Origin of the sequence: Enterobacter cloacae complex sp. P27C (genome assembly GCF_014895705.1) — a bacterium.
Classification (GTDB): Bacteria; Pseudomonadota; Gammaproteobacteria; order Enterobacterales; family Enterobacteriaceae; genus Enterobacter; species Enterobacter bugandensis.
On sequence record NZ_JADBQB010000007.1, the window covers coordinates 228,800 to 286,272 of the forward strand.

At 57.6% G+C, this 57,473-nt stretch carries 44 protein-coding genes, 2 tRNA genes and 1 pseudogene (1 of these 47 cut by a window edge); 25 read left to right on the forward strand and 22 right to left on the reverse strand.

Annotated features, from left to right (window positions below; all coding sequences use genetic code 11):
- A protein-coding gene (locus IM291_RS16455; protein WP_045631638.1) for a mannosyl-3-phosphoglycerate phosphatase-related protein crosses the window boundary here: on the forward strand, positions 1–110 show its 3' portion. The gene continues 691 nt to the left of window position 1, outside the view; 110 of the gene's 801 nt are visible here — the last part of the coding sequence; its start codon lies beyond the left edge, outside the window; it ends in the stop codon at positions 108–110.
- Here IM291_RS16455 and dgcQ read toward each other — a convergent pair.
- The 3 genes from dgcQ to IM291_RS16470 all read right to left on the reverse strand — a co-directional run bounded on the left by dgcQ (position 95) and on the right by IM291_RS16470 (position 3,044).
- Positions 95–1,795: a cellulose biosynthesis regulator diguanylate cyclase DgcQ gene (gene dgcQ, locus IM291_RS16460; RefSeq protein WP_192987307.1), complete on the reverse strand. Its 1,701-nt coding sequence runs from the start codon at positions 1,793–1,795 to the stop codon at positions 95–97. The two genes, IM291_RS16455 and dgcQ, sit on opposite strands and share 16 nt — an antisense overlap.
- Before the next feature lie 73 nt (positions 1,796–1,868).
- Complete coding sequence (locus IM291_RS16465; protein ID WP_028013710.1) at positions 1,869–2,051, reverse strand: YodC family protein; 183 nt, start codon at positions 2,049–2,051, stop codon at positions 1,869–1,871.
- Between the two features lie 78 nt (positions 2,052–2,129).
- Positions 2,130–3,044 (reverse strand): DUF808 domain-containing protein, encoded by a 915-nt coding sequence (locus IM291_RS16470; protein ID WP_192987335.1) that lies wholly within the window; start codon positions 3,042–3,044, stop codon positions 2,130–2,132.
- Positions 3,045–3,219: 175 nt separating this feature from the next.
- On the opposite strand from IM291_RS16470, the pseudogene yedA reads away from it, so the two are divergent.
- Positions 3,220–4,133, forward strand: a pseudogene (gene yedA, locus IM291_RS16475) (drug/metabolite exporter YedA).
- Here yedA and IM291_RS16480 read toward each other — a convergent pair.
- From IM291_RS16480 to IM291_RS16490, 3 genes are all read right to left on the reverse strand, one after another.
- A complete protein-coding gene (locus IM291_RS16480; protein ID WP_041909351.1) occupies positions 4,105–4,596 on the reverse strand; it encodes a very short patch repair endonuclease in 492 nt (163 codons plus the stop codon). The pseudogene yedA and the gene IM291_RS16480 sit on opposite strands and share 29 nt — an antisense overlap.
- A complete protein-coding gene (locus tag IM291_RS16485) occupies positions 4,577–5,992 on the reverse strand; it encodes a DNA cytosine methyltransferase (RefSeq protein ID WP_047367846.1) in 1,416 nt (471 codons plus the stop codon). The genes IM291_RS16480 and IM291_RS16485 overlap by 20 nt, the downstream gene beginning before the upstream one ends.
- Positions 5,993–6,053: 61 nt before the next feature.
- Complete coding sequence (locus IM291_RS16490) at positions 6,054–6,755, reverse strand: phosphohydrolase (protein WP_192987336.1); 702 nt, start codon at positions 6,753–6,755, stop codon at positions 6,054–6,056.
- Positions 6,756–7,040: 285 nt separating this feature from the next.
- On the opposite strand from IM291_RS16490, the gene ompC reads away from it, so the two are divergent.
- Positions 7,041–8,207, forward strand: a complete 1,167-nt coding sequence (gene ompC, locus IM291_RS16495) for a porin OmpC (protein WP_047367847.1) — start codon at positions 7,041–7,043, stop codon at positions 8,205–8,207.
- Positions 8,208–8,264: 57 nt separating this feature from the next.
- On the opposite strand, the gene IM291_RS16500 is transcribed toward ompC, so the two are convergent.
- Entirely contained in the window at positions 8,265–9,128 is an 864-nt protein-coding gene (locus IM291_RS16500; RefSeq protein WP_192987309.1) for an N-acetylmuramic acid 6-phosphate etherase, read from the reverse strand.
- A 165-nt stretch (positions 9,129–9,293) separates the two neighbouring features.
- On the opposite strand from IM291_RS16500, the gene IM291_RS16505 reads away from it, so the two are divergent.
- Entirely contained in the window at positions 9,294–10,910 is a 1,617-nt protein-coding gene (locus IM291_RS16505; protein WP_069733051.1) for a sensor histidine kinase, read from the forward strand.
- A complete protein-coding gene (gene dcuR / locus IM291_RS16510) occupies positions 10,907–11,626 on the forward strand; it encodes a two-component system response regulator DcuR (RefSeq protein ID WP_028013719.1) in 720 nt (239 codons plus the stop codon). The genes IM291_RS16505 and dcuR overlap by 4 nt, the downstream gene beginning before the upstream one ends.
- Here the strand turns inward: dcuR and IM291_RS16515 are convergent.
- Positions 11,607–12,569 carry an FAD:protein FMN transferase gene (locus IM291_RS16515; RefSeq protein ID WP_063437814.1) on the reverse strand — a complete coding sequence of 321 codons (963 nt, stop codon included), beginning with the start codon at positions 12,567–12,569 and terminating at the stop codon, positions 11,607–11,609. The genes dcuR and IM291_RS16515 overlap by 20 nt on opposite strands.
- A gap of 58 nt (positions 12,570–12,627) precedes the next feature.
- Entirely contained in the window at positions 12,628–15,408 is a 2,781-nt protein-coding gene (locus IM291_RS16520) for a flavocytochrome c (protein WP_192971740.1), read from the reverse strand.
- Between the two features lie 610 nt (positions 15,409–16,018).
- Between IM291_RS16520 and IM291_RS16525 the strand changes: the two genes are divergently transcribed.
- Both IM291_RS16525 and fumA read left to right on the forward strand, forming a co-directional pair.
- A complete protein-coding gene (locus IM291_RS16525; RefSeq protein WP_023325580.1) occupies positions 16,019–17,527 on the forward strand; it encodes an anion permease in 1,509 nt (502 codons plus the stop codon).
- Positions 17,528–17,580: 53 nt separating this feature from the next.
- Positions 17,581–19,230, forward strand: coding sequence for a class I fumarate hydratase FumA (gene fumA, locus IM291_RS16530; RefSeq protein WP_192987311.1), 1,650 nt, complete (start codon positions 17,581–17,583; stop codon positions 19,228–19,230).
- On the opposite strand, the gene IM291_RS16535 is transcribed toward fumA, so the two are convergent.
- Positions 19,219–20,112 (reverse strand): LysR family transcriptional regulator, encoded by an 894-nt coding sequence (locus tag IM291_RS16535; protein WP_028013723.1) that lies wholly within the window; start codon positions 20,110–20,112, stop codon positions 19,219–19,221. The genes fumA and IM291_RS16535 overlap by 12 nt on opposite strands.
- Before the next feature lie 106 nt (positions 20,113–20,218).
- Between IM291_RS16535 and IM291_RS16540 the strand changes: the two genes are divergently transcribed.
- The 3 genes from IM291_RS16540 to IM291_RS16550 all read left to right on the forward strand — a co-directional run bounded on the left by IM291_RS16540 (position 20,219) and on the right by IM291_RS16550 (position 23,896).
- On the forward strand, positions 20,219–21,517 hold the full coding sequence (locus IM291_RS16540; protein ID WP_192987313.1) for a serine hydrolase: 1,299 nt from the start codon (positions 20,219–20,221) through the stop codon (positions 21,515–21,517).
- A 280-nt stretch (positions 21,518–21,797) separates the two neighbouring features.
- Entirely contained in the window at positions 21,798–23,111 is a 1,314-nt protein-coding gene (locus IM291_RS16545; protein ID WP_028013725.1) for an MFS transporter, read from the forward strand.
- The gene (locus IM291_RS16550) at positions 23,108–23,896 is read left to right on the forward strand and encodes a substrate-binding domain-containing protein (RefSeq protein WP_192987315.1); all 789 of its coding nucleotides are present in this window, start codon (positions 23,108–23,110) and stop codon (positions 23,894–23,896) included. The genes IM291_RS16545 and IM291_RS16550 overlap by 4 nt, the downstream gene beginning before the upstream one ends.
- Here IM291_RS16550 and IM291_RS16555 read toward each other — a convergent pair.
- From IM291_RS16555 to IM291_RS16565, 3 genes are all read right to left on the reverse strand, one after another.
- Positions 23,871–24,770 carry a LysR family transcriptional regulator gene (locus IM291_RS16555; protein WP_192979423.1) on the reverse strand — a complete coding sequence of 300 codons (900 nt, stop codon included), beginning with the start codon at positions 24,768–24,770 and terminating at the stop codon, positions 23,871–23,873. The two genes, IM291_RS16550 and IM291_RS16555, sit on opposite strands and share 26 nt — an antisense overlap.
- A gap of 90 nt (positions 24,771–24,860) precedes the next feature.
- Positions 24,861–26,390 carry a cryptochrome/photolyase family protein gene (locus IM291_RS16560; protein ID WP_192987317.1) on the reverse strand — a complete coding sequence of 510 codons (1,530 nt, stop codon included), beginning with the start codon at positions 26,388–26,390 and terminating at the stop codon, positions 24,861–24,863.
- Positions 26,387–26,533: a DUF2256 domain-containing protein gene (locus tag IM291_RS16565; protein WP_072001212.1), complete on the reverse strand. Its 147-nt coding sequence runs from the start codon at positions 26,531–26,533 to the stop codon at positions 26,387–26,389. Before IM291_RS16565 ends, IM291_RS16560 begins: the two co-directional genes overlap by 4 nt.
- Before the next feature lie 189 nt (positions 26,534–26,722).
- Between IM291_RS16565 and mtfA the strand changes: the two genes are divergently transcribed.
- A complete protein-coding gene (mtfA, locus tag IM291_RS16570; RefSeq protein ID WP_045260370.1) occupies positions 26,723–27,520 on the forward strand; it encodes a DgsA anti-repressor MtfA in 798 nt (265 codons plus the stop codon).
- Here mtfA and IM291_RS16575 read toward each other — a convergent pair.
- Complete coding sequence (locus IM291_RS16575) at positions 27,517–28,728, reverse strand: MFS transporter (protein ID WP_049000087.1); 1,212 nt, start codon at positions 28,726–28,728, stop codon at positions 27,517–27,519. The two genes, mtfA and IM291_RS16575, sit on opposite strands and share 4 nt — an antisense overlap.
- Positions 28,729–28,866: 138 nt before the next feature.
- Here IM291_RS16575 and IM291_RS16580 point away from each other — a divergent pair, with 138 nt between their 5' ends.
- The 6 genes from IM291_RS16580 to IM291_RS16605 all read left to right on the forward strand — a co-directional run bounded on the left by IM291_RS16580 (position 28,867) and on the right by IM291_RS16605 (position 37,073).
- Positions 28,867–30,609 carry an IucA/IucC family siderophore biosynthesis protein gene (locus IM291_RS16580; RefSeq protein ID WP_192987319.1) on the forward strand — a complete coding sequence of 581 codons (1,743 nt, stop codon included), beginning with the start codon at positions 28,867–28,869 and terminating at the stop codon, positions 30,607–30,609.
- Entirely contained in the window at positions 30,609–31,556 is a 948-nt protein-coding gene (locus IM291_RS16585) for a GNAT family N-acetyltransferase (RefSeq protein WP_028013731.1), read from the forward strand. The genes IM291_RS16580 and IM291_RS16585 overlap by 1 nt, the downstream gene beginning before the upstream one ends.
- Positions 31,553–33,295: an aerobactin synthase IucC gene (iucC, locus tag IM291_RS16590; protein WP_320699858.1), complete on the forward strand. Its 1,743-nt coding sequence runs from the start codon at positions 31,553–31,555 to the stop codon at positions 33,293–33,295. The genes IM291_RS16585 and iucC overlap by 4 nt, the downstream gene beginning before the upstream one ends.
- Positions 33,292–34,617, forward strand: coding sequence for a lysine N(6)-hydroxylase/L-ornithine N(5)-oxygenase family protein (locus tag IM291_RS16595; RefSeq protein ID WP_028013733.1), 1,326 nt, complete (start codon positions 33,292–33,294; stop codon positions 34,615–34,617). The genes iucC and IM291_RS16595 overlap by 4 nt, the downstream gene beginning before the upstream one ends.
- A 26-nt stretch (positions 34,618–34,643) precedes the next feature.
- Entirely contained in the window at positions 34,644–36,833 is a 2,190-nt protein-coding gene (locus IM291_RS16600) for a TonB-dependent siderophore receptor (RefSeq protein WP_192987321.1), read from the forward strand.
- A gap of 164 nt (positions 36,834–36,997) precedes the next feature.
- Positions 36,998–37,073: transfer RNA gene (locus IM291_RS16605), tRNA-Asn, on the forward strand.
- A gap of 92 nt (positions 37,074–37,165) precedes the next feature.
- Here IM291_RS16605 and IM291_RS16610 read toward each other — a convergent pair.
- Positions 37,166–38,125 (reverse strand): zinc-binding alcohol dehydrogenase family protein, encoded by a 960-nt coding sequence (locus tag IM291_RS16610; protein WP_192972130.1) that lies wholly within the window; start codon positions 38,123–38,125, stop codon positions 37,166–37,168.
- A gap of 48 nt (positions 38,126–38,173) precedes the next feature.
- Positions 38,174–38,563, reverse strand: coding sequence for a RidA family protein (locus tag IM291_RS16615; RefSeq protein WP_059358451.1), 390 nt, complete (start codon positions 38,561–38,563; stop codon positions 38,174–38,176).
- A gap of 141 nt (positions 38,564–38,704) precedes the next feature.
- On the opposite strand from IM291_RS16615, the gene IM291_RS16620 reads away from it, so the two are divergent.
- Positions 38,705–39,625: a LysR family transcriptional regulator gene (locus IM291_RS16620; protein ID WP_192987322.1), complete on the forward strand. Its 921-nt coding sequence runs from the start codon at positions 38,705–38,707 to the stop codon at positions 39,623–39,625.
- Positions 39,626–39,673: 48 nt separating this feature from the next.
- On the opposite strand, the gene cbl is transcribed toward IM291_RS16620, so the two are convergent.
- Entirely contained in the window at positions 39,674–40,624 is a 951-nt protein-coding gene (gene cbl / locus IM291_RS16625) for an HTH-type transcriptional regulator Cbl (RefSeq protein WP_048998856.1), read from the reverse strand.
- A gap of 96 nt (positions 40,625–40,720) precedes the next feature.
- Positions 40,721–41,638, reverse strand: a complete 918-nt coding sequence (gene nac / locus IM291_RS16630; RefSeq protein WP_028013742.1) for a nitrogen assimilation transcriptional regulator NAC — start codon at positions 41,636–41,638, stop codon at positions 40,721–40,723.
- A gap of 320 nt (positions 41,639–41,958) precedes the next feature.
- On the opposite strand from nac, the gene IM291_RS16635 reads away from it, so the two are divergent.
- Positions 41,959–42,034: transfer RNA gene (locus IM291_RS16635), tRNA-Asn, on the forward strand.
- A gap of 145 nt (positions 42,035–42,179) precedes the next feature.
- On the opposite strand, the gene ldtA is transcribed toward IM291_RS16635, so the two are convergent.
- The 3 genes from ldtA to IM291_RS16650 all read right to left on the reverse strand — a co-directional run bounded on the left by ldtA (position 42,180) and on the right by IM291_RS16650 (position 46,310).
- The gene (gene ldtA / locus IM291_RS16640; protein WP_045260382.1) at positions 42,180–43,076 is read right to left on the reverse strand and encodes a L,D-transpeptidase; all 897 of its coding nucleotides are present in this window, start codon (positions 43,074–43,076) and stop codon (positions 42,180–42,182) included.
- Between the two features lie 61 nt (positions 43,077–43,137).
- Positions 43,138–45,831 (reverse strand): cation-transporting P-type ATPase, encoded by a 2,694-nt coding sequence (locus tag IM291_RS16645; protein ID WP_192987324.1) that lies wholly within the window; start codon positions 45,829–45,831, stop codon positions 43,138–43,140.
- Positions 45,832–45,878: 47 nt separating this feature from the next.
- Positions 45,879–46,310: a universal stress protein gene (locus IM291_RS16650; protein WP_028013745.1), complete on the reverse strand. Its 432-nt coding sequence runs from the start codon at positions 46,308–46,310 to the stop codon at positions 45,879–45,881.
- 397 nt (positions 46,311–46,707) lie between these two features.
- Here IM291_RS16650 and IM291_RS16655 point away from each other — a divergent pair, with 397 nt between their 5' ends.
- The 3 genes from IM291_RS16655 to IM291_RS16665 are packed head-to-tail and all read left to right on the forward strand — an operon-like array spanning position 46,708 to position 51,817.
- Entirely contained in the window at positions 46,708–47,793 is a 1,086-nt protein-coding gene (locus tag IM291_RS16655; protein ID WP_028013746.1) for an efflux RND transporter periplasmic adaptor subunit, read from the forward strand.
- A complete protein-coding gene (locus IM291_RS16660; protein ID WP_192987325.1) occupies positions 47,793–50,855 on the forward strand; it encodes an efflux RND transporter permease subunit in 3,063 nt (1,020 codons plus the stop codon). The genes IM291_RS16655 and IM291_RS16660 overlap by 1 nt, the downstream gene beginning before the upstream one ends.
- On the forward strand, positions 50,852–51,817 hold the full coding sequence (locus IM291_RS16665) for an acyltransferase (protein WP_045629806.1): 966 nt from the start codon (positions 50,852–50,854) through the stop codon (positions 51,815–51,817). The genes IM291_RS16660 and IM291_RS16665 overlap by 4 nt, the downstream gene beginning before the upstream one ends.
- On the opposite strand, the gene pagP is transcribed toward IM291_RS16665, so the two are convergent.
- On the reverse strand, positions 51,814–52,389 hold the full coding sequence (gene pagP, locus IM291_RS16670) for a lipid IV(A) palmitoyltransferase PagP (protein WP_192987327.1): 576 nt from the start codon (positions 52,387–52,389) through the stop codon (positions 51,814–51,816). The two genes, IM291_RS16665 and pagP, sit on opposite strands and share 4 nt — an antisense overlap.
- Positions 52,390–52,644: 255 nt before the next feature.
- Between pagP and shiA the strand changes: the two genes are divergently transcribed.
- The 3 genes from shiA (at position 52,645) to IM291_RS16685 (ending at position 57,274) form a co-directional block, all read left to right on the forward strand.
- Positions 52,645–53,961 (forward strand): shikimate transporter, encoded by a 1,317-nt coding sequence (gene shiA, locus IM291_RS16675; RefSeq protein ID WP_047367875.1) that lies wholly within the window; start codon positions 52,645–52,647, stop codon positions 53,959–53,961.
- A gap of 73 nt (positions 53,962–54,034) precedes the next feature.
- Positions 54,035–55,489: an AMP nucleosidase gene (locus IM291_RS16680; RefSeq protein ID WP_041909184.1), complete on the forward strand. Its 1,455-nt coding sequence runs from the start codon at positions 54,035–54,037 to the stop codon at positions 55,487–55,489.
- An 18-nt stretch (positions 55,490–55,507) separates the two neighbouring features.
- The gene (locus IM291_RS16685) at positions 55,508–57,274 is read left to right on the forward strand and encodes an aminopeptidase P family protein (RefSeq protein WP_192987329.1); all 1,767 of its coding nucleotides are present in this window, start codon (positions 55,508–55,510) and stop codon (positions 57,272–57,274) included.
- Positions 57,275–57,473 lie beyond the last annotated feature (199 nt).

A 57,473-nucleotide genomic window follows, 5' to 3' on the forward strand; every position in this document is an offset into this window, starting at 1 on the left:
TAAACCGCCAGGGTATTACGTTACGGGACGATAACCCCCGCCGGGTTTATCACACCCGGCAGGCGGGACCGCTCGGCTGGCAGGAGGGGCTGGATCACTTTTTGTCATGATCGTGCCAGACAACCCGGTTACGTCCGTCCTGTTTAGCTTTATATAACCGGGCATCCGCCACGGACTGCAGCTGTTCGAAATCGTAATTTTCGTTTTCCCGGGCGCTGCTGACGCCGAGTGACGCGCTGATGCGCAGGGTCGTACTCTTCTTCACCAGAATCTCCTTGCTGTTGATTCGGCAGCGAATACGCTCCGCGACGCCTCTCGCCTCCTCAAGACCGAGCCCCGGCAGGACGATACAAAACTCTTCCCCGCCCACGCGTCCTGCCACGTCGTTTTTACGCAATGCGCTGGAAATCAGCCCTGCCGAGTGGGAAAGCACCTTATCACCGGCCTGGTGACCGAACCGATCGTTGACGCTTTTAAAATGGTCGAGGTCTAACTGAATGACCGAGAACGGCAGCGACTGTTGATGACACTTCTTCGCCAGCAGTTTCGCGCGTTCGAACAGCGCACCGCGATTATTCAGGCGGGTTAGCGGGTCGTGCCAGGCCTGCCACTTGAGCGAGTGCTGCAGCGTATACATATTGCTAACCATCCGGCGGATCACCAGCCACGAAATCAGCAGCATCGCGGTAAAGAGTGCCCACAGTAATGCCAGTACGATACTGATGCTGCCGAAGTCGCCCTGTACCCCTTCCTGCAGAGTATGGACACGCAAAACCAGGCCATCAAAATGATCGAGCCGCTGCCAGCTAATGAAACGGCTGCCGAGGCGGATGCCACCACCAGTATCGTGCTCGATCGCCTGCGCTATCTGTGCTAGTTCGCGTTCATCGAAATGGTTCACCTGTTTATCTGTCTTTTCAGAGGAGGCAATCATATTGAGCCGGGAGTCGTACAGCTGATACTCCCCCTCCGTACGGTCGTCCGTCGCCTCTGCCAGCAGGCGTTGCATCGTATTCAGCGAAAAATCCATCGCCACCACGCCATACCAGTAGCGATTGAAATAGATGGGGACGCTGGCAGTGATCGTTCGCTCGTCACCGGTCCAGGATGACGGCGTGGAGATAAACCAGCGCACCGCGCGGGAGCGATTGTTACGTTCCGACTGCTGGGTAAACCAGGACTGCGTGACCAGGTGATAATAGCGGGGGATAATATCGCTCGCCTCTGTTAGCGTATCCGTCGAAAGATAAAACCCGGCGCGTGAAACGTAGATCACCCGCGATTCACTATGCCTGCTCGACGTCGCCAGCCTGAGCAGATAACCCACCTCAAGCGCGGCTGAAATTTCATTGCTGATGCGTTCAGCGTCCCGGTTCAGTATCGACGTTTTTTCAACAAACGCATCCGAGACACCGTTAATCGGAAGTGTGCGATTTCTGTCAACGAGGAGCTGCCAGGTGGGACGCATGCGTAATGCGTTAAAGTGCGATACTGCATCGTGCAAAACATTGAAGGCCAGCGGCGTCTGTAGCGCATCGCGCATGCTCTGGCGAAATAACAGCATTTTATCCACGCTGTACTGCAGCTGCCTGTCCAGCGAGCTGGCCACGGTTTCCAGGTGGTTGCGCTGGCTGGAGATATACGCCTCTTCGAGGACCACCACTTCACGCCAGGTCAGGAGGGTTGAAAACACCAGAACAGTGATAAAACAGAGGTTAACAATCAAACCCGGATTGCTACGCTTATGCAGCCATTGCAGAAAAGTTCGTCTTACAACAAAGGTATCGCGCTGCACACACACTCCCTGATTACTGCCTTACACCCGGTACTTCAGGTAAAAACGCCCGGCAAAGCCGGGCGTTATGTGATTAAGCCTGATCGTGCTTGCGCTGGCCGTCACCCGGCTGAAGCTCATCTTCACGAAAGGCTTCCTGCTTAATGCTGTAGCCATCATGCCACCGACATTCCACCATTCCGCTGGAATACCCGGTGACAATCATGCGCGGGCCGCCCTTCTTAGGCTTAACTTCATCACTGACCAAAAAGACCATACCTGCCTCCTGTATCAGGGTGAAACTGTTTCAATTTAGACGAGGAATGGTCTTTTTGCACCCTGCGACGGGTAACAATTAGTGCGCCGTACCGCGCATTTTTTCGATCAGTTTCACCGCCGCCACCACGATAGCGCCAACGATAAAGCCCAGCACCAGATTAAGCAGCGTGGGCAGAATCGCTGCCACCACGCTCCCCTGCGCTGAGGCGAAATGTTCGATGGCATGGTGCAGCGGCGCAATGCCGTGGACCACAATGCCGCCGCCCACGAGGAACATTGCCAGGGTACCCACCACGGACAAGCTCTTCATCAGCCACGGCGCCAGCGTCAGTAAGCCTTTGCCGATGCCTTTAGCCACCGCGCTGGATTTCTCCTCTAGCCAGTAGCCGATATCATCCAGCTTCACGATCAGCCCGACCAGGCCGTAAACGCCCACCGTGACCAGAATGGCGATCCCGGAGAGGATCAACACCTGATTCAGCAGCGGCGCATCGGAGACAATGCCCAGCGTAATGGCAACAATTTCAGCCGACAGAATAAAGTCGGTGCGAATGGCGCCTTTGATTTTATCGCGCTCGAAAACTTTCGGATCCTGCGCGGCAAGCGCTTCAAGGCGCTGCTGGCGCGTCTCAGGGGTATCCTTCTGCTTGCGCGAGCTCAAAGAGTGCAGGACCTTCTCCACGCCTTCGAAGCACAAGAATGCCCCGCCAATCATCAGCAGCGGCGTGATGGCCCAGGGGATGAATGCGCTAATCAGCAGCGCCAGCGGCACCAGGATCACTTTGTTCAGAAACGAGCCTTTTGCCACGCCCCACACCACCGGCAGCTCACGGTTAGCCCGTACCCCGCTCACCTGTTGGGCGTTAAGCGAGAGATCGTCCCCCAGCACCCCTGCGGTTTTCTTCGCCGCCAGTTTCCCCATCACGGAAATATCATCCAGTAAGGTGGCAATATCATCCAGCAATGTTAATAAGCTACTTCCTGCCAAAATGGTGATCCTTCTTTTTTTGGTAATTAAGTGAATAGTATGGAGCAAAAGCGCAATCGCGGAAACAGGCAGCTTTCGTCAACAAAAAATTCACATCAACTACACAATTAAAGGGCTCGCCAGCGCGATAGTTTTCGCGTTTACTATCAGCGACCTTTTTATTTCGTCGTGAGGGATTATGCGTTTCCGGCAACTGCTTCCGCTTATCGGGGCACTTTTTCGCTGTATATCATCTGGGGTTCAACCTATTTTGTCATTCGCATCGGCGTGGAAAGCTGGCCGCCGCTAATGATGGCGGGCATTCGCTTCCTCTCGGCGGGTGTGCTGCTGCTGGCCTTCCTGCTGCTGCGCGGGCATAAGCTTCCCCCGCTCCGATCAATGCTGAACGCCGCCCTGATAGGCCTGCTGCTGCTGGCGGTGGGGAATGGCTTTGTGACCATTGCCGAGCACCAGAACGTACCGTCAGGGATCGCCGCCGTGGTCGTTGCCACCGTACCGCTGTTTACCCTCTGCTTCAGCCGCCTTTTCGGCATCCGCACCCGCAAGCTGGAGTGGCTGGGGATTGGCATCGGCCTTGCCGGCATCATTCTGCTTAACAGCGGCGGTAACCTGAGCGGGAATCCGTGGGGCGCAGTGATTATCCTTATCGGCTCGATGAGCTGGGCGTTTGGTTCCGTATACGGTTCGCGTATCGAGCTGCCGACCGGCATGATGGCGGGGGCAATAGAGATGCTTGCGGCTGGGATTGTGCTGCTGCTGGCCTCAGCCCTGACGGGAGAGGAGCTGACTACCCTGCCGCCGTTGTCGGGCTTCCTGGCGGTAGGCTATCTGGCGCTGTTTGGCTCAATCATCGCCATCAACGCCTATATGTTCCTGATCCGTAACGTCTCGCCGGCGGTCGCCACCAGCTATGCCTACGTCAACCCGGTCGTGGCCGTGCTGCTCGGCACCGGGCTTGGCGGTGAAACGCTCTCTCCGGTTGAGTGGTTAGCTTTAGGGGTGATTGTTTTTGCCGTCGTGCTGGTGACCTTAGGCAAATATTTGCTGCCGGCAAAGCCCGTGGTTACGCCTTGCGAGGTGGAGAAACCGTAAGCGCGTGGATCCCCTGCGTGTCGATCTGCGCGGCCTGGCCGCCGCCGCAGATCCACTCTTCCAGCCGTTCGCTCAGATCGGCATCGTTCAGCTTTAACCGCCCTCTCAGCGCACATTCCCAGACGATCAGCACTCGCCAGCCCTGCGCGACAAGCGTGGCGAGATCCCGGGCGTCACGCTCAACGTTCTTGCCAATCTTTTCCAGCCAGAAATCGGTGCGCGTCGCCGGGACTTTAAACAGGTAGCAGTCGTGATGATGCCAGAAACAGCCGTGGGTGAAGATAATGCACCGATACGCGTCAATGACGAAATCCGGGCGACCCGCAAGTGCGGGATCCTGCACGCGAAAGTCGAAGCCCGCCTGTGTCAGCAGCCCGGCCAGACGCTTTTCTATCGCGGTGTCACGCGTGCCGATGGCACGCATGTTTTTGCTCCGCGTGGCCTTATCGTGAACGTCCGTCATTGACGGCCTCACCCTGGCGGAGCGCCACCGCCTGTCTGATGCGCGGGGCCAGCAGTTTTGCCACCGCCGCGAACGCGGGCACCACCACCGAGTTACCAAACTGACGGTAAGCCTGGGTGTCCGAAACAGGAATGCGGAAGCGGTAGCCCTGTGGCGTTTCAAAGCCCATCAGCCGGGCGCACTCCCGCGGCGTGAGGCGCCGCGGACGGTGACGCTGGTTTTGCGGATCGTCGAAATCTTTCTCGCCCAGCGCTTTATCCCAGCCTCTGTCGATCAGGATTTCCGCGCCGTCTTTATAGTAGCGAGCGGACAGCGTGCGGGTCACGCTGTGCGGATCGTTTGGGTTCACCATGCCAAACCCGAAGCCGTTGCCTTTGGCCTGATGCTTTTTGGCATAGCGGTAGAGGTATTTCCACAGGATCGGGGTAAGGATAAATTTCGCGTCGACCACCGGCTCCAGCAGGTCGGCAATCGTTGGACGACGCTCGGGGTATAAGGAGGGAATATCCCGCAGGGTGAAATCCCCCTTCAGATTGAGATCGCGGCGGAAACCGACGAGCACAATGCGTTCGCGATGCTGGGGCAGGAAATGTTTCCCGTCGATAATTTTCGGGTCATCCGCGCCCATGTCCTCGGAATCAGCCACGTCATAGCCCAGCTCGTCCAGCGTTTGCATGATAATGCGGAAGGTCTTTCCACCGTCATGGCTCTTTAAGTTCTTGACGTTTTCCAGCACGAATATGGCCGGGCGACGGGCGTCAATGATTCGGGCCACATCGAAAAACAGCGTTCCCTGCGTATCGCAGGCAAAACCGTGGGCACGCCCGAGGGCATTCTTTTTGGAGACACCGGCCAGCGAGAAAGGCTGACACGGGAAGCCCGCCAGCAGCACGTCATGCGCCGGAATCGTCTGGCGAATGTGCTCGGCGGCTTGTTCATCCGTGACGCCGCTTTTATGGCTCAGGGTAACGTCGCGGATATCGGCGTTGAAATGATGTTCATGCGGATCGCAGTACCAGTTCGCTTTATAGGTGCGTACCGCATGTTTGTTCCACTCGCTGGTAAACACGCACTGACCGCCGATAGCTTCAAAGCCGTGCCGGATGCCACCGATGCCGGCAAACAGATCGATAAAGCGGAAGGCATAGTTCGGGTGCGCGGCAGACGGCCGCGGAAGCAGATCTTGCAGAAAACGAAACTCGCTTTCGCTCAGGCGGCGCCCTGCCCGATCGCTGGTCAGCAGTCGCTTAAGGATGGCCGGGCTCCAGTGGCTCTCGCCGTGCGCCACCAGCTGGTTTGCCAGCGTTTTAGCGTCATAAATATCCAGCAGCTGGCGCAGTAATGCCTGCACCGTTGCCGTTGACTTCTCAGCCTGCTCAGGCGCGGGCTCTGTCACTGATCGATTTTCCTGCATTCTTTTAACCGGGCAATAAAGACTGGAAACAGATTACCACAGTTCACTTTCGCAAACTGCGACGGAAGCGGTGTTGAATCTGGCTATCCAGCCCGATGCAGTCGCCCTGTAATTCAGCACTGAGTTTCGCCATAAACTGAATCAGAAAATCGGCGTTGTGCTGCGCGAGCTCGCGCCCGACGTCGGTTTGCATTGTATCAGGCAAGCGCAGCAGCTTGGTCTGAAAATGATCGAGCGCAAACGCCCGGTCATCAAGCGGGCGCGCGTCGGCAAACGGATCGTCCGCGTTAAAAAGCGGTACTCCCAGCGCGCCTGACACGGCAAACACGCGCGCCAGGCCAATCGCCCCCAGCGCCTCCAGACGATCTGCATCCTGGACAATTTTGGCCTCAATCGTGTGCGGCGTCAGGCCGGCGCTGAAACTGTGCGCCTCGATGGCGTGCTCCACGGCGGCATAGCGATCGGACGGGAAGTCAGGGAAATCGCGGTGCAGAATGTCCCGCGTTCTGCGCGCAGCCAGACGCGACGACTGGCTGCGTTCAGGATGATTTTTCGGCAGGCTAACGATGTCGTGAAAATAGCAGGCGGTCAGGATCGTCAGCGGGTCGACGTGGTGATGAACCATGATTTTCTGCGCCGTCAGCCAGACGCGACGGAAGTGTGAAATATCGTGCGCGGTGTCATCGGTCGCGTGATGTTCATCAAGCCAGGATTCAAAGCGCTGCTGCCACTGTATGAGTTCCATCATCCTTTCCTGTTACGAAAATGGGCACTGAATTATAACATAGCTAAATAAAATAAATTAAAAAATAGAACCCCGAAATACTTAATAATAATTACCCGCAATGCTTTCAATCGATTAATTCATTTGAAAAATAAAGAGATTTTTGGAAATATTTTGTAATATTTTCACTGGTTTAATTACATTTATTTCTGAACCAAATTCAGGAGCCATAGAATAGTATCAAACACGTAATTACGGAGGGTGATTACATATATTCATATAAATTATCTTTAAAGGGAATATATAATGAAAAGAAAAGTTCTGGCAATTCTTGTACCCGCATTATTAATGGCTGGCGCGGCAAACGCGGCTGAAATGTATAACAAAGACGGCAATAAAGTTGACCTGTACGGCAAGGTTGACGCGCGTCATACCTTCTCCGACAACGCGGGCGACGACGGCGACGAAACCTACGTGCAGATTGGTTTCAAAGGCGAAACACAGATTACCCGCGATCTGGTCGGTTACGGTCAGTGGGAATATAAAACCTACGCAAATGATACCGAAGATGCCGGGGATACCTCTTTCAACCGTCTGGCCTATGCGGGCCTGAAATATGGCGAATACGGTTCATTTGATTATGGCCGTAATTACGGCGTCGTGTATGACGTTGAAGCCTGGACCGATATGCTGCCGGTATTTGGTGGCGATTCCTACACCTGGACTGACAACTATATGGTTGGCCGTACCAACGGTGTTGCGACCTACCGTAATAATGATTTCTTCGGTCTGGTTGATGGCCTGAACTTCGCGCTGCAGTATCAGGGTGCTAACGAAGGCGCAAACGCTAACGAAGATCAGGAAGGCACCAAAAACGGTCACGACGACGTACGCTTCCAGAACGGCGACGGCTTCGGTATGTCTACCACCTATGACTTCGACTTCGGCCTGACGCTGGGTGCGGCGTATTCTTCCTCTGACCGTACCAACGATCAGGTTGCTTATGGCGCGGGCAACTATAACCGCTTCAGCAAATACGCAGGCGGTGACCGTGCAGACGCATGGACCGTTGGCGCAAAATATGATGCTCAAGGCGTCTACCTGGCGATGATGTACGCGGAAACCCGCAACATGACGCCGTACGGCAGCGACGGCATCGCCAACAAAACGCAGAACTTTGAAGCCGTAGCGCAATACCAGTTTGACTTCGGTCTGCGTCCATCCCTGGCGTGGGTCTATTCCAAAGGCATCGATCTGGGCGGTAACGATTATCACCCACGCAATGGCTATGACTATGTAGACCAGGATCTGGTTAACTACATCGACCTGGGCATGACCTACAACTTCAACAAGAACTTCTCCACCTACGTTGATTATAAAATCAACCTGCTGGACGAAGATGACGCCTTCTACAATGACAACGGTATTGCAACCGATGACATTGTTGGCATCGGCATGATCTACCAGTTCTGATCCCTGAAAATACTAAAGCCCGCATTTGCGGGCTTTTTTGTTTCAAGGGGCACTATTTTACGGCGCTTCCTGCAGCGCCACGCGGATAAACCCGTTATTCTGCGCCAGCAGCTCATGGGCTTTCCACGCATCAAGGCCTGTCAGCACCATCAATACCGCGGTTTTACATTGATGGTTACAGCTCTCCAGCGCGGCCTTTGCCTGCGCCCTGGTGCATCCCCCCGCCTCCATCACGATGGCGATCTGCCGTTCGGCCCATTTGGTACTGCTTGCCTCAAGATCCACGCGCAGGTTGCTGTAAACGCGCCCGGTGCGAACGGCCAGCGCGGTGGTAATCATCGAGAGGATCATTTTTTGCGCGATCCCCGCCCTGGTATTGCGATACCCGGCAACCACATCAGCCCCAAGCTCTGGGGCAATTACCATGCTTGCCAGCTGTGCTGCTTCACTTTGTGCATCACCGGTGATGACCGCAACCGGCGCTCCCAACGACCACGCATGCCGCATTGCCCCCCAGACCCACGGCGTTTTTCCGCTGACGGTCACGGCAAGCATCATATCGTGCTCACCAAATTTAATGGCCTGCAGATCAGCCACCCCGCGCTCGTAGCTCCCATCCCCCTCTTCTGCCGTCACGGCAATTACCGGCGTTTTCCCCGGCGCATACTCATCTGCAGCCTGTTGTGCGATGCAGCCTGACGGGCCCGCGCCGACAATCACCAGACGGCCGCCGTGGTTAAGCGCCGAGGCGGCGTTATCCACCGCGCGGGCGATTGTCGTTAAGCAGGGGGTTATAGCAGCAGAAATGCGTGCATCTTCCTCGTGGATAACCTTCAGCACGTCCAGCGTGGACAATCTATCTATATTCATCGTGCTGGCGTGCCGTCTTTCCTTGACTGAACCGGTAAGCGTAATGCTCATAAACAGCCTCCTTATTATGAGTACCCACACACTATAAAGTGTTTTATATAGATGACCTGCGAGTGGGGTCACGAAAAGAAGAGTAAATCGACGCTTTTACATGGCTTTAAGAAAAGCCCATCATCAGCGATAATCACTCCCTTTCTTAATCATCGCGGAGTGTTGATGAGCGATTTGCAGCCTTTCCCTCTGACGCGCAAGCGCCCCATGAAACTGTACACGCTGGTCACGTTGATGGTGTCCGCGATTATCGCCTCTGTGCTGCTGGTGGTTTTTGCGCTCTATTCCGTGCAGATCACCCGGGCGACCCGCGATGATGTAAAAGATACCGCTCTGGGCATCGCCCGCACGCTGGCCGACAGCCCGGAGATCCAGCGCGGCCTGATGCAGTCGCCGCAGGCCGACATCATTCAGCCCATCGCCAAAGCCGTTACCCAACGCAACGATCTGCTGCTTACCGTGGTGACCGACATGCGGGGGATTCGCTACTCGCACCCTAACGAGGCGCTCATCGGCCTGCATTTTATCGGCAACGATCTGGAACCCGCGCTGGAAGGCAAAGAGAATGTCTCGGTTAACCGCGGCGCCCTCGCCGAGGCGCTTCGCGTTTTCACGCCGGTCTATGACAGCCAACACGATCAGATCGGTGTCGTCGTGGTGGGGATTTCCCTCAAAAAGGTGGAAGACCAGATAGCCCGCGGGCGGCTGAACGCGCTCTGGACGATTCTGTTCAGCATATTTATGAGTTCGATGGCGATTTGGGGTCTGGTACGGGTGCTGAAGCGCATTCTTTTCGGGCTCGAACCCTATGAAATCTCCGCCCTGTTCGAACAGCGCCAGGCGATGCTGCAGTCGCTTCGCGAAGGTGTGCTGGCCGTCGATATTCACGGCCGCGTGACGATGATTAACCACGCTGCCAGAGAGATATTACTTCTTCCCTCCGGCAAGCAGACCGAAAACACCAGCGAGCCGCTGCTGGCAAGCCTGCGTGAGGTATCGAAAACCGGGGTTGCGCGTCAGGATCAGGAGATCAGCTGCAACGGACGACTGCTGCTCTGCAACATGGTGCCGGTCAAAAGCCAGAATCGGGTGATCGGGGCTATCAGCACCTTCCGCGATAAAACGGAAATCAGCCAGCTGATGCAGCGTATCGATGGCATGGTCAACTACGTCGACGCCCTGCGCAGCCACACGCACGAGTTTATGAATAAACTGCATGTGATCCTGGGCCTGCTGCACATGAAGCGTTACGACAAGCTGGAGGAGTACATCATCCAGACGGCGCATAATTACCAGACGGACATTGGCACGATCCAGAGCAAGGTAAAGTCCCCGGTCGTTGCCGGATTCCTGCTGGGTAAAATCAACCGGGCGAAAGAGGCCGGCGTCACCCTGACGCTGGCGGATGAAAGCCTGATACCGGATACCGCCAGTGAAGAGCAGGTTGCGGTGCTGATCACCGCCCTTGGTAACTTAATCGAAAACGCGCTCGACGCGATGGCAGGACAGCAGGAAGGCGAGATTGGCCTGCTGCTGCATTATCAGAATGGCTGGCTCAGCTGCGAAGTCAGCGACGACGGCCCCGGCATTGATCCCACTCAGCTGGAGGCTATTTTTACTAAAGGGTTCTCAACAAAAGGTGAAAACCGCGGCGTTGGGCTGTTCCTTGCTCGCCAGCAGATCCAGAACCTGGGCGGCGATATTACCGTCGAGTCTGAGCCTGGCGTATTTACCCAATTTTTTGTTCACATCCCCTGGGATAGCGAGAGGAATATCGCGTGATAAATGTATTAATTGTCGATGATGACGCCATGGTAGCCGATCTCAACCGTCTGTACGTCAACCGTGTTGAAGGCTTCAGCTGCTGCGGCGTCGCCTCCACGCTCAATCAGGCCAGGGCCTTTATCAATAACCCCAGCCAGCCTGTCGATCTGGTGCTGCTGGACGTCTACATGCAGCAGGATAACGGGCTGGATCTGCTGCCCGATATTCGCGCGTCAGGCCGCCCGATTGATGTGATAATGATCTCCTCGGCCGCCGATGCCGCCACGATCCAGACCTCCATCCACTACGGCGTGGTGGATTATCTGATAAAGCCTTTCCAGTTCCCGCGCTTTGAAGAGGCGCTGAACGGTTGGAAGGCAAAGCACAGCCTGATGGGCTCGCACCAGTATTACGAGCAGGCGGACGTCGACAGGCTGATCCACGGCGGCGCGCCGGAGCTGGCGGACACTAAAAAATTGCCGAAGGGGTTAACGCCGCAAACGCTGCGCACGATTTGCCAGTGGATTGATGGCCACCCGGAGACGGAATTTTCCACCGACGATCTGGCTAACGCAGTCAATATCTCCCGCGTCTCCTGCCGTAAGTACCTGATTTGGCTTGCGCAGATCAACATTCTGTTCACCAGCATTCACTACGGAGCCACCGGGCGTCCGGTGTATCGCTACCGCTTACAGCCGGAACAGATCGGGCTGCTCAAACAGTACTGCCAATAACGCGGTAGCTCTCGTCCAGAAGGGTAAAACGGAAGTGGTGCATCGAGGAGATCACCACTTCTTTTGTTTTGGTCACAAAGATAGCTTCAATATCGGGGCGCGCGCGCAGGGCGGCACAGCCCTTTTCTACCCCCATGCCGTACATCAGCGTGGTCCAGATGTCGCCGTCAATGGAGTCTTTTGAAATGATAGTGACGCTCTCCAGCTCGTTGTCGAGCGGATACCCGGTGCGCGGATCGAGAATATGGTGATAGCGCTTGCCGTTCTGCTCGAAGTAGCGCTCGTACGTTCCCGAGGTCACCACGGAGAGGTTCTCCACCGTCATCGCACCGATAAGCGCGTCACCGGCGAACGGTTTTTTTAGTCCCACGCTCCAGCCCCCTTCCGGCGAGCCTAGCGTCTGGATGTTTCCGCCGAGGTTGATCAGCCCCAGCTCAGCGCCCTCTTTGCGCAGGTAGTCCCGCACCCGGTCGGCGATATAGCCTTTGGCGATGGCACCCAGATCAATCTCCATCCCCGATCTGGTCAGAAACACGCTGGTCTGCGCCTCATCAAGGATGACCTCCTCGGGCCGGGTTATCGCCAGCAGGGACGCAATGTCATCGGCAGGCGGAACGCTGTCTCCCTGAAAGCCAATCTTCCAGCGCTTCACCAGCGGGCCGATCGCCAGGTTAAACGCGCTGTCTTTTAGCATGCTTGCCGCTTTGGCACAGCGGATCAGTTCAAACACCGGACGACTGACGGCAACCGGATGCTGGCCCGCCGCATGGTTGATGTCCATCACCTGCGAATGCGCCCGGTTAACGGTGAGGAGATCTTCGTACTGTTTGATCAGGCGGAAAACGCGGGACGCGAGGGCTTCATCATGGGAGAAGAGCTTCAGGAGAATGGGCGAGCCCATCAGAACGGCGGAGTAGCTGTAAACGCGATGGCTATCAGGCATTGCATGTGTCCTCAGATGTAGCCCCGGCAGGCACCGCGCCGCCGGGGAGACAGGAGCCTTACGTTCTTTTTGAGCGCATCGCCGCCTGATGTCCTGCAAGGGTACCAAAAATAATGATATCCGCCACCGCGTTACCGCCGATACGGTTGCCGCCGTGGATCCCCCCGACCACTTCACCCGCCGCAAACGCCCCCGGCAGCACGTTGTGGTTGCTGTCCAGCACGCAGGTTTCGGTGTTGATGGTCACACCGCCCATGGTGTGGTGCACGCCTGGCGCAATCTGAATAGCGTAGAAAGGCCCTTCGTTGATAGGCGCACGCAGCGCGGTGGTACGACCAAAATCGTCATCGTGCTGTTTTTCAACGAAACCGTTGTAACGTTCCAGGGTCGCGAGGAAAGCGTGGTGATCCATACCGAGCGCTTCCGCCAGCGCTTTTGGCGAGCTGGCGCTGGTCACGAAGCCTTTCGCAATATACTCATCCGCGGCTTTGTTCTTGGCACGTACGTGCTCGTCAAAGACGATGTACGCGTATTTCTCCGGCAGCGCGATGATTGACGCCGAGACTTTATCGCGGGTCGACATTTCGTTGTAGAAGCGCTCCCCTTTCTGGTTGACCAGAATCGCCCCGCCCCCGCGGATGGATTCGGAAATCAGGTACGAGGTGTTCTGCTCAACGGTTGGGTGAATTTGGATTTCGCCCATATCCACGGTGCCCGCCCCGATGCGCTCCAGCAGCGCGATGCCGCCGCCGGTTGCCCCTTTGTGGTTGGTGGTGACGAACCCTTCCAGATCCGGACGGTATTTGACGACCATCTGGCTGTTGGCGCTGAAGCCGCCCGTCGCCACGATCACGCTTTTCGCTGCCACGGTGACGGTTTCGTTCTCTTCAGTGGTCAGGCGAACCCCGGTCACTTCACCGTTCTCGAAGATAATGTCGCTGACGGAGGTATCCAGCATCACCTCGATGTTGCGTTTGTTGACGTTACGCACCAGGCCGCTGATCAGGTAGCCCCCCACCGCAGAGCCGTCTTTTGGACGGTGAGTACGGTCGATGCTCATCCCACCGGTGGTGGTGATGTCGTTCAGCATGATGCCGCGCGTTGCCAGCCACTCGATCGCCTGCGGCGCGTTCTCGACAAAGCGGCGCAGCAGTTCAGGGTTGTTCTTGTTGCCGCCGCCTTTCAGGCTTTCCTGGTAGAACAGCTCTTTGCTGTCCTGAATGCCCTTCACGCGCTGGAAGCGGGTTTCGGCGGCATTCATACCGGCAGAGGCTTTAATGGTGTTCCCGCCGATGGTCGGCATCTTCTCAACAATCAGCACGCTCGCGCCTTCGTCGTGAGCCTGAATCGCCGCCGCCAGACCGGCGCCACCGCTACCGACCACCACCACGTCCACGCTGCGGGTTTCGTTCGGGTCAACGCCCTCTTCCGCTGCCAGCGCTTTGCTGGATTTCAGCATCGCTTTAGAGACCGCTTTCTTCACCGCTTCACTCTGGCTGGTTGCACCGGTGATGGCATCCACGTGCGGGGTATTGGCGTCCAGAATGCGGGTACGGATCTCTTCAAAGCTGGTGACGAACTCAACGTCATCGCTCGGGCCAGAGGCCAGCTCGATGTCCGCAATGCGGTCGGTTTCCAGACTGACGTTAATCACCAGCTCGTTCGCGTCGTCCTGCACCTTCTCGGTGAACATGCCCGGTTTGAATTTCGATTCGCCCATGCTCATGTCGCGGATCATCGCTTCCACCAGCGAGAAGCGCCACAGCGGTTCAGGAATGCTCAGTTCCTCGCGTTTGGTGCTGTCCATAAACAGCTCAAGGCTTTCACCCGTCGCGATGCGGTCGGTCCAGTCCGGGTAGGCAATAGTGGCGCGGCCAACGGCAATCAGGTCGTAACCGTGATCCAGCGCTTCATTCACGTCTGACGCATTCACCACGCCGCCCACGCCCATCACCGGAACCTGCGCCAGCGTTTCAGAACGCATCGCGCAATATTTTTCGATCAGCGGCGTCGGGTCCTGGGTGTCGACAATGGACGGACGCAGGGTCGCGCCGACGGAGAAGTGCAGGTAGTCCACGCCGCGCGCCGCCAGTTTTTCCAGCAGGTACATGGTGTCTTCAAAGCGGATGCCCGGCACTTCCAGCTCTTCAGGGGAGAAGCGGTAGCCAATAATAAACGCGTCGTCCGCGTACTGGCGCACCATTTTGTGGGTGATGTCCAGCACCGCCAGCGGGAACTTCGCGCGGTTGTCGCGGCTGCCGCCCCACTCGTCGTCGCGCTGGTTAGAGTTTGGAGAGTAGAACTGCTGAATCAGGTAGGTGTTCGCCCCGTGGATTTCCACACCGTCAAAACCGGCCTGGATGGCGCGGCGCACGGCTTCACCAAACTTGCCGATCATGCCTTCCACTTCTTCGGCGGTCAGGGCAACCGGCGTTGCGGCACCGTCACGCGGCGCGGCCACGGCGCTTGGGCCAACCGGGGTACGGCCACCGATCAGTTTCGGATCAACCATGCGGCCACCGTGGTAGATCTGCAGCAGGGCCTTAGAGCCTTTGGATTTAATGGCCTCGGCGATTTTCGCCAGCCCGGCGATTTTCTCGTCGTTATCAATACCAATTGCGCCCGGGAAGGCGAGGCCGAGATCGTCGACGAAGCAGCACTCCACGATGATGGTGCCAATGCTGCCGGAACGGGCCCGATAGTACTCCACCAGCTCGCTGGTGACGGTGCCGTCATAATAGCCGGTACAGGTGGTCATAGGGGCCATTAACAAACGGTTTTTCAGTTCAGTGCCATTCGGTAATGTGAAGGGGCTAAGAATGCGTTCGTTAGTGCTCATAATAGAAACTCCAAACTTTTAAAAATTGAAAATTCGTTATCGGATTGATTTTTTATTTCGTCGTTCTTTGCCGATGTCATGATATTAATATAATGATTTTTTTAGTTTATAAAGTTATTACGTTAGTTAAAAAACTATTTAATCCCTATAATAACACTAATAATACATTGGTGTTAGCGATTGTCATTCAGGCATTCACAATATTTTAAAATACGTTAAATAAAAAATGGTAAAACCATTACACCAAAAACCAAAAACACCTTTTAAAATCAACTAAATAGCAATTATTAAAAATTCAAATTGTTACAGAAATGATAAAATAAACCCGCAAAAAAGATAATAACCACATACGCCAGAGTGGTTATTAATAAAAGCATAAAAATAACGCTGCAATTCTGTTTTTTTGATCTCGATCAATAGTCATGGCATTTAAAAGCGCAATATAAAAACATCATCATTTTTTAATTTAACGCACACAAAAAAGCGTTAAATCGCTATTACTGAAAATACAAAAACGCACCTTTAATAACTAAAAAAAGCAAAGAAACTTAAGAAAGCAATTTTGACTTTTCAGTGCGACCGAATTTTTGACAACTTAAGACGTGAAACTATGAATACAAAAACTGCTGTAACGCCCCCTGTGGCGAACCAGGCATCAAATGGAAACGCAAAACGTCTGCTGATGATGGCACTGCCCGTCATCGTCGCCGTACTGCTGCTGTTTGTTCCCGTTCCTGAAGGGCTGCCGCCTTACGCGTGGCACTACTTCGCCATCTTCGTCGGCGTGATCGTCGGTCTTATCTTCGAACCCCTGCCGGGCGCGGTGATCGGTCTGACCGGCGTGGTCGCCATTGCCCTGTGCAGCCAGTGGGTGCTGTTCAGCCCTGAACAGCTGGCTGACCCGAAATTCAAGCTGGCGGGCGCCTCCTTTAAATGGGCGGTGAGCGGGTTTGGTAACTCCACCGTCTGGCTGATTTTCGGTGCCTTTATGTTTGCCGCGGGCTACGACAAAACCCGCTTCGGCCGCCGTCTGGCGCTGATTCTGGTGAAGTATCTTGGCCGTCGTAGCCTGACGCTCGGTTACGCGATTACGTTTGCGGACCTGCTGCTGGCACCGTTCACTCCGTCCAACACCGCGCGCAGCGGTGGGACCATCTACCCGATCATCGCTAACCTGCCGCCGCTGTACGGTTCAAAACCCAACGACCCAAGCGCGCGTAAGATTGGTTCGTACCTGATGTGGGTGGCGATCACCGCGGCCTGTATCACCAGCTCAATGTTCCTCTCTGCCCTTGCGCCGAACCTGCTGGCCCTGGCGCTGGTGAAAAGTACGGTTGGGATCGACATCTCCTGGGGGACCTGGTTCCTCGCCTTCCTGCCGCTGGGCATCCTGCTGATCCTGACCATGCCGCTGCTGGCCTACTGGTTCTACCCGCCAGAAGTGAAGGTGAACAACGAAGTGCCGCTGTGGGCGACCCGAGAGCTGGAAAAACTGGGCAAACTGTCGCGCAATGAGATCCTTCTGCTGGTGTTCGTATGCTGCGCGCTGCTGATGTGGATCTTCGCCGCCGCGTGGATTGAACCCGCGATGGCGGCCCTGCTCATCGTCGGCCTGATGCTGTGGACCGGCGTGCTGGAGTGGAACGATATCACCGGCAACAAAGCGGCGTGGAACACCTTCGTCTGGTTCGCCACCCTGGTGGCGCTGGCGGATGGCCTCTCCTCTACCGGCTTTATCAGCTGGTTAGGTAAAGAAGGCGGCCTGCTGATGAGCGGTATCTCTCCGGGCGTGGCGACCATCGTCCTGCTGCTGGCGTTCTACCTGCTGCACTACCTGTTTGCCAGCACCACCGCGCACACCACGGCGCTGCTGCCAGCGATGCTGACCATCGCCTCCACCATTCCGGGCATGAATATGGAAGTGTTCGTTCTGCTGATGGTGACCTCGCTGGGCGTGATGGGGATTATCACCCCGTACGGCACTGGCCCAAGCCCGATTTACTACGGTAGCGGCTACCTGCCAACCAAAGACTACTGGCGCCTCGGCACCATCTTTGGTGCCATCTTCCTGGCGGCCCTGCTGCTGATTGGCTACCCGTGGATGTCCATGATGTTCTGATTCCTGACCGCCGGACTTCTCCTCCGGCGGTTTTATTTTTGTGGAGCAATACTATGTCGAATAAACCGTTTTTTTATCAGAACCCCTTCCCTCTTTCGCATGACGACACCGAATACTACCTGCTGACCAACGAGCATGTCTCCATTGCCGAATTCGACGGCCAGGAAGTGCTGAAGGTGGAGCCCGAAGCCCTGACCCTGCTGGCGCAGCAGGCCTTCCACGACGCCGCATTTATGCTGCGTCCTTCCCACCAGAAGCAGGTCGCCGCCATTCTTAACGACCCGGAAGCGAGTCAAAACGATAAGTACGTGGCCCTGCAGTTCCTGCGCAACTCTGAAATCGCCGCCAAGGGCGTGCTGCCAACCTGCCAGGATACCGGCACGGCAATCATTATGGGTAAGAAAGGCCAGCGCGTCTGGACCGGCGGCGGTGACGAAGCGGCCCTGAGCCAGGGCGTGTATAACACCTATATTGAAGATAACCTGCGCTACTCGCAGAATGCGGCGCTGGATATGTATAAAGAGGTGAATACCGGCACTAACCTGCCCGCACAGATTGACCTCTACAGCGTCGACGGTGACGAGTATAAATTCCTGTGCATGGCGAAGGGCGGCGGCTCTGCCAACAAAACCTATCTCTACCAGGAAACCAAAGCGCTGATTACCCCGGCGAAGCTGAAAAACTACCTGGTTGAGAAGATGCGTACCCTGGGGACCGCAGCCTGCCCGCCGTACCATATCGCGTTTGTTATCGGCGGCACCTCAGCGGAAGCCACGCTGAAAACCGTGAAGCTCGCCTCCACCCGCTACTACGACGCGCTGCCAACCGAAGGCAACGAGCACGGCCAGGCGTTCCGCGACGTTCAGCTCGAACAGGAACTGCTCCAGGAAGCACAGAACCTCGGCCTCGGCGCGCAGTTCGGCGGGAAATACTTCGCCCACGATATCCGCGTGATCCGCCTGCCACGCCACGGTGCCTCCTGCCCAATCGGCTTGGGGGTCTCCTGCTCCGCTGACCGCAACATCAAGGCGAAGATCAACCGCGACGGGATCTGGATTGAGAAGCTTGAGCACAACCCGGGTCAGTATATTCCTGAATCCCTGCGTCAGCAGGGCGAAGGCGATGTGGTGAGCATCAACCTGAACAAGCCGATGAACGAGATCCTGGCGCAGCTTTCCGCGCACCCGGTCTCTACCCGCCTGTCGCTGAACGGCACCATTATCGTGGCGCGCGACATTGCCCATGCGAAGCTCAAAGAACTGCTGGATAACGGCGAAGCGCTGCCGCAGTACGTCAAAGATCATCCGATTTACTATGCGGGTCCGGCAAAAACCCCGGAAGGCTACGCGTCTGGCTCACTCGGCCCGACCACGGCGGGGCGCATGGACTCGTATGTCGACCTGCTGCAATCCCACGGCGCGAGCATGATCATGCTGGCGAAAGGCAACCGCAGCCAGCAGGTGACCGACGCCTGCCATAAGCACGGTGGCTTCTACCTGGGCAGCATCGGCGGCCCGGCGGCGGTGCTGGCGCAAAACAGCATCAAGAGCCTGGAGTGTGTGGCCTATCCTGAGCTGGGTATGGAAGCGATCTGGAAAATTGAGGTGGAGAACTTCCCGGCGTTTATTCTGGTGGATGATAAAGGCAACGACTTCTTCCAGCAGATCCAGAACAAGCAGTGCAAAGGCTGTTCACAGCGCTGAGTGCTTCCATACGTCCGGCAGGAGCGACAGCGTTTCAGCGATCGTGCTGCGCTTGTCGCTCCCCGGCTTCCAGATGGTGACCATCGTCTGACCAATCCCCTGGCTGCCCACTTCGGTGTGCAGCCTTTTTACGTTTTGCCACTGACCGGCATGAAAATGCGTCGGTAAGAATCCCCAGCCGCAGCCGCGCTCCAGCAGACCGCGCAGCATCTCCGGTTCGTTGGTAAAGAGAGTATGCCCGGAGATCTGCAGGCGGCGCGCCACCGGCTCGTCCGAGGCGGGGTGCATGACGACCTGGGGCACCAGGGAGAGATCGAGCAGCGACAGTGGGGAAGCACTGTCCGCAAACAGCCCGCGGGCGGCATAAAAATCCATATCAATGGCGCCGAGGGCGCGCCACTCCATATCATTGCCCACGCTGCGGTTGCGCGCCTGGCAGATGGCCAGATCCGCGTCGTTGTTCGCCAGCAGCCGTTCCGATTCATCCCTAGAGGTGCAGATAAGGCTCAGCCGGATGTTTCGCGCGGCCATTTCAGCAATCACCCCGTGCAGAAAGGCTCTGGGCGTAAAAGGATCGTAGGCCAGCGTCAGGTCCTGCGTGGCACCGTGCGGCACCTCTCTGGCAAAGGCCTCAAAGGCTTTTACCTGCCGCATCAGCAGGTGCGCCTGGCGCTGAAGCTGTTCCCCTTCGGGCGTGAGCCGCAGGGTGCGGCCGTCGCGAATAAACAGTGCGTAGCCCAAGCCATCCTCAAGAAAATCAACCAGATCGCGAAGCGTCGTGCGGTCCTTCTTCAGCGCCACCGCGGCTTTACTCAGGCCCCCGTTCTCGGCCACGGCGGTAAATGCCTCGAGCTGTGCAAAAGAGTAAATCAGTCCCGCCACGCTACGCTCTCTCTGTTTTATAGGGGGATTTTCCCCCACTACGCGTTTTTTATTATAGCCCCGGAGTTTTTAAACTGAAGCCGTTCTTAACCTGAAAGAGACGGATATGAAAAACAGAAAAGTAAACCATGCCCTGCTGGCGGGCCTTATCTTCAGCGCCCTGCTCTCCCCTGCGGCAGTGGCCGCCTGCAAAGGCACCGACCTTAGCGCCTGCCCTGCCCCCTTTGACGCCGCGCTGCCGGACACCCATAAGATGCTCACCTGGAGTCAGGCCGACCGCGTGGTGGGCTTTCGCAATGACTACCGCAACTACGCCGGGGATGTTTTCCGCCACGGTAGCGCCGTGGCGCTGGAAATGTCGGATAAGCCGCTCACTGACGCATGGTATCAGGTCAACGGCAGGCGCTACGGCCTTCAGGAGTACCTTAAACGCCAGAACGTAAGCGGCATGCTGGTGCTGAAGGACGGCAAAATCGCCTGGAAGTACCTTGGAGAGGGCAATACCGACTCCACGCTCTGGACCTCGCGCTCGGTTGGGAAATCGGTGGTATCGGCGCTGGTGGGCGTGGCCCTCAAAGAGGGAAAAATTCACTCGCTCGACGACCTGGTCACGCGGTATGAACCCGACCTGAAAGGCACCGCGTGGGACGGCGTGACGCTTAAGCAGCTTATCACCCATACCTCCGGCGTGGCGTGGAACGAGGATTACACCAACCCTAAATCCGACTTCGCGCAGCTCACCGAGTGCGAGGCGAAGCCGGGTACCTATGACTGCGTGCGCAAGCTGGTGAAGGGGTTACGCAGGGCGCACCCGGCCGGAGAGAGCTGGTCTTACTCTTCGGGCGGCGCCTGGCTGCTGGGTGACGTGCTGGAGCGGGCCACCGGCATGACGCTGGCGGCCTATCTGGAGAAAAGCATCTGGCAGCCTTACGGCATGGCGAGCGACGGCGTGTGGCATGCCTACAGCAAAGGCCAGCATGACGTTGGCGCGCACGGCTTTAACGCCACACTGGAGGACTGGGGGCGCTTCGGGCAATTTATCCTGAGCAACGGTACGCTGCCGAACGGTAAGACCATCCTGCCGGAAAACTGGATCCGGCAGTCGTCAGACTGGACGAAGGCCAAAGGCTCGGTCTCAGACGCCCATCCCGAGGGGCTGTACGGCTATCAGTGGTGGAACAACGAAGTGCCCGCCAACGCCACGGGCGTAGAGCCGACGGCCCAGGATTCGCTGAAAGGTTCACTCTGGGCGCTGGGCATTTTCGGGCAGATGATTATGGTGAACCCGAAGGAAAATCTGGTCATCGTCCAGTGGTCTACCTGGCCGCAGGCGGAACCGTCCTTCAGCGCCCAGCCGCTGGAAGCCTCTCTGATGTTTAGCGCGATTGCCAGGGCGCTGCGCTAAATGGCCTCCGCCGGGTAACGACGCGGTTACCCGGCTCATTCTAAAACGCGCCTCTGCGCTACATCACAAAATCGCAATATCAGAGACTTACAGAATGTTGGTGAATAAAAAGCCAATATTTTGTTAAGTTATTGTTGCCATTAATTGTATTTATTCGCCGGATTATATTCATGCAAGAAATGCATCAGTCGATGCGGCATTTGCGCTTATCTAATTCCCCATCCTGATCCAGTTTTCAGAAACAGACGCGTAAAACGTCAACAATAAACTGGAGATAACCATGTTTTCCTCAACCTCACCTGCAACCGTACGCTCTAAGGCGGGCGCGATACTTCGCGTGACGTCCGGCAACTTTCTTGAACAATTCGATTTCTTTCTTTTCGGCTTCTACGCCACCTACATCGCCCACACGTTCTTCCCGGCGAGCAGTGAATTTGCGTCGCTGATGATGACCTTTGCCGTCTTCGGCGCGGGCTTCTTGATGCGTCCAGTCGGGGCCATTGTGCTGGGGGCTTATATTGACAAGGTGGGTCGCCGCAAAGGGCTGATCGTGACGCTTTCCATCATGGCGGCAGGCACCTTCCTGATCGTGCTGATCCCGTCCTATCAAAGCATCGGGCTTTGGGCACCGTTGCTGGTACTGACGGGCCGTCTGCTGCAGGGCTTTTCCGCCGGCGCGGAGCTTGGAGGCGTCTCGGTCTATCTCGCTGAAATCGCCACACCGGGCCGCAAAGGGTTCTATACCAGCTGGCAGTCCGGCAGTCAGCAGGTTGCCATTATGGTCGCAGCGGCGATGGGCTTTGCCCTGAACGCGCTGATGGAAGAGAGCGCCATTCGTGAATGGGGCTGGCGCATCCCGTTCCTGTTCGGCTGTTTAATCGTGCCGTTTATCTTTTTCCTGCGCCGCAAGCTGGAGGAGACGGAAGAGTTCAGCGCGCGCCGCCATCATCTGGAGATGCGTCAGGTCTTTAAAACGCTGCTTGGCAACTGGCAGGTGGTGGTCGCGGGCATGCTGATGGTGGCGATGACCACCACCGCGTTCTACCTGATCACCGTCTACGCGCCAACCTTCGGCAAAAAAGTGCTGATGCTGAGCGCCTCGGACAGCCTGCTGGTCACGCTGCTGGTGGCGATCTCTAACTTCATCTGGCTGCCGGTGGGCGGCGCGCTGTCGGACCGCTTCGGGCGTAAACCGGTGCTGATTGCCATGACCCTGCTGGCGCTGGCCAGCAGCTATCCGGCCCTGACGCTGCTGGCTGACGCGCCAAGCTTCTCCATGATGCTGAGCGTCCTGCTGTGGCTCTCCTTCCTGTACGGGCTGTATAACGGGGCGATGATCCCGGCGCTGACGGAAATTATGCCCGCTGAAGTTCGCGTGGCAGGGTTCTCTCTGGCTTACAGCCTCGCAACGGCGATCTTCGGCGGCTTTACCCCGGTGATGTCCACCGCGCTGATTGAATACACCGGTGACAAAGCCTCGCCGGGCTACTGGATGAGCTTCGCCGCGGTGTGTGCCCTGCTGGCAACCCTCTACCTCTACCGTCGTCGCGCGGTTTCGGTGCAAAACACCGTTAAGTCGCAGGGGGCCGCATGACTCGCACTTCTCGTTATACCGTTACCGCGCTGATGCTGACGTTCCTGAGCGCCAATGCCTGCGCTCAGGAGGTGAAAGTGATGATTTCAGGCGGTTTCAAAGCCGCCCTTGAAAAGCTGGCACCGGAATATGAACGCCAGACTGGCGATACCATCGTGATTATTCCCGGTCCGTCAATGGGCGCTACGCCGCAGGCGATCCCAAACCGGCTCGCGCGCGGCGAGAAAGCCGACGTGGTGATTATGGTGGGCGATGCGCTGGCGAAGCTCGAAAAAACCAGCCAGACCCAGCCGGGTTCGCGAACCGAACTTGCGGACTCCCCCGTCGGAATGGTGGTGAAAAAAGGGGCGGATGTCCCTGATATCAGCAGCGAGGCGACGCTACGTAACGCGCTGCTTCAGGCCAGCTCCATCGCCTACTCAGATAGCGCCAGCGGCAGGTATGTCAGCCAGACGTTGTTCAAAAAGCTGGGGATTGAAAAGGAGGCGGCGGCTAAAGCAACGATGGTCGAACGCATTCCGGTTGCTTCGGAAGTGGCAAAAGGGAAATACGCCGTGGGCTTCCAGCAGGTGAGCGAGCTGCTGCCGGTTCAGGGCATCACCTTTATCGGTAAAATCCCGGATAATCTGCAGTACATCACGCGCTTCGCAGGCGCGGTCACCCGTCACGCTGAACATCCTGACGAGGGGAAAGCGCTGCTGACCTATCTCGCCTCACCGCCCTCACGCGCCGTCATCGAGAAGACGGGGATGATCCCCGTTACGTCCGGCGATACCGCTCGGTGATCTCTTTTTCCAGTTCAGCCGCGATATAAGACTGGATGCGCCCCCGGCGCCGGATAAGCCCAACGGTGCGTTTCACTTCCGGCGCCACCAGCGGCAGATGCGTCAGCGGCGTGTGCTCTGAGGTCGGCATTGACATGGCGGGAACGGCGGCAATGCCGATCCCCGCCTCTACCATACCGAGCATCGTGGTGACGTGGCGCGTTTCGCAGACGCTGGGGCGCTCGGGAATGATATCCCCCAGCATCCGATCCAGCAGGTTGCGGTTCCCCGACGTTTTATCGAGGGAGATATAGTCCTGCTGGTAAAACGCCTGCCAGGTCAGATGGCTCTTCTTCGCCAGCGGGTGGTCCTTTCTGCACGCCACAACGTAGACATCCTCCACCAGCGGGAAAAATTCAATTTCAGACGGCAAGTTTCCCGCAAAGCAGATGCCAAAATCCGCCTGGCTTCGGGCCACGGCGTCAATCACATTCCCCGCGCTGCTGTCGATGAGCTTAATGCGAACGCGCGGAAAGCGGGACTGAAAGCGACGGATCACATCAGGCATAAAGTAACAGGCGGCGGAAGGTACCGCGGCGACCGTAATCAGCCCCGTCCGCTCTTCACTGGCCTTATCGACATCCGCCAGCATTGATTCCACGTTGTCGAGCAGCTGTGCTGAGCGTTCAGCAAAGTTTTGCCCGTATAACGTCAGGGCGACGCGGCGGGTGGTTCGGTCAAACAGCCTGGTTCCCAGCGCGGCTTCCAGCTTTTCGATCCTGCGGCTCAGCGCCGACTGGGATATGCAGATTGATTCAGCGGCGACACGGAAGTTACCGTATTCCACTAACGCCCTGAAGGCATAGAGATCGTTAAGGTCGAAATTCACGGGCATAGCGTCTGGATGTCCTGTCAGGGAAAGCAACAAAGTCAAAAATAATAGCGTCTTATTGACCTTCCGCAACCGGCGCGGTGTTGAAATAGGTCAGAGGTCGTTGAGATTGAGGCGAATGCGCCCGGCCTGGTCAGCAATCGCCTGCCGTTCCTCTTCCTTCATATCCGCAAGCTGTTTATAGACAATGCCCAGGCGGGGATTGTTACCGAGGCGCGCCCGGTTGCGCGCAAAGAAATCCCAGTAGAAGGCATTGAACGGGCACGCCAGCTCTCCGGTGCGCTGGTTGTGCTGATACCGACACCCCTGACAGTAATTACTCATCTTATGAATGTAGGATGCGCTTGAGACATAGGGCTTACTGGCCAGTAACCCGCCATCGCCAAACTGGCTCATGCCGAGAGTATTGGGCAGCTCCACCCATTCAAACGCATCAATATAGACCCCCAGATACCACTCATGAACCGCCTGCGGCGACAGGCCGCTGAGCAGACTAAAGTTCCCGATCACCATCAGGCGCTGGATATGGTGGGCGTAAGCCTCGGTGAGCGACTGCCCAACGGCATGCGCCAGGCAGCGCATCTGCGTTTTGCCCGTCCAGAACCAGTCCGGCAGCGGGGCGTGCTGCTCCAGGGCATTCAGCTCGCGATAGCCCGGCATTTGCGACCAGTAGATCCCGCGCACGTACTCCCGCCAGCCGAGAATTTGTCGGATAAACCCTTCAACGGCAGGCAGCGGCGCGTGGCCAGAACGCCATGCCTGCTGGGCGGCGGCCACCACTTCCCGGGGATTAAGCATTTTGGTATTCAGCGCAAAAGAAATTAACGAATGAAAAAGAAAAGGTTCTTCCGCGTGCATCGCATCCTGCCAGTTTCCAAACTGCGGGAGCACGTGAGAAATAAACGCATCCAGACTGGCTTTGGCTTCCGAACGGTTGAGCGGCCAGCGAAAATTGTCGGCCTGCGGTTCGCCGAAGGTCTTTACGCCGCAGCGTTGGATCTCTGCCCACAAGGCTGAACGATCCTGGCGGGGGCGCGAGTCACCCGGTGCGGGCGGCTCGCCGGACCAGCGCCTGCGGTTTTCAGCATCATAATTCCATTTCCCCCCTTCCGGCTCGCCTTCAGAGGTCAAGAGAATCCCGTGCCGACGGCGCATTTCCCGATAAAAGTATTCCATTCGCCAGCTTTTACGCGACGTAAAAAACGCGCTTACCGCGTCCCGGGGGGTGAAAAAATGCTCGCTGCTGACGCAGGCTGTTTCGACGGACGCTGTTTTCGCCCACGCCTGCAGCTGCGCATCAAGACGCCATTCGTCGGGCTCCTGCCACAACACCCTGTCGGCGCTGTAATGCGTAACAAGCGCGTTGAGATTGTCTTCCAGCGCGCCGCGGTTTGAACCGTCAGAGAGCCGGACATACCTCACCCGATGCCCCTTCTCTTTCAACGCTGAGGCAAACGAGCGCATGGCCGCGAAGATAGCGATAACTTTCTGGGCATGATGCAGCACGTATGCGGTTTCCGCCCGCAGCTCCAGCATCACGTAAATGACGTTTGGGTTGCGGGTATCAAACCAGCTGTGATGCGGATTAAGCTGATCGCCCAGGATCAGACGCAGCTCGGTCAACGATGGCTCCTGCGGCAACGCTCGGAACAGTATTTGACCTCATCCCAGCATTTCGCCCATTTTTTGCGCCACGTCATGGGCCGCTGGCAGTGCACACACAGCCGACTGGGCAGGTCCTGCTTGTTGCCTTTGAAATCGCTCATCTTTTCAATACCGTAATGATTTATTCACCCCACCTGCGGATAAAGGCTACGACAGACGTCACAAAATGAAGGTGATGCCTGCAAAGCGCTACCCACCGCTACGTACGAAATGATAGTTTATTCGGGCTGTAAGTGTTGCAATGATAACGTTCCCCTTTGTGTTCAAGTGACGAGTTTGCGAGCAAAGTGATGATTAAGTGGCCCTGGAAAACGAATGAGGCTGGCCGGGATATGGCGCTGCCGTGGGATGACGCGCTGGCGATCCCTGTTCTGGCGAATCTTAAGCCGGATGAACAATCGAAACTGGTTCAGATGGCGGATCGTTTTTTGCAGCAAAAACGTCTGGTGCCGCTGCAGGGGTTCGAGCTTGATCCGCTGAAAAACGCCCGCATCGCCCTGCTTTTCTGCCTGCCGGTGCTGGAGCTCGGCATTGAGTGGCTGGACGGTTTTCATGAAGTGCTGATTTATCCTGCACCGTTCGTCGTCGATGATGAGTGGGAGGATGATATCGGGCTGGTACACAACCAGCGGGTGGTGCAGTCCGGACAAAGCTGGCAGCAGGGGCCAATTATCCTCAACTGGCTCGACATTCAGGACTCGTTCGACGCCTCGGGCTTTAATCTGATTATTCACGAGGTGGCGCATAAGCTTGATACCCGCAACGGCGATCGCGCCAGCGGCGTGCCTTTTATTCCGCTACGTGAAGTCGCAGGATGGGAGCACGACCTGCATGCGGCAATGGATAACATCCAGGATGAGATAGACCTGGTGGGCGAAAGCGCGGCCAGCATTGATGCCTATGCGGCAACTGACCCCGCCGAGTGCTTTGCGGTGCTCTCGGAGTACTTCTTCAGCGCCCCCGAACTCTTCGCGCCCCGTTTCCCGGCGCTGTGGCAGCGTTTCAGCCAGTTTTATCAGCAGGATCCGCTCCAGCGCCTGCGGCAAAATGAGGGCGCTGGCGGCCCTTCATCCCACCACGTCCATTAATTTTTTTCGACAGGGGTACGCTCGGTTAACCGTACCCCGATGCTCAGCGCTAAAAACAGCGCCGCTACGCCAAAGGCCGCCGTCGTTAAATAGTGTTCGCCGAAAAAGCGCGTCACAACGGGCACCAGCAGCGCGCTGACGCCATAGCCCAGCGTGTGGCTGGTCGCAATAGCGCCCGCCCCCTTCCCCGTGGTCAGGCGATCGTTCAGGAGCAGCTGATAGCCCGGTGTTGCCATTGCCGCGCCGAGCGAAGTGATAGCAATCCCCACATAGAACAGCGCCAGTTCGGCGATACACATTAGCGCCAGCCCAGCCACCATCAGCACCGCCGCCATGCAAAGCAGGGTCAGCGGGCTGAAATGCTGCGGACGAACCACCAGGAACTGCGCCGCGAGCGTAGCCAGCGCGGCCAGGCTCAGCAGGAGCGCAACATGATGGCTGATATCCCGGGCGTTGCCGTCCAGCAAGGGGCTGAGGTGCGGTGACAGGCCGAGCTGCATCAGGCTCACCAGCGCCGCCAGCAGCATCGCCAGCAGCAGGAACGGCAGCATGGACATCTGCAGACGGGTCGCCTGGTGTGCCACCGGCGGCAGCGGCGGATCTGCCACCTCCCGCAGCACCAGCAGCAGAGCGATTAACGGCGCGATCGCCATCAGCCAGAGCGGCGCGACCGGGTTAACGCTGAGCATCAGCGCCGCCAGCGGAGGCCCCAGCAGGCGGCCGCAGCTGAGGCCGGAACTGATGGTTGCCAGCGCCGCCATGCGTTTATCCAGGCCCGCACGCTGAATGGCCCACGTCTGCGCGGCAGGCACCATGCCCGACACCGTCAGGCCATACAGCAGACGCGAGAGGATCAGCCCCGCCAGCCCCCAGGTGCTTTCCAGCCTCCCTGCCGCCATCGCCCAGACCACCAGCGCCATGACGCCAAAGCTGGCGAGATAGCCGCTGAGGGAGGACACCATAACGACCTTACAGCCGCGGCGCTCGCTCTGGCGTCCCCACCAGGGGGACGCGGGTAAAAAAAGCATGGAGCCGAACATCAGCAGCCCGGCCCAGACCGAGAGTGAAAGTCCGGTCAGGGTCACCAGCTGCGGAAGCATGACCAGCAACCCGTTTTGCCCGATGCCCAGCAGGCCCGCGCAGAGCGCCAGGGGCCAGTTGGCTTTGGAGGTGATATTTTCGGTCAACGTTTCAGAATCAGCGCGCATGAAAATGTGAACATAGTGTCAATAAATGTGTGGAAATTATGAAGTTAATGAAAACAAATATTGCAAAAATAGTTGCCACTGTAAACAGAATGAATATCATAACGAGAATTATTATCAGTCATGGAATGAGGTACATCTATGCGTGCTCTGCCCCGCTCTGCCGGTACAGACGTTGCAGCCCAGTGTTTTTTAAACGCCCTGTTACGCGAAACGAAGGACTGGCGCTATCTCCCTGCAGCCGCAGCGGATGAGTTAGCGCACATTCATATTCCACTCTCTTCCTCCCAGGCCCTTCGGGTTCCGGTACGCTATTTCTCCCCAACCCAGCATCATCAGTACCGTTTCCCGGCAACGCTTATTCAGAGCGATAGCGACAGTGGTGACGCCGTCACTTTCACTCAACTGATTGATTTAATTCTTGAAAAACCCTCAGTAAAAGGCTCACTGGATGCCGATACGCTGACGCGTTTTAAACAGCGCGCGCTGGAAAGTCATACCCATACCTGGCAGGCGATTGATTTGCGCCACGGCTGGGCAACGTTGCGCGACAAGCCCCTGACGTTTGCCGAAGCGGAACAGGCGCTGCTGGTGGGCCACGCGTTTCACCCTGCGCCAAAATCCCACGAGCCATTCAACGAAACCGAGGCGCGCCGGTATCTGCCGGATTTCGGCTCCCGCTTCCCGCTGCGCTGGTTTGCCGTTGAGAGCACGCTCGTTGCCGGCGACAGCCTGAACGTCTCCCTGCGCGAGCGTCTGCTGCGCTTCGCCGCCCAGAGCGCGCCCGAACTGCTCGGCCACTTCACCGACACCCGCTGGCTGCTGCCGATGCATCCGTGGCAGGCCGACTATCTGCTGGAGCAGGACTGGTGCCAGCGTCTGGTGGAAAACGGTTCGTTGCAGGACCTGGGTGAAGCGGGCGCACAGTGGCTGCCCACCAGCTCCTCCCGCTCGCTGTACAGCGAGACCAACAGCGACATGATTAAATTCTCCCTCAGCGTGCGCCTGACCAACTCCGTGCGCACGCTGTCGGTGAAAGAGGTGAAGCGCGGCATGCGCCTGGCGCGGCTGGCGAAAACAGAACGCTGGCAAGATTTACAGGCCCGCTACCCGACCATGCGCGTGATGCAGGAAGACGGCTGGGCGGGACTGCGTGATGAAAGCGGCGTCGTTCAGGAAGAGAGCCTGATGGCCCTGCGCGTTAACCTGCTGTTCGATACGCCAGACACCCAGACCAACGTGCTGGTCAGCCTGACGCAGGCCGCGCCTGACGGCGGCGACAGCCTGCTGGCCGCAGCGGTACGCCGTCTTAGCCAGCGTCTGGATTTACCGCTCGCCCAGGCAGCCCGCTGCTGGCTGGACGCCTACTGCGACCGCGTGTTGCTTCCGCTGTTCAGCGCCGAGGCGGACTACGGTCTGGTGCTGCTGGCGCACCAGCAAAATATCCTCGTTGAGATGCAGCAGGATTTCCCCGTCGGGCTGATCTACCGCGACTGCCAGGGCAGCGCCTGGACCGAAGGGGCCGACGCGTGGCTGAAAGAGGCGGGCGAAACCGACGTGGAAAACCGCTTCGGTGAAAGCCAGCTGCTACGCTACTTCCCTTATTACCTGCTGCTGAACTCCACCCTTGCGGTCACCGCCGCTCTCGCCGCCGCCGGTTTCGACAGCGAAGAGCACCTGATGTCCCGCGTGCGTGACGCGCTGGCCGGGCTGCGCACGACGGCGAAGCAGACCCGCTGCCTCGACTACGTGCTCGACAGCCCGACCTGGAACTGCAAAGGCAACTTCTTCTGCTACCTGCACGATCGCAATGAGAACACCATCGTCGATCCGGCGGTGATCTATTTCGACTTTAGCAACCCGTTTTACAAGGAGAAGGCGTGATGGCCATCGCGAATATCGTCCATTCCGGCTACGGCTTTCGCTGCACCGCAACGGAACAAAATCTGCCGCTGACGCTGGGTCTTGACGGCAGCGCGGTGCTGGAGCGTCTGACCGGGATCCCGGCCGGCTGGCTGGTGGAAGCCCTCGATCAGCTGTTTGTTGCCGCGCCCGCCCTGACCGGCATTACCCTGCCGTGGGCGGACTGGCAGGATGAACCCCAGGCGCAGGCGCTGTTTAGCCAGGCCCACGGGGATTATCTGGCGCGAGAAACCTTCTGGCAGCTACCGCTGTGGCTGCAAGGCGAACGTCCGCAGGCAAGCGGTGGGATGCAGTTTGATGAGAGCCGCCAGCTGTACTTCCCGCTGCGTCCTCGTCGCCCACAGGGCGAGGTGTATCGCCGTTACGATCCGCAAATCAAGCGCACTTTAAGCTTCCGCGTGGCGGACGTGGCGCTGGACGGCGAACGTTTCACTCAATGGATGAATAACCCGCGCGTGAACGCCTTCTGGGAGATGGCGGGCCCGCAGGCCGAGCAGGAAAACTACCTGCGCCGCCAGCTTGACTCGACCTACTGCTACCCGGTTATCGGCTGCTTCGACGACCAGCCGTTTGGCTATTTTGAACTCTACTGGGCGGCAGAAGACCGCATTGGCCGCCACTACCGCTGGCAGCCGTTTGACCGCGGGCTGCACATGCTGGTGGGCGAAGAAAACTGGCGCGGCGCGCAGTATATCCGCAGCTGGCTGCGCGGCCTGAGCCACTATCTGTATCTCGATGAACCGCGCACTGCGCGCATCGTGGCCGAGCCGCGCTTCGACAACCAGCGCCTGTTCCGCCATCTGGCCTCCGCCGGTTTCGACACGGTGAAAGAGTTCGACTTCCCGCACAAGCGCTCGCGCCTCATCATGAGCCAGCGTCACCGCTTCTTCAGCGAGGTGGGCCTGTGAACGCGCTCTGGCAGAAAGTGAACCGCGAGATGGTGGCGAAGATCCTCGCGGAGCTGGAATACGAACGCACCCTGCGCGCTGAGCCGGTTTCATCGGACGGCTGGCGCATCGCCATGGGCAACGAGTCCTGGCAGTTTCGCGCCGCGCGCGGGATCTGGGGCTGGCTGCATATCGATCCGGACAGCCTGACCACCGCCAGCGGCGCCGCCGTGGAAGCGGAAAGCGCGCTGCTGCAGCTGGCGACGGTGCTGGAGATGAGCGACGCGCAAACGGCGGAGCACATGGAAGATCTCTACGCCACGCTGCGCGGCGACATGCAGCTGCTGCAGGCGCGTGAAGCGCTGGACGCGGACGCGCTGATCCACCTCGACCCGGACGAATTACAGTGCCTGATGAGCGGCCACCCGAAGTTTATTTTCAACAAAGGCCGCCGCGGCTGGGGTCTGGACGCGCTGCGCCAGTACGCGCCGGAATACCGCGGGCGCTTCCGCCTGCACTGGGTCGCCGTCCAGCGTGAACATCTGGTCTGGAGCAGCGACGCCGATTGCGACATTCACGCTCTGCTGGCCAGCACCATGGATGATGCCGAGCGCGCCCGGTTTGACGCTCGCTGGCAAGCGCTGGGTCTCGACGACGGCTGGCTGCCCGTGCCGCTGCACCCGTGGCAGTGGCAGCAAAAAATTGCCATTCATTTTCTTGCGCAGCTGGCGCGCGGTGAAATGGTTGAGCTGGGCGAGTTTGGCGATGAGTACCTGGCCCAGCAGTCCCTGCGCACGCTCACCAACGCCAGCCGTCGCGCGCCGTATGACATCAAGCTGCCGCTGACCATCTACAACACCTCCTGCTATCGCGGCATTCCGGGCAAGTACATTGCCGCCGGTCCTCTGGCCTCGCGCTGGCTGCAGCAGCAGTTCGCCGCTGACGCCACGCTGATCCGCTCCGGCGCGCAGGTGCTGGGCGAACCCGCCGCCGGGTATCTGTCGCATCCGGGCTACGCGGCGCTGCCGAAAGCGCCCTACCGCTACCAGGAGATGCTGGGCGTGATCTGGCGCGAGAACCCATCCTGCTATCTGCAGGACGGCGAACAGGCGGTGCTGATGGCGGCGCTAATGGAAACCGACAACGCCGGGCGCCCGCTGATCGACGCGTGGATCACGCGCTCGGGGTTAAGCGCCGACGCGTGGCTGGAAAAGCTGTTCGAGGCAACGGTGATCCCGTTCTACCACCTGCTCTGCCGCTACGGCGTGGCGCTGATTGCCCACGGCCAGAACGTGACGCTGGTGATGAAGGACTACGTCCCGCAGCGGACCCTGCTGAAGGATTTCCAGGGCGATATGCGCCTGGTGGACGAGGATTTCCCGCAGGCGCAGAGCCTGCCGGAGCAGGTAAAAGCGGTGACGGCGCGCCTGAGCGCGGATTACATCATCCACGACCTGCAAACCGGCAACTTTGTGACGGTGCTGCGCTTTATTTCACGCCTCACGCTGCAAAGCGGCGTCAGCGAAACGCGTTTCTATCAGATCCTCGCCGGGGTGCTGCACCGCTATATGGCCGCGCACCCGGAGCTTGCGGAGCGCTTTGCGAAATTCGATCTGTTTAAGCCGCAGATTATTCGCGTGATCCTCAACCCGGTCAAACTGACCTTCTCCGAACACGACGGCGGCAGCCGCATGCTGCCGAACTACGTCACCGATCTTGATAACCCTCTTTTTCTGGCCTCCCGGGAGTCCGCGCAATGAAAACCTATGATTTCATCGGCATTGGTATTGGCCCGTTTAACCTCAGCGTCGCCGCCCTCGCAGAAGGTCTGGACGGCTTTAGCTCGCTGTTCCTTGAGCGTAAACCGCACTTCTCATGGCACCCGGGCATGATGGTGCCGGACTGCCACATGCAGACCAGTTTCCTGAAGGATCTGGTCAGCGCCGTGGAGCCGACCAACCGCCACAGCTTTCTGAACTACCTGGTGCAGCGCAAAAAGTTCTACCGCTTCCTGACCACCGAGCAGCGCACGGTTTCCCGCGAAGAGTTTGCCGACTACCTGTGCTGGGCGGCGGACAACCTCACCAATCTCGCCTTCAGCCAGCAGGTGCAGCAGGTGAGCTTTGATGAGCAACGCGGCCTGTTTGAGGTGGTGACCCAGCGCGACCGCTTCCTGGCGCGCCACGTTTGTGTGGGGATTGGCAAACAGATCAACCTGCCTGACTGCGTCACGGCGCAGGACGATACCTGCTTCCACGCCAGCGAGATGATGCTGCGCACGCCGGATCTCGCCGGCAAGCGCGTCACCGTTGTCGGCGGCGGCCAGAGCGGCGCCGACCTGTTCCTGAATATTTTCCGCGGCGAATGGGGCCAGCCGCTGAGCCTGAACTGGGTCTCGCGCCGCAACAACTACAACGCGCTGGATGAAGCCGCCTTTGCTAACGAGTATTTCACGCCGGAGTACGTGGACAGCTTCTCCACGCTCGGTGAAGAGGCGCGTCGTCAGATGCTGCACGAGCAGAAGATGACCTCCGACGGCATCACCACCGAGTCCCTGCTGGCGATTTACCGCGCCATGTACCACCGCTTCGAAGTGCTGCGTGAAAAACCCTGGGCGCACCTGATGCCGTCCCGCTCGGTGACGGCCCTGACGCGCCAGGAAACCGGACATCGTCTGAGCATTCAGCATCACCTCGACGGCGGCCACGAGCAGCTGGAGAGCGACGTGGTGATTTTCGCCACCGGCTACCGCGCCGTGCAGCCCGCGTTCCTCGCGCCGCTGTCTCACCGCCTGCATCTGGATGCGGACGAAGCGTTCTGCATTAACAACGATTTCACCCTCGAATGGGACGGTCCGCAGAGCAACCGCCTGTTCGCCGTGAACGCCGGGATGCATCGTCTCGGCATTGCCGAACCCCAGCTCAGCCTGATGGCCTGGCGCGCGGCGCGAATTCTGAATCGCGCACATGCCGACGAGCCGTTTGAACTGGCCACCACCCCTGGCGTTATCCACTGGCGGAGCACCACCAGCCCGGAGAGCAGCCAGGTTTTTAAATCGTTAGCAAAAACCACTGAGTACTGACACACACAATCAGGATCAACATAACAATGAAACGTTCTCATCTTTGGGTTTTAAATCCTTGCTTGCTTGCAATGCTTTCTACCTCTGCGTGGGCGGAAGAACAAAAGGAAGAAAATATCGTGGTCTCTGCCAGCCGCGCGCACCGCAGCGTGGCCGAGATGGCGCAGACCACCTGGGTCATAGAACGCTCTGAGATCGAGCAGCAGGTTCAGGGCGGGAAAGAGATTAAAGAGGTGCTGGCGCAGCTGATCCCGGGTATGGACGTCAGCAGCCAGGGGCGTACCAACTACGGAATGAACCTGCGCGGCCGCTCCATGATGGTGATGGTGGACGGCGTACGCCTGAACTCGTCCCGCAGCGACAGCCGCCAGCTCGACTCCATCGACCCGTTCAACATTGACCGCATCGAAGTCATCTCCGGCGCCACGTCACTGTACGGCGGCGGCAGCACCGGCGGCCTGGTGAACATCGTCACCAAAAAGGGCCAGCCGGAGACCGAAGTTGAGTTCCAGACCGGAGCAAAAAGCGGGTTTAACAGCCACAATGACCACGATGAGAACGTGTCGGCTGCGGTCAGCGGCGGCAACGACAACGCCTCCGGTCGTCTGTCGGTGTCGTATCAGCGCTACGGCGGCTGGTATGACGGCAACGGCGACGAGGTGATCATCGACAACACCCAGACCGGCCTACAGTATTCCGACCGTATTGATGTGATGGGAACAGGCACCCTCAACATCGACGATCACCAGCAGCTGCAGCTCACTACCCAGTACTACAAGAGCGAATCCGACGGCAAGCATGGGCTGTATCTCGGGAAGAACTTCTCGGCGGTAACGGGCGATGCCACCGCGTACAACAAGGATAATCTCGACTCTGACCGCGTGCCGGGCACCGAGCGCCATCTGATTAACCTGCAGTACTCTAATACTGATTTCTGGGGCCAGGATCTGGTCGCGCAGATTTACTACCGTGACGAGAGCCTGACCTACTACCCGTTCCCGACCCTGACCAAAGGCGTGGTGAGCAGCATCGGCGCGTCGCAGCAGAAAACCGATTTTTACGGCGGCAAGCTGACACTGAACAGCAAGCCGGTGGACGATTTGACGCTGACCTGGGGTGTCGATGCCGACCACGAAACGTTCGATGCCAACCAGCAGTTCTTTGACCTGAGCAAAGCGGCGGCGAGCGGCGGCATGGAGCTGGACAACGCCTACAACGTGGGCCGTTATCCTGGCTACAGCATCACCAATCTCGCCCCGTTCCTGCAGGCGAGCTACGACATTGACGCCATCACCCTGAGCGGCGGCGTGCGCTACCAGTACACCGAGAACAAGGTGGACGACTTTGTCGGTTACGCCCAGCAGCAGGCCATCGCCACCGGGAAAGCCACCTCCGCCGACGCGGTGCCGGGCGGGAAAACCGATTACAACAACTTCCTGTTTAACGCCGGGATCCTCGGTCGCCTGACCGAACAGCAGCAGCTGTGGTTTAACTTCTCCCAGGGCTTTGAAATTCCTGACCTGGCGAAGTACTACGGCTCCGGCACCTACCAACTCAGCAACGGCCACTATCGCCTGCTGAACAGCGTGAACGTCAACGACTCAACGCTCGACGGCATCAAGGTCAATGCCTACGAGCTGGGCTGGCGCTACACTGGTGACAACCTGCGCACGCAGGTAGCGGCGTATTACTCGCTCTCGGATAAAACCATCACCATCAACAAGACGGATATGACCATCAACCTGGAAGACGACAAGCGTCGTATCTACGGGATTGAAGGCCAGGTGGACTATTTCTTCACCGACAGCGACTGGAGCACCGGCGCGAACTTTAACGCCATCAAGTCTGAAACCCGCGAAAACGGTAAGTGGGAGAAGCTGACGGTCGACAGCGCCAGCCCGTCGAAAGCCAGCACATGGGTCAACTGGGCGCCGGGCGACTGGACCCTGCGCGTGCAGAGCACGCAGACCTTTGACGTGTCTGACGCTGACGGCAAGAAGATCGATGGCTATAACACGGTAGATTTCCTGGGCAGCTACGCCCTGCCGGTGGGGAAAGTCAGCTTCAGCGTGGAAAACCTGCTGGACAAAGACTACACCACCGCCTGGGGCCAGCGCGCGCCGGGGCTGTATAGCCCAACCTACGGTGCACCGGGCCTGTACACCTATAAAGGCCGCGGACGTACGTTTGGTCTGAACTACTCCGTACTGTTCTGATCCTTCGCGCCGCCTGCGGGCGGCGCATTTCGTTGTGTAATTTCAACGCGAATTTGCTATAAAATCAGCGATTTGCTGAAATAGTCGGCAAACGAACAAAAAGCGCGTTTTCACCCTTTGACAAGGCGTACCGAGGTCGATAATATGCGCCTCGTTCACACGATTCCTCTGTAGTTCAGTCGGTAGAACGGCGGACTGTTAATCCGTATGTCACTGGTTCGAGTCCAGTCAGAGGAGCCAAATTTGAAAAGCCTGCTTTTGAAGCAGGCTTTTTGCTTTTCATTTTCCCCTCCGCATCGGGAGAATTTCGGAGCCAGGTTGAGGTCCCCCCATCATGGCTTCATAACAATACGGCCAAGCGGTTTCGCTGTCTCGGCGTATTCATGGGCCGCGGCGGCGTTAGCCAGGGGGAAGATTCGATCAATGACAACCCTGATGCGCCCTGCCGCTACAGCCTGCAACATCTCGTCCACGCTTGCCCGAACCTCAGGCCTTTCAAAAAGGGGGCCCATGAATACCCCCATGAGCGTCTGGTTAGACTGCATTGCCGGCCATAAGTCGGCTGTCAGGCTGCCACCGCCCGCATTACCGACGAAAACGAGACGCCCTTCCGGCGCGAGTGCAGAAAGCGACGCAGGCAACGTCGTCCCTACCGGATCGATGACGAGGTTAACACCGGTGCCACGAGTGACCTGTCGGACACTCTCCACGACGTTATTCTCTACACGATCCACAACATGATCGGCCCCCAGTTCCAGCAAACGGTTTTTTCGCTGCGTTCCGCTTGCCACGGCGATGACCGTCGCGCCAGCTTGTGAGGCAAGCTGAACGGCCGCGAGCCCCACGCCACCCGCTGCAGCCTGAATCAGAACGGTTTCTCCGTGCCGGAGCATGCCTCGTGTGAAGAGGCAGTGATATGCTGTTCCAAAGGAGATCGGTACCACCGCCGCTTCTGCTGCATCCACTCCGTCTGGTATAAGCCAGGTTCGTTCCGCAGGCACAGCCCAACGTTCCGCATGCGATCCCTGCATGCTAAAAGCAGTCACTCTGTCTCCAACCTTGCGGCTACGGACTTTCGACCCGACGGCAACCACCGTCCCCGCGGCCGCGTAGCCAACGATCCATGAAGGAAAAGGCGGCGGAGTTGAACGTCGGTTGATCAGATCTCCCCCTTCAATCGAGATAGCCTCGACTGAAATCAGCACATCGTCAGGCCCTGCGACCGGATCCGGAACATCGACATATTGCAGGACGCCGGGAGCGCCTTCCTCGTCATAAACCGCTGCCTTCATAAATTTTCCTCTGTCTCGTCTTTTGACCGTCAGAAAGATCCGTAACGCTCAGGGTAGCCTGGCAATCACCTTTATCTCAAACTGGAATCCGTACAGCCACGTCACGCCGATCCCGGTCAAGGTTGGGTAAGGTGCCTCCCCCCAGTATTCTGGCAGGACACTCCAGATAGCGTCGAGGTTTGACTCGGGATCGACAACAAAAAGGGTAACGTCAACTACGTCATCGAACGTGCAGCTGGCAGCCGTGAGAACAGCATTAAGGTTATCAAACGCCAGACGGATCTGCGCTTTTATATCCTCTTCAGGCGAACCATCTTCCCGGCTACCCACCTGCCCCGAAACAAACAAGAAGCCATTAGATTTGATGGCGGGTGAATAGCGATTGCGCTCATAGAGCGCCTGGCGCCCGAAGGGAAAAACGGCTTCGCGTATTGTCATATGTGTACCTTTGTAATGGGGCAAACTCTACCCGGTGAACGTAAAGAGACTTTACAGCTGCTGAAGCAGAGGGATAAACAGGCGACTTTGTCCATCATTGTTTGTAATATCCAAACAATCGGTGAAAAGAGAGGACATGGGATGGATCGTTTTGATGCGATGCGCGCCTTTGCTCGCGTGGTGGAGGCAGGCAGCTTCACGAAGGCTGCCCAAACGCTCCATATGAGCAAAACCACGGTGACGCAGCTTATTCAGCAGCTGGAAGCGCGCCTGCGCGTCAAGCTACTCCATCGCACCACCCGCAGGCTCGGCGTCACTCCCGATGGCGCGGTCTACTACGAGCGCGTTATCCGCCTGCTGGCGGACATGGAAGATGCAGAAAACAGCCTGTCCAGTGCGGCGATGACGCCCAGGGGACGGTTAAGGGTGGATGTGCCCACTCCTCTCGCCCGCCTTGTGCTGGTGCCCGCGCTACCGGCTTTTCACGCGCGCTACCCTGATATCCAGTTTGATATGGGCGTAAGTGACCGGGTGGTGGATCTGATCGGCGACAACGTGGATTGCGTCCTGCGGGGTGGCGAAATCAATGACCAGTCACTGATCGCGCGCCATGTCGGCGATTTGCAAATCGGTGTTTACGTCGCACCGAGTTATGTGGAACGCCTCGGTGCCCCCGCGCATCCGCGAGAGCTGGAAAACACGGACCATCGCATCGTGGGATTCTTGTCCTCACGCACCGGTAAGATTGATCCTCTGGTGCTGCACGGTGAGAGTGAACGTATTGAAATTACGGGCAACTATGTGCTTGCTGTGGATGATGGCAATGCTTACCTCGAAGCTGGGCTAGCGGGATTGGGCGTGATTGCGCTGCCGGTCTATATGGCGGCAGCACATCAGGCTCGCGGTGCCTTGATTCCGCTATTTGAACGCTGGCGTATCGCTCCAATGTCCCTGTACCTGGCATTCCCGCCTAACCGCCACGTCAACGCTAAACTGCGCGTTTTTATTGACTGGATCGTTGAGTTGATGCAGCGGCATGTCCCCACAACTTACAATAAGTGACGACATCCCTGCCCCCTGATTCGGCAGCGCTACCTGGCAAGCCCAAACCTAAATCTGATAATCAATCGCCACTTCTTCCGGCTCCATCACCTGCCGTTTAATCTCATCCACCGACAGCCCGGCATTGCACAGCTCGATAAAGCGCCACACATAGTTGCGCTGCAGCTGCCCGCGCTTCAGGCCCAGCCACACTGTATTGGCGTCAAACAGATGCCGCGTATCCAGGCGCACCAGGTTCCCGTCTTCGCGTTCGCCGCTGGACTGTTCCGCCACCAGGCCAATGCCCAGACCCAGCTCGACGTAGGTTTTGATCACGTCAGAATCCTGCGCGCTCAGCACGATGTCCGGCGTTAATCCTTTACGGTTGAAGGCCTCGTCTATGCGCGAGCGTCCGGTTATGCCCTGGCGATACGTAATCAGCGGCCATTTCGCGATCGCTTCCAGCGTCAGCGGTGAAACCTGATTCAACGGATGATCGAGCGGGAGCAACAGGCTGTGGTACCAGCGGAACCAGGGGAAGGCCACCAGCAGCGGGTCGTTGCTCAACCGCTCGCTGGCAATGCCGATATCTGCCCCACCGTTTTGCAGCAGCACTTCAATTTCCTGCGGCGTGCCCTGGATAAGCTCCAGACGGACGTCAGGGAAAAGTTCGCGGAACGCTTTAATCACCGGCGGCAGGCTGTAGCGCGCCTGGGTGTGGGTGGTGGCGATGGTGAGCACGCCCGAGGCATCGTTGGTGAAGAGATCCGCCAGGCGACGCACGTTGCTGGCCTCGTTGAGGATCCGCTCCGCGATGGTGAGCAATGCTTTACCCGGCTCCGTCATGCCGAGCAGCCGCTTGCCGCGGCGGATAAAGATCTCTATGCCCAGCTCCTCTTCCAGCTCGCGGATATGGCGGCTGACGCCGGACTGAGAGGTATAAAGCATATTGGCGACCTCGGTCAGGTTGTAGTCCCGCCTGGCCGCCTCACGGATAATTTTAAGTTGCTGGAAATTCACGATTCACTCCGGCGCATCTGACATAGCTCTATTGTTAGAGTCAGCCGAGCTGCAGAACAAATAATAAAAACCAGCATCTTATGCTTTTATGGAATATCAGCTCACGAGCTGGAGCTCACGGTTCTCAAGCGACGGCTTGCTGACCAGCGACATTAAAATCTCTTTTACCGCCTGCGCCTGAGGCGACAGCGAGCCGCGAGCGGACATGTTCAGCGACAGCGGCAGGCTCATCGAAGGCGTGGTGATCCGCGCCATCCAGCCGTTTGCCGCACCGCACAGCGAGCGCGCGGCGGATTCCGGCAGTACGGTGACACCCATTCCGCTGGCAATGGCCGCGGTCAGCGTGGAGATCGAGTCGATTTCGCCGATGATTTTGGCCGTCAGGCGGCGCAGGGAGAAAGCTTCGTCCACACGCACGCGCACGGCGCTGTAGTCGCGCGGCAGATAGAGGTTCATCTCTGCCACGGCGGTAAGATCGACGCTCTGGCCCGGACAGTCGCGGGTACCCACGAGGTAGAGATCTTCTTTCAGCAGCGGCTGGCTGGTGATCCCGGCAACCGGGGAGCGATCGTAAAGGACCGCCATGTCCAGCTGGCCGTTGAGCAGCTTGTCATTCAGTACAGAGCCACTGTTTTCATGCAGATAGACAAGCACTTCCGGAAGCTCAGCGCGGACGGCCTGCAGAAGCGGCATCGTAATAGAGGACGCCGCCGTTCCCGGCGCCAGCCCGATAGAAACGTGCCCGCTCAGGGTCTGGCCCACGTTGTTCACCGCCAGCTGCGCCTGTTCACACTGACGCAGGATAGTGCGGGCATGGGTATACAGGATCTTGCCTGCTTCCGTTGGCGTGACGCCGCGTTTGGTGCGGATCAGTAACTGCTGATCCATCTCGCCTTCCAGAGTAGCCACCTGCTGGCTCAGCGCAGGCTGCGCGATGTGCAGCACTTCTGCCGCTTGAGTCAGGCTGCCGATATCGACGATTTTTACGAAGTATTTCAGTCGTCTTAAGTTCATTTTGCCCCCTGTTCGAAATGCATTGCCGGAACCGGCTGTCGTTGTTGAACAGGTTTTGCAATATGAATGCCACTTTTACCGTGCGGTCTGAATTGTTCGCTAACCGCCTGAAAATAAGCAAACCTAATCATGGAGGGGTGATTTATTACTGAAACAGCAGTTTACGATCTGCCCCATTAGAGGTATATCCGCACCATTACGGTGCATTGTGCTGTCAAAAACATCATTTTGCCGATTTTGTCAGCAAACGATCAAAAGGCGCTGATCCACCCTTTGACAAGGCGAACGCAGGTCGATAATATGCGCCCCGTTCACACGATTCCTCTGTAGTTCAGTCGGTAGAACGGCGGACTGTTAATCCGTATGTCACTGGTTCGAGTCCAGTCAGAGGAGCCAAATTTGAAAAGCCTGCTTTTGTAGCAGGCTTTTTGCTTTTCTGCGCAAGGTAAATGCAAAACGGCAACTGGGTTGCCGTTTTTAGTGTGTTCCCCCTCTCCCGTGGGAGAGGGTTGGGGTGAGGGCACCAGCCCGCACTATGCCCTTACATGCCGATTTTAACCGGCATCCCCGACCGCCGTTCCAGTTCAGCGCCCGCCCCCTCGTTTATCAACTGTGTCTGCTGTGCGGCGGAGATGGGCAGAGGCACTTTCCGGCTCGATTCAAATTCCGCCCGATTACGCGACAGCGGTTCGTGAACCTCCACCCAGCGGCTGCCGTCCGGCTCCGTGGTCACCTTAACGGGCCGATCGATAAGCTGCACGCGGGTGCCCACGGGGACATTATCGAAAAGATATTTAATGTCGTTGTTACGCAGACGAATACAGCCCTGGCTCACCCGCAGCCCAATGCCGAAATTGGAGTTTGTGCCGTGTATGGCATATAGCCTGCCGATATATATCGCATACAGCCCCATCGGGTTATCCGGCCCGGCGGGCACGAAGGCGGGCAGCGTTTTCCCCTCTGCCGCATAGGCACGACGCGTGTTCGGCGTAGGTGACCAGGTGGGGCCCTCCTGCTTGCGCTCAACCGCCGTGACCCAGTTACGCGGGGTTTCGCGACCGGCCTGACCAATGCCGATGGGCAGTACTTCGACGGTATTGCTGCCCGGCGGGTAATAGTAAAGACGCATTTCCGCCACGTTAACGACAATCCCCTCGCGCACGGTGTCGGGTAAAATCAGCTGCTGAGGAATGACCAGCCGGGTGCCGGATTTGGGCAAAAAAGGATCCACGCCCGGGTTCGCTTCCAGCATATTGCTGAGCCCCAGCCCGTGCTGTGCAGCAAAGGCCTCAAGCGGTAACGTATTGCGCTCGGGAACGGTGATGGTAATCGGGGTTCCCACCAGCCGACTGCCTTCCGGCGGTAGGGTATAGGTTACGGCAAACGCACTGGGAACAGCGGCACACAGCGTAAGGACGAACCAGGTAAGTCGCATCATAATTTCCTGTGCTCACAAAAGAGAAAGCCTGGACTCAGGCAGGCTTTCTCAGTTTACGCTATTACGCTTCGATTTTACGCCATCTGCGCGTCAGCACTTTTTCCGCCTCGACAATAAGGAACATCACAAAACCAATCAGGAAGGTAATGACCCAGTAGCGGAACGGCAGCGCTTCGGTGCCAAACAGCATCTGCATGAACGGGGCGTAAATGATAAGAAGCTGTAGCGCAAGCAGTACGCCGCTCACGATCCAAATCCCTTTATTCGCCAGCAGACCTTTGCTCAGCGAGAAGCCGTCATTAACGCGACAGTTGAGCATGTAGAACCACTGCGCGGTCACCAGGGTTTGCAGCAGCACGGTGCGGATGAATTCCGCCGAGTAGCCGCGCGGCTGTAGCCAGGCTTCCAGCACAAAGGCGCTAATGGCAATCATCAGACCGACAAACACCACGCGCCAGATAGCGTAGCCGTCCATCACATGCAGATTCGCCTTGCGCGGTGGCCGGTTCATGATGTCCTTCTCACCCGCTTCAAACGCCAGGCCAAACGACAGGGTTGCCGACGTCGCCATGTTCATCCACAGGATCAAGACCGGCGTCAGCGGAATCAGGTTCCCCGCCAGCAGCGCGATGATGATCAGCAGGGCCTGCGCGATGTTGCTCGGGATAACGAACAGAATTGTTTTTTTCAGGTTATCGTAAACCCGCCGTCCCTCGTGGACCGCACTGGCAATGGTGGCAAAGTTGTCATCCGTTAACACCATGTCGGCGGCTTCCTTGGTGACCTCAGTCCCCTTAATTCCCATGGCGATACCCACATCCGCCCGCTTGAGCGCCGGGGCATCGTTTACGCCATCCCCGGTCATGCCCACCACTTCCTGTTTACTTTGCAGGGCCTGCACGAGGCGGAACTTATCCTCCGGGCTGGTTCGGGCGAAAATATCGTACTGCTGCGCGGCGTCGCTCAGCTGACGGTCGTCCATCGCCTCCAGCTCACGTCCGGTGATTGCGCTTGCGGCGTTACCAATCCCCAGCATTTGCCCGATGCTCATGGCCGTTTGCGGGTGGTCGCCGGTGATCATTTTCACGCGAATCCCGGCCTGCAGACAGTCGGCAATCGCGGTAATGGCCTCCGGACGCGGCGGATCCATCATTCCTGCAATACCCAGCAGGATCACGCCATCATGGAGGTCCGGGTGATCCAGATCGCGCTGTCCCTCGCGGGCAGGTTTCCAGGCCGCCGCCACCATGCGCAGCCCTTCCCGGGCATACTCTTCAATCTTCCCTTCCCAGTAAGGTTGATCGAACGGCTGCAGTCCGTCATTCGTCTGCTGGTACTGGCAGAGGCGGAACAGGACGTCCGGCGCGCCGGTGATTAAAATCGCCTCTTCTTCACCCAGTCGGTAGAGCGTGGACATGTATTTATACTGCGAATCAAACGGGATTTTACTGCGCATTTCCGTATCAAGCGGTGGGAGCGGGATTTTCGCCGCCAGCACCTTCAGGGCGCCCTCGGTTGGTCCTCCGGTGATTTTCCACAGCCCCTGCTCGTCTTTGATCAGCTGGCTGTCATTACAGAGGTCAATGGTGCGCAGGTAGCGTTCCAGCAGGGAACCCTGCGTCACGCTGACGGGGGTCGCGTCATCTACGGGGTGAATATTCCCCACCGGTTCGTAGCTGTCGCCCTCCACGCGATAGGTCGTGTCAGCGGTAATCACCGCTTTGACCGTCATTTCATTCATCGTCAGGGTGCCGGTTTTATCCGAGCAGATGACCGTCATTGCGCCCAGGGTTTCCACCGTGGGCAACTTGCGAATAATGGCCTTACGACGCGCCATGGCCTGTACGCCAAGCGAAAGGATGATGGAAATGATGGCCGGCAGGCCTTCCGGCACGGCGGCAACGGCGAGGCTGATAAGCGACAGCACCAGTTCAGAAACCGGCATATCCCGGAACAGGAGGCTAAAGACGAACAGCGCTACCATCATCACCAGGATAGTGATGAAAATGGTCTTACCGAGCTTGTCCATCTGCACCATCAGCGGCGTGCGGTGCTTTTCAATGTCGGACATCATCTGGTTGATGTGGCCAAGCTCGGTCTCCCCCCCGGTGGCCACCACCACGCCTTTACCGCCGCCGGAGCTGACGGTGGTGCCTGAGTAGAGCAGATTATAGCGATCGCCTAAGGGCAGTTCCCCGCTTAACGCATCGCTGTTTTTCTCAACAACGGTGGATTCGCCAGTCAGGATGGCCTCCTCCACGCGAAGGTTATGCGCCTCAATCACGCGCAGGTCCGCAGGGATACGATCCCCGGCGCGGATCACCACGATATCGCCCGGGACCAGCGCCGTAGTGGGGATCGTTTCATGATTCCCCTGTCGTACCACCACGGCTTCGCTGGAGAGCATATTGCGAATACTCTGCAACGATTTCTCAGCATTGCTCTCCTGGATATGGCCGATCAGCGCGTTAATGATGGCAACCCCAAGGATCACAAACATGTCTACCCAGTGGCCCATAAAGAGCTTAAGCAACGCGGCCACCAGCAGAACGTAAATCAGTACATCGTTAAAATGCGCCAGGAAGCGCAGCCAGGCGGGTTTGCCCTTTTTTTGCGGTAACGCATTCTCACCATGCTGCTGAAGTCGGGCTGATGCCTCAGTACCACTAAGTCCTTCCAGAGTGGAGTGGATATTCGACAGGGTTTCATCAACGGTTTGTTGATAATACGGACGTTCAGGTTTTCCTGTTTTCATTGTTACTTCCTCAGGTTCTATTCAGAAATCACCTTGCTTTCATGAAATTAACGAATAACGAAAACAGGAACATGGGCGTAACGAACAATACTTGCCGCCTCCGATCCTAACAAATGGGTTTGAATATTTGGATTGCGGGAGCCGACGATAATCGCGCCAGCAGCAAGTTCATCCGCCAGCTTAATAACCTCATCACGAACATTTCCGCTGCGAACATGGAGGTGAACGCGCTCTTCTGGCAAATTCAATTTTTTGACCAGGTCAGACAGTTTTTCTTTTGAATTATTAATCATATATTCATCCATCTTTCGCGCATCTGAAATAAAACCGCGCGTCAGCTCGGCTGAAAATTTTGGCATGACGTGCAGCAAATGAATGTCACCCAATGCGCTTTGCGCCAGAAACTGTGCATGCTGCAACGCTTTATCCGCCAGGCTTGTCTCGTAGACATCCACCGGAACGAGAATGTTTTTATACATATCGAGCATCCTTTTTATAACCAACATGAGAGTGAATGAAGCAAAAAAAAACGCATTAAATGCAGGGGGTTGCCCTTAATGCCAGTTACGGTAAAAGAGATGAATAATATTAAACGTAGCACAGGAATTTCAGGTTTAGCGCGTCCCCACTGCTAATGGTTATTTAACATTTATCTTTTCGCCGACTATGCTCATAGTGAGTTACCGCTTCCGGCTCATGGAGGAATGTATGTATGGCATAAGCCTGATCCGACTGGGTATGTTTATTGCGCTTGCCATTATCGCCAGCACGGCGATTGGTTTATTTACCTATATGGTCGTCACTGTTCTGGCAGAATAGTGTCACCCCTGTCCAGGTTATGGAATAAATAAAACAGTTATTTATTAGGGGAATACAGTGAACCGCTACCTCTCTCTTTTACCGTTCGTTTTGTTAACGCTCACGGCGTGCGATCCTAAACCTGAACAAGCCTCCCCCCTGCCCAGAATGGTTAAAGTGGCGGAGGTGACGGTTCCCGGTCATGCCCAGCAGCGCGTTTTTCCCGCCCGCATTGAATCGGGCGATGCCACAGACCTTTCCTTCAAGCGCGCTGGTCAAATTGAAGCGCTCGATGTGCGTCAGGGCGCAGCCATCAAGCAGGGCCAACAGCTTGCAAGATTGAACGCCCGTGAAGCCCAGCAGCGGGTTAACGACAGGCAGACGGCGGCGACGCTGGCCCAGAGGCAGTTCGATCGCTTCCAGACGCTGGCGGGCCGCCAGGCGATTTCGAAAGCCGAAATGGACGTGCAGCGTGCGAACCGCGATTCGGCGAATGCGGCGCTGCAGATTGCCCGAGAAGAGTTGAATCAGATGACGCTCGTCGCCCCCTTCAGCGGGACGGCGGCCAGCGTACATGTCCGAAACCATCAGGTGGTGTCTGCCGGTCAGCCCATCGCGACGTTAACCCGCACCGATCTGCTTGACGTGGTGTTCAGCATCCCTGAAAACCTGTTTAAGACCTTTGATATCCGCAACGCGCAGTATCGTCCGGTCGTGAGAATTAACGCCATTCCGGATCGGGAATTTACCGCCGTCTACAAAGAGCACTCGGGCAGCAGCGACAGTAATACCCTGACCTGGCAGGTGATACTGACCATGCCGCGACCAGATGATTTTCCCGCCGTCGGTGGCGTAAGCGGTACGGTGACCATCAATTTAACCAACCTCCCGGCTGGCGCGGACGCTCAGGCGCTGGTTGTACCGGTTGAGGCCGTCTTTAACCCGGACAACAGCCCACGCAATGAGCCGCACGTCTGGGTTGTGGCGGGAGAAGGCGACACGCTCCATCTTGAAGACCGCAAGGTCAGCGTGGGGCAAGTGATAACCGAAGGCGTGACGATCACCAGCGGGCTTAAGGCGGGCGAGCGCGTGGTGGCCGCAGGCGTGGGAGAGCTCCATGCTAACCAGCCGGTGCGTATCTGGACGCGTGAGCGGGGACTGTAATGGATATCACTCGTCAATTTATTAATAACCCGGTTCGCGTCTGGCTAACGATTCTGCTGCTGGGCATTGGGGGGGTTTTCGCCCTGTTGAATATCGGCAGGCTGGAAGATCCCGCCTTTACCATCAAAACCGCTGTGGTGGTTACCCACTACCCCGGCGCATCCGCTCAGCAGGTTGAAGAAGAGGTGACGCTGCCGCTGGAGAATGCCCTTCAGCAGCTGCCTTATCTGGACAACGTGAGCTCCATCTCATCAAACGGGCTGTCGCAAATCACCGTTAACATCGCTTCACGCTATCACTCGAACGAACTGCCGCAGATTTGGGATGAGCTGCGCCGCCGAGTGGGCGATGCCTCGCGTCAGTTCCCGCCCGGCGTCGTCACGCCCTTTGTGAATGACGATTTCGGCGACGTGTTCGGCTTCTTCTTCGCCATTTCCGGGGATGAATTCAGTAATCCTGAACTGGTGAGATATGCAGAGCAGCTGCGCCGCGCGTTGATTCTCGTTCCCGGCGTCGCGAAGGTCGCCATCGGCGGGGCCATTAGCCAACAGGTCAACATCGATATTTCCCTGACCAAAATGGCCGCGCGCGGCATTACGCTGAACCAGCTTTCCGCCCTGCTCAGCAGGCTCAACGTCGTTTCCAGCGCCGGAGAAATCACCTCGGGCAGCGAATCCATTCGTCTGCACCCCACCGGTGAGTTCGAGAATCTCGATGAACTGGCGGATCTCATCATCACGCCTTCCGGCACCGGGGCGGCGACGCGCCTGCGGGATATCGCCACGCTGTCGCGCGGGCTGAACGAATCGCCCGCCAGTATCTACCATGCCAACGGCAAAAAAGCCGTCACCATGGGCGTCTCGTTTATTCCCGGCGTGAACGTGATCGACGTGGGCCACGCGCTGGAGGCGAAGCTAAACCAGATGTCGGCGGAAAAACCGGCAGGCATACAGATAGATCTGTTTTACGATCAGGCAGCCGAAGTGGGCCACTCTGTTAACGGTTTTATTATTAACTTCCTGATGGCGCTGGCGATTGTCATCGGCGTGCTGCTGATCTTTATGGGCGTACGCAGCGGGATCATCATCGCGGTTTCTCTCGCCCTTAACGTGCTGGGCACGCTGCTGATTATGTATCTGTGTGGCATTGAGCTACAGCGCATCTCGCTCGGGGCGCTGATTATCGCCCTCAGCATGCTGGTGGATAACGCCATCGTGATTGTCGAAGGGGTGTTGATTGCCCGGCAGCAGGGCTCCCCGCTGTTAACCGCCGTTAACAACATCATTCGCCGCTCCGCCCTGCCGCTGCTGGGGGCGACGGTGATCGCCATCCTTGCGTTTGCCCCTATCGGGCTATCGCAGGATTCCACCGGGGAATACTGTAAATCTCTGTTCCAGGTGCTGCTGATTTCCTTGATGCTGAGCTGGTTCTCGGCGCTCACCCTCACCCCGGTGCTGATTAAGTGGTGGTTGTTTAAAAACGACAGCGCGCCGGACACTACTGACGAGTCAGATCCTTACGACAAACGTCTCTACCGCCTTTACCAGCACCTGCTGAACGCACTGCTGCACCATAAAGCGCCGACGCTGGTAGTGATGGCCGCCCTGCTGGCCGCGTCTGTCTGGGGGTTTGGCGCGGTGCGGCAAAACTTTTTCCCGTCGTCCAATACGCCGATTTTCTTTGTCGACCTCTGGTTACCCTACGGGACCGATATCAAATGGACCGAGAAAATGACCGGCGACATTGAGAAAACCATCAAGGGACGGCCCGGCGTGGAAACCACCGTCTCGACCATCGGTCAGGGGAGCATGCGCTTTATTCTGACCTACAGCGGACAGCGGCAATACAGCAACTACGCGCAGATCATGGTGCGAATGGATGACCAGCGCAGCATCTCCGCGCTGACGCGCTACGTGGATGAGTACATCGCGCGTAACTACCCGCAGGTCAACGCCAGCACGAAACGGGTGATGTTTGGGCCCTCCGGCGACAGCGCCATTGAAGTGCGCATTAAAGGCCCGGATCCTGACAGGCTGCGTCTGATTGCCAGCCAGGTGGACGATATCCTGGCGCGCGACCCGGCCACGGGGAGCGTCCGAAACGACTGGCAAAACCGCAGCAAAGTGATCCGTCCGCAGTACGTCGCCGCGCTGGGACGCGAGCTTGGCGTGGATAAGCAGGACGTCGACAACGCGCTGGAGATGAATTTCTCCGGCAGCCGGGCGGGGTTGTATCGGGAAGGCAGTGACCTGCTGCCCGTGGTGGTGAGGCCTCCGGAAAGCGAAAGGCTGGACGCCAGCCACCTGAACAACGTGCTGGTGTGGAGCCATGCGCGACAGCAGTATATCCCGCTGAGTAACGTCGTTAGCAGCTTCACGCTGGAGTGGGAAGATCCGCTCATCCTTCGACGCGACCGCTCGCGGGTACTAACGGTTCAGACGGATCCGGACCCGCTGAGCCAGCAAACCTCCGGTGATATTCTCGCCCGCGTGAAGCCGCAGGTGGATGCCCTTCCCCTGCCACACGGCTACAGCATCGAGTGGGGGGGCGACGCGGAAAACTCCAGCGAAGCGCAGCAAGGACTGTTCACTACGCTACCTCTCGGGTATCTGGTGATGTTTGTTATTACAGTGCTGATGTTCAGCTCGGTAAAAAATGCCGTCGCGATCTGGCTGACCGTACCGCTGGCGTTGATTGGCGTCACGCCAGGATTTTTAATTACCGGCATTCCCTTTGGCTTTATGGCGCTGATTGGTCTGCTGAGCCTGAGCGGAATGCTCATCCGCAACGGCATCGTGCTGGTGGAAGAGATTGAACAGCAGAAAACGCACAAGGATCAGCACAGCGCGATCGTTTATGCCGCCACCTCGCGCCTGCGCCCTATCCTGCTCACCGCGTTCACGACCGTACTTGGCCTGGCACCGCTGCTGCTGGATGTTTTCTTCCAGAGCATGGCCGTTGTGATTATGTTTGGACTGGGGTTTGCTACAATCCTGACGCTACTGGTACTCCCCGTGATCTATGCGTGTTTCCATCGTAAGGACGAAGCCAAACAACAATGAATGCGACAGGGCTGAACATTATCAAGACGCTGGGCTGTATGACGGCGGTCACCTTCTTCACCATCTACAATACCTGGGATCATTATGACTATGACTATCACTGGATCCTGGGCTTTTTAACCTTTATCTCGACCATCGCCACGCCGCTGTTCTTTGTGGTGTCGGGCTATCTCGACGGGCAATCCCGGCACGGCACACGCTGGCAGCTGGGTAAAATAAAAAGTCTGGTGATTGTTTTTCTGTTCTGGATAACGATCTACTACCTGTGGGAGCCTTATCAGCGCGGGTATTTAATTCAGCCCTGGTTCGTGTTCGCCTTTGTCGTGATTTACACCTTCCACCCGGCGGTGGAGTGGCTTAGCCAGCGGAGATCGCTGTTCTGCGGCGCGATTGCTGCTCTGCTGTGCTTTTCCTACGGATACGATCTGTTATCGGCGCTTTATCCTGAAACGCACGTCCTTTCGCTTTCGCCGCAGTATCGGCTGTGGACATGGCTGCTGTTTTATCTGACCGGGCAGCTCTTCTGCGACCCAAAAGTCGCCGAGTGGATAAGCCGCAAAAACGTGGTTCGGGCGGCGGTTGTCGCCATCCCGTTTATCTATCTCTTCACCTGGTTTTACGAGCGCCACTTCTTTTTTGCCCTGTTTAAGGCCGACAGAAACGCCTTTATTCTCACCGGCTCGCAGATCTACATCCTGATTATTGCCCTGGTGATTGCGGCGAACGGCGTTCGCTTTCGCCGCAATGCTGAATTAAAGGAGTCCATTCTGGCCGCCATCAGCAAAACGATGACCGGCGTATATATTGTGCACTACTCGGTGTTTCATCTGCTGACGGCGCTGATACCGGTGACCTCTCTCGGCATGAAGCTGGCGCTGATTGTGCTTACGTTCGTCACCTCTGTTCTATTCTCCATGCTGGTCTTGTCTAACGCCGTGGCAAAAAAGGTGATCACCCTTTAAAAGCCTAAGCGCAGCCAGGCAAAGAGCACGTTGCCGTTGTTATACGTTCCGGGAATATAGGTGAACTGGACGGTAACGCGCTTATAGCCAGCTGAAAACAGCGGGAAGATGAACGGCAGAGGCACATAGTTTGCAAAATCATCTCGCGCCGTGATGCCCGCGGCGGCACCGAGCCCAAGGCGGAAATCTTTGGCATTATCCAGATACCAGCCCTTCTCCCAGCCATAGCCCATCGCGGGCTGCCATTCGTTGTGCGAGTCCTTGAACATCATTGCGAAAAGCGCGCTCCAGTTGCCCTCTTCGTTATAGCGGGACACGCCCAGGCCGCCGCCCCACGGCATTTCGTTGTACTCGTCGGTTTTTTCTTTGTCGTACATAAAGCGGGCGTGCCAGCTCAGAAACGGCAGGTACAAATCGTAACGTTGCGGCTCTTCCCAGGTCTGGGAGATATTATCCGTCAGCGCATTCCACCAGCCGCTAATACGCTGTTCGCCATAGACTTTCGGCTCGGCATGAAGCGGTGCGGCGAATAAAAACAGGACCATCCAGAATGCCGAAAAGTTACGTTGCATCGTTTTTCCCTCAGCTTTAGTCACGCAGCGGTATCTATTACTGTAATCCATTCAGCACGAACCGGAGCCAAACAGACGGATTTATCTCGAGGAAGGGGAAGATGAAATTTATTTATTCAGCGCCTATCGGAAAGATAAAAACGTTTTCTCAGGCGTTTTGTCGCGGTAGTCTCAGAGGTTCCGTTTATATGACGGCAGCTATGTGAGTGACATTTTCTTATACCAATAATAAAAAACAGTACGGACAGGATAACTATGGACTCCACCCTCATCTCCGATCGTCCCAACGAGGAGACACCTTCGCTCAATCGCGCCCGCCGCGCTGCACTCGGCAGCTTCGCAGGTGCCGTCGTCGACTGGTATGATTTTCTGCTCTACGGCATCACCGCCGCGCTGGTGTTTAACCGCGAGTTTTTCCCTCAGGTTAGCCCCGCGATGGGCACCCTCGCCGCGTTTGCCACCTTCGGCGTTGGCTTTCTGTTTCGCCCGCTGGGCGGGGTGATTTTCGGCCACTTCGGCGACCGGCTTGGCCGCAAGCGGATGCTGATGCTTACCGTCTGGATGATGGGGATTGCCACCGCGCTGATTGGCATTCTTCCTTCGTTTTCCGCTATTGGCTGGTGGGCGCCGGTGCTGCTGGTGACGCTGCGCGCCATTCAGGGCTTCGCCGTGGGCGGCGAATGGGGCGGCGCGGCGCTGTTATCCGTTGAGAGCGCGCCAAAAAACAAGAAAGCGTTTTACAGCAGCGGCGTGCAGGTCGGGTACGGCGTCGGGCTGTTGCTTTCCACCGGGCTGGTGTCGTTAATCAGCCAGCTCACCACCGACGAGCAGTTTCTGAGCTGGGGCTGGCGCATCCCGTTTATCTTCAGTATCGTGCTGGTGATTGCCGCACTGTGGATCCGCAACGGGATGGATGAGTCGGCAGAGTTCGAACAGCAGCAGCGTGAGGAGCCGTCCGTCAAAAAGCGGCTGCCGGTGATGGAAGCCCTGATTCGGCACCCTGGCGCTTTTCTGAAAATCATCGCCCTGCGCCTGTGCGAGCTGCTGACGATGTATATCGTCACCGCCTTTGCGCTGAACTACTCGACGCAGAATCTCGGCCTGCCGCGCGAACTGTTCCTGAATATCGGCCTGGTGGTTGGCGGGATAAGCTGTCTGACCATCCCCTGCTTCGCCTGGCTGGCGGACCGGTTTGGTCGCCGCCGCGTCTATATCACCGGCGCGCTGATTGGGACCCTCAGCGCCTGGCCGTTCTTTATGGCGCTGGAGGCGCAGTCTGTGTTCTGGATTGTCTTCTTCGCCATTATGCTCGCCAACATCGCCCACGATATGGTGGTCTGCGTGCAGCAGCCGATGTTTACCGAACTGTTCGGCGCCAGCTACCGCTACAGCGGCGCGGGCGTGGGCTACCAGGTGGCAAGCGTGGTCGGCGGCGGGTTTACGCCGTTTATTGCCGCCGCGCTGGTGACCTTCTCCGGCGGTAACTGGCACAGCGTGGCGATTTATCTGCTGGCCGGCTGCCTGCTGTCGGCAGCGACGGCGCTTCTGATGAAAGAGACGAGCCACCGCTGATCTCCCTTTTGTTTCACAGGCGTGTGACATACTATCGGATAGAGTCGCACACCTGTGGAACAAGGAGACAGAGATGAATAATAAGGGCTCCAGCCTGACCCCGGCTCAGGCGCTGGAAAAACTCGACGCGCTGTATGAACAGTCCGTCAACGCGCTGCGCAGCGCCATCAGCGAATACATCGAAACGGGGAAACTTCCCGATCAAAAGGCCAGAAACGAAGGCCTTTTTGTTTATCCATCGCTCTCTGTGACCTGGGACGGCAGCGCAAGCACGACGCCGAAAACCCGCGCCTACGCCCGTTTTACCCACTCCGGCTGCTACAGCACCACCGTCACCCGCCCTGCACTGTTCCGCCCCTATCTGGAAGAGCAGCTAACGCTGTTGTATCAGGATTACGGCGCGCACATTGCCGTGGAGCCTTCGCAGCACGAGATCCCGTATCCGTACGTGATTGACGGTTCGGCGCTAACTCTTGACCGCTCCATGAGCGCGGGACTGACCCGCCACTTCCCAACGACGGAACTGTCACAGATTGGCGATGAGACGGCTGACGGGATTTATCACCCGGCAGAGTTTTCACCCCTGTCGCACTTTGACGCCCGTCGGGTGGATTTCTCCCTGGCGCGCCTGCGCCACTACACCGGCACGCCCGCCGAGCATTTCCAGCCGTTTGTGCTGTTTACCAACTACACCCGCTACGTGGACGAGTTCGTTCGCTGGGGCTGTAGCCAAATCCTCGATCCGGACAGTCCATATATCGCCCTCTCCTGCGCGGGCGGGATCTGGATCACCGCCGAGACCGAAGCGCCCGAGCAGGCCATCTCCGATCTGGCGTGGAAAAAACACCAGATGCCCGCCTGGCACCTGATCACCGCCGACGGTCAGGGGATCACCCTGATCAACATCGGCGTCGGTCCGTCGAACGCCAAAACCATCTGTGACCATCTGGCGGTGCTGCGCCCCGACGTGTGGCTGATGATTGGCCACTGCGGCGGCCTGCGCGAAAGCCAGCTGATTGGCGATTACGTGCTGGCCCACGCCTATCTGCGCGACGACCATGTGCTGGATGCGGTACTGCCGCCGGATATCCCAATCCCGAGCATCGCCGAAGTACAGCGCGCGCTGTATGACGCCACCAAAGAGGTGAGCGGCATGCCGGGTGAAGAGGTGAAGCAGCGCCTGCGTACCGGTACGGTGGTGACAACGGATGACCGCAACTGGGAGCTGCGTTACTCCGCCTCCGCGCTGCGCTTCAACCTGAGCCGAGCGGTGGCGATTGATATGGAGAGCGCCACCATCGCCGCCCAGGGGTATCGCTTCCGCGTTCCTTACGGCACGCTGCTGTGCGTGTCCGATAAGCCGCTGCACGGCGAAATTAAGCTGCCGGGTCAGGCCAACCGTTTCTATGAAGGGGCGATTTCCGAACATTTGCAGATCGGCATTCGCGCCATCGACCTGCTGCGGGCGGAAGGCGACCGACTGCATTCGCGTAAGCTGCGCACCTTCAACGAGCCGCCGTTCCGCTAATAACAATAAGGAAAAACCATGCACACCCCTACTCCGCTCTCTGCCCTGCGTCAGTGGCTTCAGGAAAACAGCCTCGACGGGATGATCGTTCCGCGCACCGATGCCTGGCAAAGCGAGAATTGCGCGTCGAACGACGAAAAGCTGGCCTGGCTGACAGGCTTTAACGGCTCTGCTGGCGTCGCGCTGGTACTGAGGGATAAAGCGCTGCTGTTCGTCGACGGGCGCTATCAGGTGCAGGCCCGCGTTCAGGTGAATATGGATGAGGTTGAGATCCACCATCTGCACAACGAGCCGCTGGCAGACTGGCTGACGGCCAACGTCGCGGCGGGCACGCGCATCGGTTTCGACCCAATGCTGATGACGAATACCGAGTTTACGCAGCTGTCTGCCACACCGTGCGCGCTCGTGCCGCTGAATGCGTCACCGTTTGACGCCTTATGGACCGATCGCCCTGCCGCACCGGCGGGGCTTATCCGTGAGATGCCGGTTGCGATAAGCGGTGAAAGCAGCGAAGACAAATGTCAGCGCGTTGCCGCCGTGCTGGCCGCGAACAACGCTGACTACCTGGCCGTTACGCTGCCGGATAACATTGCGTGGCTGCTCAACGTGCGCGGCTCAGATATCCCCACCAGTCCGGTACCGCTCTCATTTGCCCTGCTCGGTCGCGACGGCCGCGTTGAGTGGTTTGTTAACGATAATAAGCTCGCAGAACTCCCTGATGCAGTTCTGAACGCCTTCACGATTGCGCCACAGGACACCTTTATTGAGCGCTGTCAGCAACTTGCTGAAGGGAAGCGGGTGATGGTTGATGCCGACTCCGCGCCGGTGGCCCTGCGTTTTGCCATTGAACCGCGCGGTGAAATTGTCTGGCGAACCGATCCCATTACCCTAATTAAGGCTACCAAAAACCCGGTCGAGCTGGCAGGGTATCGCGAGTGCCATCTCCAGGACGGCGCCGCGTGGGTCAACTTCCTGGCCTGGCTGAGCCGCGAAGTGCCGCTGCGTGCGGCGGCGGGACAACCGCTAACGGAGCTGGAAGTGCAGGCGCAGCAGCTGGCATTTCGCAAACAGCAGCCCGATTTTATCGAGCAGAGTTTCGCGACCATTTCCGCCTCTTCGAGCAATGCGGCGATGTGCCACTATCATTCAAGCGAGGCCAGCAACAAGCCCATCGGCCATAACCATTTTTACCTGAACGATTCGGGCGGTCAGTACGCTAACGGCACCACCGATGCCACGCGCACGCTGGCGTGGGGTAATGTCCCCTCGCAGCAGCGTCTGCACTACACCGCCGTGCTGAGAGGTTTTCTGTCGCTGATTACCCTGCAGTTCCCTTCCGGTACGCAGGGGCACCAGCTGGATGCTTTCGCGCGTCGTCCGCTGTGGGAGATGGGGCTGGATTACGATCACGGTACCGGGCACGGCGTGGGCCACCAGCTTCTGATCCACGAAAACCCGCATCGCATCGCCAAAAAGGTCAACCCGTGGCCGCTGGTGGCAGGGAACATCATGACCATTGAGCCGGGATACTATCTGGGCGATAGCCACGGTATCCGTATTGAAAACCAGGTGGAGATAGTGGAGAGCCGTCCGGGGTTTTGCAAATTTGCTTCTCTGACGCTGATCCCGATTGATTTAAGCCAGGTCGAGCTGGATCTGTTGAGCGAGCAGGAAAAGCAGTGGCTGGATGAGTATCATCAGCAGGTACGTGAGGCGCTGACGCCGCTGGTGAATAGCGAGGCGCGTTCGTGGCTGGAGGCGGCGACGGCGCCGGTTCGTATGTAATTTCGTGCGGTATGATGCCCTCACCCCATCCCTCTCCCACGGGAGAGGGTGAAAACACTAAAAACGGCAATAAGGTTGCCGTTTTGCATTTACTTGACGCAGAAAAGCAAAAAGCCTGCTTTAAAAGCAGGCTTTTCAAATTTGGCTCCTCTGACTGGACTCGAACCAGTGACATACGGATTAACAGTCCGCCGTTCTA

Coding starts and splice junctions, on each gene's coding strand:
- IM291_RS16465 (WP_028013710.1), bottom strand. CDS start 2,051: ATGGTCTTTTTGGTCAGTGATGAAGTTAAGCCTAAGAAGGGCGGCCCG.
- IM291_RS16480 (WP_041909351.1), bottom strand. CDS start 4,596: ATGACGGACGTTCACGATAAGGCCACGCGGAGCAAAAACATGCGTGCC.
- IM291_RS16490 (WP_192987336.1), bottom strand. CDS start 6,755: ATGGAACTCATACAGTGGCAGCAGCGCTTTGAATCCTGGCTTGATGAA.
- ompC (WP_047367847.1), top strand. CDS start 7,041: ATGAAAAGAAAAGTTCTGGCAATTCTTGTACCCGCATTATTAATGGCT.
- IM291_RS16500 (WP_192987309.1), bottom strand. CDS start 9,128: ATGAGCATTACGCTTACCGGTTCAGTCAAGGAAAGACGGCACGCCAGC.
- IM291_RS16505 (WP_069733051.1), top strand. CDS start 9,294: ATGAGCGATTTGCAGCCTTTCCCTCTGACGCGCAAGCGCCCCATGAAA.
- IM291_RS16515 (WP_063437814.1), bottom strand. CDS start 12,569: ATGCCTGATAGCCATCGCGTTTACAGCTACTCCGCCGTTCTGATGGGC.
- IM291_RS16520 (WP_192971740.1), bottom strand. CDS start 15,408: ATGAGCACTAACGAACGCATTCTTAGCCCCTTCACATTACCGAATGGC.
- IM291_RS16525 (WP_023325580.1), top strand. CDS start 16,019: ATGAATACAAAAACTGCTGTAACGCCCCCTGTGGCGAACCAGGCATCA.
- fumA (WP_192987311.1), top strand. CDS start 17,581: ATGTCGAATAAACCGTTTTTTTATCAGAACCCCTTCCCTCTTTCGCAT.
- IM291_RS16540 (WP_192987313.1), top strand. CDS start 20,219: ATGAAAAACAGAAAAGTAAACCATGCCCTGCTGGCGGGCCTTATCTTC.
- IM291_RS16545 (WP_028013725.1), top strand. CDS start 21,798: ATGTTTTCCTCAACCTCACCTGCAACCGTACGCTCTAAGGCGGGCGCG.
- IM291_RS16550 (WP_192987315.1), top strand. CDS start 23,108: ATGACTCGCACTTCTCGTTATACCGTTACCGCGCTGATGCTGACGTTC.
- IM291_RS16555 (WP_192979423.1), bottom strand. CDS start 24,770: ATGCCCGTGAATTTCGACCTTAACGATCTCTATGCCTTCAGGGCGTTA.
- IM291_RS16565 (WP_072001212.1), bottom strand. CDS start 26,533: ATGAGCGATTTCAAAGGCAACAAGCAGGACCTGCCCAGTCGGCTGTGT.
- mtfA (WP_045260370.1), top strand. CDS start 26,723: ATGATTAAGTGGCCCTGGAAAACGAATGAGGCTGGCCGGGATATGGCG.
- IM291_RS16575 (WP_049000087.1), bottom strand. CDS start 28,728: ATGCGCGCTGATTCTGAAACGTTGACCGAAAATATCACCTCCAAAGCC.
- IM291_RS16580 (WP_192987319.1), top strand. CDS start 28,867: ATGCGTGCTCTGCCCCGCTCTGCCGGTACAGACGTTGCAGCCCAGTGT.
- IM291_RS16585 (WP_028013731.1), top strand. CDS start 30,609: ATGGCCATCGCGAATATCGTCCATTCCGGCTACGGCTTTCGCTGCACC.
- IM291_RS16595 (WP_028013733.1), top strand. CDS start 33,292: ATGAAAACCTATGATTTCATCGGCATTGGTATTGGCCCGTTTAACCTC.
- IM291_RS16600 (WP_192987321.1), top strand. CDS start 34,644: ATGAAACGTTCTCATCTTTGGGTTTTAAATCCTTGCTTGCTTGCAATG.
- IM291_RS16610 (WP_192972130.1), bottom strand. CDS start 38,125: ATGAAGGCAGCGGTTTATGACGAGGAAGGCGCTCCCGGCGTCCTGCAA.
- IM291_RS16615 (WP_059358451.1), bottom strand. CDS start 38,563: ATGACAATACGCGAAGCCGTTTTTCCCTTCGGGCGCCAGGCGCTCTAT.
- IM291_RS16620 (WP_192987322.1), top strand. CDS start 38,705: ATGGATCGTTTTGATGCGATGCGCGCCTTTGCTCGCGTGGTGGAGGCA.
- nac (WP_028013742.1), bottom strand. CDS start 41,638: ATGAACTTAAGACGACTGAAATACTTCGTAAAAATCGTCGATATCGGC.
- ldtA (WP_045260382.1), bottom strand. CDS start 43,076: ATGATGCGACTTACCTGGTTCGTCCTTACGCTGTGTGCCGCTGTTCCC.
- IM291_RS16645 (WP_192987324.1), bottom strand. CDS start 45,831: ATGAAAACAGGAAAACCTGAACGTCCGTATTATCAACAAACCGTTGAT.
- IM291_RS16650 (WP_028013745.1), bottom strand. CDS start 46,310: ATGTATAAAAACATTCTCGTTCCGGTGGATGTCTACGAGACAAGCCTG.
- IM291_RS16660 (WP_192987325.1), top strand. CDS start 47,793: ATGGATATCACTCGTCAATTTATTAATAACCCGGTTCGCGTCTGGCTA.
- IM291_RS16665 (WP_045629806.1), top strand. CDS start 50,852: ATGAATGCGACAGGGCTGAACATTATCAAGACGCTGGGCTGTATGACG.
- pagP (WP_192987327.1), bottom strand. CDS start 52,389: ATGCAACGTAACTTTTCGGCATTCTGGATGGTCCTGTTTTTATTCGCC.
- shiA (WP_047367875.1), top strand. CDS start 52,645: ATGGACTCCACCCTCATCTCCGATCGTCCCAACGAGGAGACACCTTCG.
- IM291_RS16680 (WP_041909184.1), top strand. CDS start 54,035: ATGAATAATAAGGGCTCCAGCCTGACCCCGGCTCAGGCGCTGGAAAAA.
- IM291_RS16685 (WP_192987329.1), top strand. CDS start 55,508: ATGCACACCCCTACTCCGCTCTCTGCCCTGCGTCAGTGGCTTCAGGAA.